This is a genomic window from Kluyvera sp. EC_51, assembly GCF_019584505.1.
In the GTDB taxonomy this organism is placed as follows: Bacteria; Pseudomonadota; Gammaproteobacteria; order Enterobacterales; family Enterobacteriaceae; genus Kluyvera; species Kluyvera sichuanensis.
The window spans coordinates 1-56,311 of the sequence record NZ_VDAG01000042.1; the positions used below are offsets into that span (position 1 = coordinate 1).

Consider the following 56,311-nt stretch of genomic DNA (forward strand, 5'->3'; position numbering starts at 1 on the left):
TACGCACCACCCCGTCAGTAGCTGAACAGGAGGGACAGCTGATAGAAACAGAAGCCACTGGAGCACCTCAAAAACACCATCATACACTAAATCAGTAAGTTGGCAGCATCACCCATTTTCTGTTATTGTAATTCCTGCCTATAAGCCAAATAATCCAGGCCGTCCTGCTGAGGTTTAGTCGTATGCGCTGAACTCTCTATAAAAACGGATGTCGATACACCTATTGGCTGCGCACCCCTTTACCCGCTTTGTCATTCAGTTCTTTCTCATGAACTGAAACACGCTGTACGGTGAGCCCTAACATTATAAAATGGATACCCTTAAATGACCGTTCTGGATTATTTATTAAAATTCCGCAAAGTCAGTTCGCTGGACAATCTTGAAAAACTCTACGATCACCTGAACTATTCGCTGACCAACACCGAAGAAATCATCAATATGTATCGCGCTGCCGACCATCGTCGCGCGGAGCTGGTTTCCGGCGGGCGACTGTTCGATGTCGGCCAGGTGCCAAAATCCGTTTGGCGATTCGTGCAATAGTAGTTTTTTCCAGAGCGCCAGTTGCTTATACTCCTCGGCCTGTATTTTTTCCTCTTCACTGGCGCTGATTTTCAGGAGACACAATGTCGGATAATTCTGCGGAACGTATCGGCGGATGGCTGCTTGGCCCGCTGGCCTGGCTGATTGTTCAGTTAATAAGCATCTGCATCACGTTAGTTAAATTTGGCTACGTCCTGCTGACGCCGAACACCCTGAGTCTGATTAAAGAGATGGGGGCGGCCAATATCGCCCTGCTCGCGCTCTCCTTCTTGTCATTCATCGCCATGTGTTATTACACGCTGTGGCTGACTATTGCCTTCTTCAAGCGCCGCCATAACGTACCAAAGCACTACATTATCTGGTTGATGATTGGCGTCCTGCTGGCGGTGAAAGCCTTCGCCTTCTCGCCGATTTCGGACGACCTTGCCGTGCGACAGCTGCTGCTTCCGCTGTTGGCCGCCGCGCTGATTGTGCCTTACTTCAAGCGTTCGCAGCGGGTAAAACGCACCTTTACTAACGCGTAATAACCCCACACTTAGCCTGTTGTCGCTCGAGACACTTTGTCAGATAATAGGTGGCTTTTTTTGTTACAGGTCGAATGATGTCTGACTATTTATTGCTCTTTATCGGTACCGTGCTGGTAAATAACTTCGTCCTGGTGAAGTTCCTGGGGCTCTGCCCGTTTATGGGCGTTTCCAAAAAGCTGGAAACGGCTATGGGGATGGGCCTGGCGACCACCTTCGTGATGACGCTGGCCTCTATCTGCGCCTGGCTTATCGACACCTGGATTCTGATCCCGCTGGATTTGGTTTACCTGCGCACGCTGGCGTTTATTCTGGTCATCGCCGTTGTCGTCCAGTTCACCGAAATGGTGGTGCGTAAAACCAGCCCGGCGCTCTATCGCCTGCTGGGCATTTTCCTGCCGCTTATCACCACCAACTGCGCCGTACTCGGCGTGGCGCTGCTTAACATCAACCTCGGCCACAATTTCCTGCAGTCGGCGCTGTACGGCTTTTCAGCCGCCGTCGGCTTCTCGCTGGTTATGGTGCTGTTCGCCTCTATTCGCGAACGTCTGGTGGTCTCCGACGTTCCTGCGCCGTTTCGCGGCAACGCCATTGCGCTGATTACCGCTGGTTTAATGTCATTAGCCTTTATGGGCTTTAGTGGGCTGGTGAAGTTGTAATGATGACCTTCTGGATTGCTGTCGCTGCGATCAGCCTGTTAGGGTTGATTTTTGGCGTCATTTTGGGTTACGCCTCACGCCGTTTTGCCGTTGAGGATGACCCGGTAGTTGAAAAAATTGATGAACTGCTGCCGCAGAGCCAGTGTGGCCAGTGCGGTTACCCCGGCTGCCGCCCTTATGCAGAAGCGGTCAGCAACGGTGAAAAAATTAACTGCTGCGCGCCCGGTGGCGAAGCCGTGATGCTGAAAATTGCCACGCTGTTGAACGTGGACCCGCAGCCGATCGGCGGTGACGAAGCGGCCGCCGAGCCAGCGCGCATGCTCGCCATCATTGATGAAAATAACTGTATCGGTTGTACCAAGTGCATTCAGGCTTGCCCGGTAGACGCCATTATTGGCGCGACCCGCGCCATGCATACGGTGGTCAGCGACCTGTGCACCGGCTGTAACCTGTGCGTGGCCCCTTGCCCAACGCAGTGTATCGAGTTACGCCCTGTCGAAACGACAACCGACAGCTGGAAGTGGGATCTGCACACTATCCCGGTACGAAACATTCCTGTGGAACACCATGCTTAAGCTATTCTCCGCCTTCAGAAAAGACAAAATCTGGGATTTCGACGGGGGCATTCATCCGCCTGAAATGAAAACCCAGTCAAACGGCACGCCGCTGCGCCAGGTTCCCCTAGCCCAGCGTTTTGTTATCCCGTTGAAGCAACATATTGGCGCAGAAGGTGAACTCAGCGTGAAACCTGGGGATCACGTGCTCCGTGGCCAGCCGTTAACGCGCGGTTGGGGGCGTATGTTGCCGGTCCACGCCCCCACTTCCGGGACGGTCGTGGCGATTGAACCTCATGCTACCGCCCACCCTTCCGCGCTGCCAGAAATGAGCGTCATTATTGACGCCGACGGCGAAGACCGCTGGATAGCTCGCGACGGCTGGAATGATTACAAAAACCATAGTCGCGACGCACTGATTGAACGTATCCACCAGTTTGGCGTTGCCGGTTTAGGCGGAGCAGGTTTCCCGACGGGCAACAAACTGCGCGGCGGCGGCGATAAAATCACCACGCTGATTATTAACGCCGCCGAGTGCGAGCCGTACATCACCGCTGACGATCGCCTGATGCAGGACTGCGCAGCGCAGATTGTCGAAGGTATTCAGATCCTCGCGCATATCCTGCAGCCGCAGCAGGTGCTTATCGGCATCGAAGATAATAAACCGCAGGCGATTTCGATGATGCGCGCGGTGCTCGCGGGCTGTCACGGTATTAGTCTACGCGTTATCCCAACCAAATACCCTTCCGGCGGCGCAAAGCAGCTGACGCAAATTCTGACCGGTAAACAGGTTCCGCACGGCGGCCGTTCGTCGGATATTGGCGTATTGATGCAGAACGTCGGCACCGCCTATGCGGTAAAACGCGCGGTCATCGACGGCGAACCGTTGACCGAGCGCGTCGTCACGCTGACCGGTGAGTCGGTTGGCCAACCTGGTAACGTCTGGGCGCGTCTGGGCACGCCGGTACAGCATCTGCTCAAACATGCCGATTTTTGCCCGACCAGCGACCAGATGGTGATCATGGGTGGCCCGTTGATGGGCTTTACCCTGCCCTGGCTTGATGTACCGGTGGTCAAAATCACCAACTGTCTGCTGGCCCCTTCTGCCGCTGAAATGGGCGAGCCGGAAGTGGAAAAAGGCTGCATTCGCTGTAGCGCCTGCGCCGATGCCTGTCCGGCCGATCTGTTGCCGCAACAGTTGTACTGGTTCAGCAAAGGCCAGCAGCATGATAAAGCCACGGCACACAACCTTTCCGACTGCATTGAATGTGGTGCCTGCGCGTGGGTCTGCCCAAGCAGCATTCCGCTGGTGCAGTACTTCCGTCAGGAAAAGGCCGAAATCAACGCCATTCGCCAGGAAGAACAGCGCGCCGCAGAAGCCAAAGCTCGCTTCGAAGCGCGTCAGCAGCGTCTGGAACGCGAGAAAGCCGCCCGTGAAGAGCGCCATAAAAAAGCGGCCGTTCAGCCTGCTGCCAAAGATCAGGATGCGATTCATGCGGCACTGGCTCGCGTACGAGAAAAACAACAGCAGGCCGCGCAGCCGATTGTGATTCAGGCTGGTGCCGTGCCGGATAACAGCGCTGTGGCTGCCGCCCGTGAAGCACGTAAAGCTCAGGCTCGCGCCGCGCAGGCTGAAAAACAGCAGGCAACGACTGAAGCTATCGACCCGCGTAAAGCCGCGGTTGAAGCCGCTATTGCTCGCGCCAAAGCACGTAAAGCGGCCCCTACTGAAGCAGCAGAACCTGCTGCCGTTGATGGAGCCATCGACCCGCGCAAGGCCGCCGTTGAAGCGGCTATTGCCCGTGCTAAAGCACGCAAAGCATCGCAACCAATGCCGGAAGAACCCGCTACTGTCGCCGACGCGGTTGATCCACGCAAAGCTGCCGTTGAAGCCGCCATCGCGCGTGCCAAAGCTCGTAAAGCGGCACAATCAGTTGAAGCACCAGCCGTTACCGTTGAAGAGACAGCGGTTGACCCGCGTAAAGCTGCCGTCGAAGCCGCCATCGCGCGAGCCAAAGCGCGCAAGGCCGCTACGACAGAAATGAATGAACCTGCCGCCAACGACGACCCACGCAAAGCCGCCGTTGCTGCCGCTATTGCCCGTGTTCAAGCCAGGAAAGCCGCTCAGGCCGTTAACGAGGATTAAATGGTTTTCAAAATCGCAAGTTCCCCTTATACCCACAACCATCGCCAGACATCGCGTATTATGATGCTGGTGGTCATTGCCGCACTGCCCGGCATTGTGGTCCAGAGCTGGTTTTTTGGCTGGGGAACCGTCATTCAACTGGTTCTCGCTATTCTTACCGCCTGGCTTGCCGAGTCGCTGGTGCTTCGCCTGCGTAAGCAGAACATCGGTCAGACGCTCGCCGATAACTCTGCGCTGCTGACCGGCCTGCTGCTGGCCATCAGTATTCCGCCGTTTGCTCCGTGGTGGATGGTGGTACTCGGTACCGTGTTTGCCGTGATTATTGCTAAGCAACTCTACGGCGGCCTGGGTCAGAACCCGTTTAACCCAGCGATGATTGGCTACGTGGTACTGCTGATCTCCTTCCCGGTTCAGATGACCTCCTGGCTGCCGCCGCACGATATCGCCGCCAACGTGCCGGGCTTTATGGACGCGCTGCAGGTGATTTTCAGCGGTCATACCGCTGCAGGTCAGGACATGACGGCGTTGAAGATGGGAGTCGATGGCATAAGCCAGGCAACGCCGCTCGATACGTTCAAAACGTCGCTTCATGCCGGACATCCGGTGGATGAGATCCTCAAATCCTCGATTTATCACGGTGCGCTAGCCGGTGCGGGATGGCAGTGGGTCAACGTAGCCTATCTGGTCGGCGGCCTGTTCCTGCTGTGGCAAAAAGCAATTCGCTGGCATATTCCGGTGAGTTTCCTGGTGAGCCTGGCTGTCTGCTCAACGCTCGGCTGGCTGTTCCACCCGGAAAGCGTCGCCTCGCCGCAGATGCATCTACTTTCTGGCGCGACCATGCTGGGTGCGTTCTTTATTCTTACTGACCCGGTCACCGCCTCCACGACCAACCGAGGTCGTCTTATCTTTGGTGCGCTAGCGGGCCTGCTGGTCTGGCTTATTCGCAGCTTCGGCGGCTACCCGGACGGCGTGGCGTTTGCCGTGCTGTTAGCTAACATCACCGTCCCACTGATTGATTACTATACGCGCCCGCGCGTTTACGGACACCGCTGAGGATTCACATGTTAAAGACCATGCGTAAACACGGTGTCACGCTGGCACTGTTCGCAGCCGGTTCTACCGGGCTGACGGCGGCAATCAACCAGTTGACCAAGCACACCATCGACGACCAGGCCGAGAAGCAGCAAAACGCCCTGTTCCAGCAGGTCATTCCGGCAGGAAGCTATAATAATGACCTGTTGAAGAGTTGCTTTGTGGTGGAAGCCCCGGCGCTCAGCAAAGGCGCGCATAAGGTTTATATCGCCCGTCAGGACGATAAGCCGGTCGCCGCCGTACTCGAAGCCACCGCGCCGGACGGCTATTCCGGCGCTATTCAGCTGTTGGTCGGTGCCGATTTTAACGGTACCGTGCTTGGTACCCGCGTGACCGAGCACCACGAAACGCCGGGGCTGGGTGATAAAATAGAGCTTCGCCTGTCTGACTGGATAACCTTCTTCGCCGGTAAAAAAATCGACGGTGCGAACGATAGCCAGTGGGCAGTGAAGAAAGACGGCGGCCAGTTCGACCAGTTCACCGGGGCGACCATTACCCCTCGTGCGGTAGTCAATGCGGTAAAACGCGCAGGGCTGTATGCCCAAACGCTGCCCGACCAACTGTCACAACTGCAAGCCTGTGGAGGATAAACAATGAGCGAAGTCAAAGAGGTTATTGTCCAGGGGCTGTGGAAGAATAACTCCGCGCTGGTTCAGCTTTTAGGCATGTGCCCGCTGCTGGCGGTCACCTCAACCGCCACCAACGCCTTAGGTTTAGGTCTTGCCACTACCCTGGTATTGACGCTCACCAACCTGGCCATCTCCAGCCTGCGTCGCTGGACGCCAGCGGAAATTCGTATCCCCATCTACGTGATGATTATTGCGTCGGTGGTTAGCGCCGTGCAGATGCTGATCAACGCCTATGCGTTCGGCCTGTACCAGTCGCTGGGGATCTTTATCCCGCTTATCGTGACCAACTGTATCGTCGTAGGTCGCGCAGAAGCGTTTGCGGCCAAAAAAGGCCCGGCGCTGTCGGCGCTGGACGGTTTTGCTATCGGCATGGGCGCCACCTGCACCATGTTTGTACTGGGTTCCATCCGTGAACTGCTCGGTAACGGCACGCTGTTCGACGGCGCGGATGGCCTATTGGGTAGCTGGGCGAAGGCGCTGCGCATTGAAGTCTTCCATACCGATACCCCTTTCCTGCTGGCGATGCTGCCACCGGGCGCATTTATCGGCCTGGGAATGCTGCTGGCTATCAAATATCTTATCGATGAACGGACTAAGAAATGTCATGCTCAGCAGGTTATTGCCGCCGATAGCGTGAACGTGGATGGGGCAGAGAAAGCCTGATGAACAAAACCAAGCGTCTTGAAATATTGACTCGGCTGCGCGACAACAACCCGCACCCGACCACCGAACTCAACTTCACTTCACCGTTCGAATTGCTGATTGCGGTTCTGCTCTCCGCACAGGCGACGGACGTGAGCGTCAACAAAGCGACCGCCAAACTTTACCCAGTGGCAAACACGCCGCAGGCGATGCTTGATTTGGGCGTCGATGGCGTGAAGGAGTACATCAAGACGATTGGCCTGTTCAACAGCAAAGCGGAGAACGTCATCAAGACTTGCCGCATGCTGCTGGAACTGCACGGTGGTGAAGTTCCGGAAGACCGGGCGGCGCTGGAAGCATTACCGGGGGTTGGACGTAAAACGGCGAACGTGGTGTTAAACACTGCTTTTGGCTGGCCCACCATCGCCGTCGATACGCACATCTTCCGCGTCTGTAACCGCACGCAGTTTGCGCCTGGCAAGAACGTCGAACAGGTGGAGGAGAAGCTGCTGAAAGTGGTTCCCGCCGAGTTTAAGGTCGACTGCCACCACTGGCTCATTCTGCACGGCCGTTACACCTGCATCGCCCGTAAGCCTCGCTGCGGTTCCTGTATCATTGAAGACCTGTGTGAATTTAAAGAGAAAGTGGAGCTGTAGTCCATTTTTCGCGGCGTGGCAAGTCGGCCCGCCGCCCCCTTCCGAGTGACTAGACCGCGTTTAATCCCATCTAATTATTCATTTTTTGGCACATCCAACGCCTATATAACGCTTTTACAGATTAAATGGGCCATCACTAACGAAATTTTCTATACAAAAACTGACCAGAACATCACCACAACATGATGTTGCATTTATGTTTCTTTACGAGCAATTCGCTTACATCATTAGGATGAATCCTCCGTAACGCACAATATGATCATCCAGTTATTTTTCAGAATCCAGCCTATATCACTATACGAAAGCGAGTTCAGCAGAAGATATCGTTAAATTGCCGTTTTTGCCCCACTATTTCAGAATAAAAAACCGCTTAAATTTAAAGCGTGAAATTTAACGCTAAATAACATTTATATGTCTGGTTAATTATTCCACTCTTTTTATTTGTAACGGAGTATTACAAAGGCCTTGTCTGAAAGCGCAGGATAGTGAACATTACTTCCCGTTTCCCTCCAGAATAACTATAAGGTGGATGCCAATGAGCACCCGCCCAGTACACCCCCCATTAGAATGGGATGTAAATAAGAGGTATATGTGTCTACTGCAAACAATAAACCAACTGAAAGCGTAAGTTTAAACGCCTTCAAACAACCTAAAGCGTTCTATCTCATCTTCTCTATCGAGTTATGGGAGCGTTTTGGTTTCTACGGCCTGCAAGGCATTATGGCCGTTTACCTGGTTAAACAGCTGGGTATGTCAGAAGCAGATTCCATCACGCTGTTCTCTTCCTTTAGTGCATTAGTGTACGGTCTGGTTGCTATCGGCGGCTGGCTGGGCGACAAAGTACTGGGTACAAAACGCGTGATTATGCTGGGTGCCGTGGTGCTGGCTATCGGCTATGCGCTGGTCGCATGGTCTGGTCACGATGCAGGCATCGTCTATATGGGTATGGCGGCTATCGCTGTAGGTAATGGCCTGTTTAAAGCCAACCCGTCTTCCCTGCTCTCTACCTGCTATGCAAAAGACGACCCGCGTCTGGACGGTGCATTCACCATGTACTATATGTCCGTGAACATCGGTTCGTTCTTCTCCATGCTGGCAACGCCATGGCTGGCCGCAAAATACGGCTGGAGCACTGCGTTCGCGCTGAGCGTCGTGGGTATGCTGATCACCGTGGTTAACTTCGCTTTCTGCCAGCGTTGGGTTAAACAGTACGGTTCCAAGCCTGACTTCGAGCCAATCAACTACCGCAACCTGCTGCTGACCATCGTTGGCGTTGTGATTCTGGTCGCTGTCGCCACCTGGCTGCTGCACAACCAGGGCATCGCACGTATGGTTCTGGGCGTGATTGCACTGGGCATCATCTTTATCTTCGGTAAAGAAACCTTCGCAATGAGCGGTGCGCCGCGTCGTAAGATGATCGTGGCGTTCATTCTGATGCTCGAAGCGATTATCTTCTTCGTGCTGTACAGCCAGATGCCAACCTCTCTGAACTTCTTCGCGATTCGTAACGTTGAGCACTCCATTCTGGGCATCGCGTTCGAACCGGAACAGTATCAGGCGCTGAACCCGTTCTGGATCATTATTGGTAGCCCAATTCTGGCCGCTATCTATAACAAGATGGGCGACAACCTGCCAATGCCGACTAAGTTCGCGATTGGTATGGTGCTGTGCTCCGGTGCCTTCCTGGTGCTGCCGCTGGGCGCGAAGTTCGCTTCCGACGCGGGTATCGTTTCCGTTAACTGGCTGATCATCAGCTACGGCCTGCAGAGTATCGGTGAACTGATGATTTCTGGTCTGGGTCTGGCGATGGTGGCACAGCTGGTTCCACAGCGCCTGATGGGCTTCATCATGGGTAGCTGGTTCCTGACTACCGCGGGTGCGAACATCATCGGTGGTTACGTTGCAGGCATGATGGCGGTTCCGGAAAACGTGACTGATCCGCTGATGTCTCTGAACATTTATGGCCACGTATTCCTGCAGATTGGTGTTGCTACGGCCATTATCGCCGTGCTGATGCTGCTGACCGCTCCGAAACTGAACCGTATGACTCAGGACGACGCAAAACCTGCTGCTGACGGTAAAGTCGCTTCCGCATAACGTCATCGGGAAACGAATAAATATTTAGGCCGCTAACTTCTGTTAGCGGCTTTTTTTTTATCGCTTCAGGCACTAACATACCTCCATATCTCTCGGCTGCCCTTCGGCTGAGGGAAAACAAAAATAACCAAGTCTGAAGGAGTTACCCATGAAATTGTTCTACAAACCCGGCGCCTGTTCCCTTGCATCGCACATCACGTTGAGGGAGAGCGGAAAGGACTTTACGCTTATCGGCGTCGACCTGATGCACAAACGTATGGAAAACGGTGACGATTTCCTGAAGGTCAACCCGAAAGGCCAGGTTCCTGCGCTGCTGCTGGACGACAACACCCTGCTGACGGAAGGCGTGGCTATCATGCAGTACATCGCCGATAGCGTTGCGGATCGCCAGCTGCTGGCACCGGTTGGTACCATCAATCGTTACAGAACGCTGGAATGGCTGAACTATATCGCGACCGAGCTGCACAAAGGCTTTACGCCACTGTTCCGCCCGGATACCCCGGAAGATTACAAACCAACGGCGCGCGCGCTGCTGGATAAGAAACTGGCCTACATCGATGAATCGCTGGCGAACGCGCAGTGGATCAGCGGTTCACGTTTCACTATTGCCGATGCCTATCTGTTTACCGTGCTTCGCTGGGCGTTTGCCGTGAAGCTGGAAATGGCGGGATACAAAAATATTGCGGCCTATATGGAGCGCGTCGCGGCGCGTCCTGCGGTGGCGGCAGCCATGGCGGCTGAAGGTCTGAAGTAATATTGCTGTGCTGGCTCCCCGGAGTCGGCGCTTCGCACCTCGTCCGGGCTACAGGCTAGTGTAGCCCGGCAGAGCTTCGCGACGCCGGGAATATTTACAGCTGAGTGGCGCTAAAACAGTGAACTGGCTTCGCAATACGATCCTGCGCCGCCACTACCTGCAACTCATACTCGCCCATCTCTTTGGTGGTGACCATAATCTCGTACACCGCCGCAGTCACATGCTCCAGCGCGTCGCGAAGGCTAGCCCCTTGCAGCAGCTTAACCAGCAGCAGACCGCTGGTCACATCGCCCACGCCCACCGGGTGACGCGCGCCAAAGTCGATCAGTGGACGGCTGATATGCCAGGCTTCATCCGCCGTCACCAACAGCATCTCAAAGCGATCCTGACTGTATCCTGCACGGGCCAGATGCTTCACCAGCACGATCTCCGGCCCCTGAGCAATCAGCTCACGCGCAGCCAGCACCGCATCGTTCACATCCTTCACGTCGCGACCGGCGAGAATTTCGAGCTCAATCAGGTTCGGCGCGATGATGTCACTTGCCGGCATGGCATAGCGCTTATGGAATTCCGCCACGCCTGGCGCCACGATGCAGCCCTTTTCTGGGTGCCCCATAACCGGGTCGCAGAAAAATTTCGCCTGCGGGTTCGCCGCTTTCACCTGACGCACGATGCCAAGAATATGCTCGCCCTGCTCCGCAGAGCCCAGATAGCCGCTCAGCACCGCGTCACAGCGCTTCAACTGGTCGATAGCCGCAATGCCCTGCACAATCTCTGTCAGATGCGCTGGCGGCATCACGCAGCCCGTCCACTGACCATATTGGGTATGGTTGGAAAACTGCACCGTGTTTAGCGGCCAGACGTTCGCACCAAGGCGACGCATAGGAAACTCGGCGGCGCTATTGCCCGCATGCCCAAAAACGACGTGAGATTGAATGGCGAGGATGTTGTTCATTAGCTCTACTCAGACGACAAAAAAGAAGGGGGCGTAGTTTCCCACGCCCCCTCGTTTCGGAATATTACTTCCAGCAGATCAAACAGTAATTTTTCTTACCACGGCGTAACAGGGTGTAACGACCGAAGAGAATATCGCTTTCCTGGAAGAAATATTCCGGGTCAGCCTGTTTTTCACCGTTAATGGTGACTGCGTTAGAGGCGATGGTTTTACGCGCCTGGCCGCGAGACGGCTGCAGCTCGGAGTCCACCAGCGCCTGCATCAGGTCAGCCCCTTTATCCATCTCAACCATCGGCACACCGTCCTGCGCCAGCTGCTCGAAGTCTTCTTCGCTCAGCGCGCTCAGTGAACCGCTGAACAGGCTATCGGTGATGCGTTTTGCCGCCACCAGACCTTCTTCACCGTGCACCAGACGGGTCACCTGCTCGGCCAGTACGTACTGGGCGCGAGGAGCTTTACCGCTGTTCTTATCTTCTTCTTCCAGCGCATTGATCTCTTCAATGTCCATAAAGGTGAAGAACTTCAGGAAGCGATAAACGTCGGCATCCGCGGTGTTGATCCAGAACTGGTAGAATTTGTACGGGCTGGTTTTCTTCGGATCCAGCCAGACTGCGCCGCCTTCGGTCTTACCGAATTTGGTGCCGTCCGCTTTGGTGATCAGCGGAACGGTCAGGCCGAATACCTGGTTCTGGTGAAGACGACGGGTCAGGTCGATACCGGAGGTAATGTTACCCCACTGGTCGGAACCACCAATCTGCAGCGCAACGCCGTGCAGTTTGTTCAGGCAGGCAAAGTCATAGCCCTGCAGCAGGTTGTAGGAAAACTCGGTGAAAGAGATGCCCTGATCGTCACGGTTAAGACGCTGTTTCACCGCTTCTTTGTTAATCATCTGGTTAACAGAGAAGTGTTTACCGATATCACGCAGGAAGGTCAGCACGTTCATGCCGCCGAACCAATCATAGTTGTTGGCCGCGATAGCCGAATTGTCGCCGCAGTCGAAATCGAGGAACGGTGCCACCTGTTTGCGGATTTTATCCACCCACTCCTGCACGGTATCTTCGGTATTCAGTTTACGCTCGGCCGCTTTAAAGCTTGGGTCGCCAATCAGACCGGTTGCGCCACCGACCAGTGCAACAGGCTTATGCCCTGCCTCCTGGAAGCGTTTCAGGCATAACAAAGGAACAAGATGCCCCAAATGCAAGCTGTCGGCGGTAGGGTCGAAGCCGCAATAGAGCGCGATCGGGCCTTGCGCCAGTCGCTCTGCTAACGCTACCTCGTCCGTTACCTGGGCGACTAGCCCCCGCTCTTGCAGTTGTTTAATCAAGTTACTGCTTGCCATCAAATTCTCCATCTATATACGACTGCACCTTTGCCGGTACACGACTTTTCGCCAGACGCGAAAGCTCTATAGAATAAAGCGCTGGCGCACTCAGCGCTAGCGCTTAACACAACAAATTTCAGGGATTACGGTGCCAGACGGTCGATTTTCCAGGCATCCGCGTCGCGCTGGTATAAAAAACGATCGTGCAGACGATGTTCACCGCCCTGCCAGAACTCCATCTGCTCAATAGAAACGCGGAAACCGCCCCAGAAACTTGGCAGCGGGACCTCACCCTGCTGGAATTTCTGTTTCAGTTCCATGAACTTGCTTTCGAGGATACCGCGCGCGGAGATGCGGCTGGACTGCTTAGATACCCAAGCGCCAATTTGGCTGTCGCGCGGGCGGCTGTGGAAATACTTCACCACTTCGAGGGTCGACAGACGTTCAGCCTTGCCGATAACCATCACCTGCCGCTCCAGCATATGCCACGGGAACAGCAGGCTGATGCGCGGATTGTTCTCCAGCTGATGCGCCTTACGGCTACCCAGGTTGGTATAGAAGACCAGCCCTTTCTCATCATAGTGCTTGAGCAGAACGATACGCTGATACGGCTGACCGTTTTCATCAACCGTGGCAACCACCATCGCCGTAGGGTCGGCCAGTCTGGCATCACATGCCTGGCGTAACCAACGTTCGAACAAGGGCAGCGGTTCAGCAGGAAGGTCGTGGCGACGCAGACCGCCACGGGTGTACTCACGGCGCAGATGCGCGATTTGTTGCAGATCGTCGTTATCAGACATGGCGTTTAAGAGAGTAGTCAACGGGTGTCGTTATTGTGCGCCGCCCGCCTGAAAATCTCAACGCTTGGGGTTTTGTAACTGGCAGTTATTCAACACGATATGATCGCGTTTGTAGACGGTTGCTTCGTTACCCTTAGACCAGAACACGTAGATCCCGTCGGTATAGCGAGCGCCCGACGCGGAGATCCCCTGCTGGAGATTCAGCTGTTGGTTGTCATAGATAAAATTCACCTGTTGGCGCTGATTGTTAAGATGCACGGTCAGCGGTTTTTCCTCACACTGGTATTCCAGCGTGTCGGTCTGCATGCGTTCCATAAACTGATTGTACGCACTGCAGCCAGCGAGCATAAAAGGGAGAACAGCGATAAGTAGCTTTTTCATTGTTTTGGGCCTTCCGACATTCCTGGTCAAGGAGTGATTCTCACACTCCCGTTCAAGTTAAGTCTACCGGCCCACTGTAAAAGAAGATGTCAGTTAACTCTGATTATGCTGCGGATTTGCTGGATAAATAGCCCCTAGCACGGTCGCCTCCGAAGCACCGGTCACAGACGGTAGGTTACCCGGCAGTCCGGCGACGGTTCGCCAGGCAAGCCAGGCAAATGCCAGCGCTTCCATATCGTCACCGCTGATCCCGTAAGCATCGGTGCTCGCCACTTCCGTTCCGGCAAGCAGGCCGGCCAGACGCGCCATCACCAACGGATTACGGCTGCCACCGCCGCAGACCAGCAGACGTTCGCATCCGCCGCTCAACATCACCTGTTCGCTGATGGTCACGGCGGTCAGTTCAGTCAGCGTCGCTTGTACGTCCTGCGGACGCAGGCCCGGATAGCGCGCCAGGAACTGCGCCAGCCAGCCGTAGTTAAAGTACTCCCGCCCGGTGCTTTTTGGTGCAGGTGCCGAGAAGTACGGGTCGCTCAGCATATCCTGCAGCATCGGTAGGATAACCTTGCCTTCGCTGGCCCACTCGGCGTCTTTGTCGTATGGTTTGCCCAGGCTGCGCCAGATCCACGCATCCATCAGCATATTACCCGGACCGGTATCAAAACCGCGCACCGGCATGCCAGGAACCAGTAAAGAGAGGTTGGCAATACCGCCGATGTTGAGGATCATCCGACGTTCATCAGGATGCGCCAGCAGCGCCTGGTGAAAAGCGGGCACCAGCGGCGCGCCCTGCCCACCCAGCGCCATGTCGCGGCGGCGGAAATCCCCCACTACGCTCACGCCGGTGCGGGCGGCGATAATATTGTTGTCGCCAATCTGCATCGTGTGCGGTGCAGCGCCCGTCGGCTCATGCCATACCGTTTGCCCATGGCAGCCGATGGCGACGATATCGTGCGCCTCAAGATGCTCCTGAGACATTAGCGCGATAACTGCTTCAGCAAACAAAGTCCCCAGCCGATTGTCGAGCTGGCCGAGTTGCGAAAGCGTCAGCGCCTGCCCCTGGCAGATGGCGAGCACGGCCTCTTTTAGGGCTACCGGTATTGGCCAGGTAAGGCTGGCAAGCTGGGCTACGCGGCTTTCATCAATGGCCGCGAGCACTACGTCCACGCCGTCAAGGCTGGTTCCCGACATCACGCCAATATATCGCCCGGATTTCATACGCCGTCCTTAGTCATCTTTGCAAAGTCAACACTCAATCATAAAGTGACACTTAATGCTATTAACTGATAATACTTTTTAACAATATACCTACCATCGACCCGCCCGGTAGTTTCCCTTGCGTTTAACGTTGGTTAAGCCATTATGGATTATTCTTATTAATAATAAATGCGGAATATATGACCGCTCGAATCAAATACCATATAATCGTTTAGTACGGATGCTCACAAGAGCGATTCTGAGTGAACTGGAGATTCATAAAATGATGTTACGCGTATTGGCTGTTTCAATGATTGGTTTATCCCTGGCCGGATGTGTCAGCAACAGCGGGTTGTCAGGCGATGTTTACTCGGCATCCGAAGCGAAACAGGTCCAGAACGTGACCTACGGTACCATCGTCCACGTACGTCCTGTTCAAATTCAGGGCGGCGACGATAACAACGTTATCGGCGCCATCGGCGGTGCAGTTCTGGGTGGCTTCCTGGGTAACACTATCGGTGGCGGCACCGGTCGTTCCCTGGCGACTGCGGCGGGTGCCGTGGCAGGTGGCGTAGCAGGTCAAGGCGTTCAGGGTGCGATGAATAAAACCCAGGGCGTTGAGCTGGAAATTCGTAAAGATGACGGTAACACCATTATGGTGGTGCAGAAACAGGGCGATACCCGCTTCTCAGCTGGCCAGCGTGTCGTGATGGCAAGCAACGGCAGCCAGGTTACCGTTTCCCCGCGTTAAACCTCACTTTGCGTACGTGGCCGCTACGGCCACGTACCTTTCCACCACTCAGTATTATTTCTAATACTTATTTCAAATAAACAATTAATTCATACCATGAATGCATAATTGACATTTAGCTTATGTATTATTTGCGCGTGGACAATATTTACTGACAGTTTATCTATTACACTCCCTGCGTATAGGGCTGGATGCCCGTTGCATGCCCGGCGTTGCGTACACAGGACACATATATGCTGCTAAAATTCCCGCTACAGCGCTTTTTGATTTATCTGACCATCACTCTTATTGGCACGCTTGTTCTGAATCATTTCTCGAACGCGTTTATCAGCAACGTTCCGTCTATTGCGCCGATATTGTTCCCAACGCTGACGATTTTTCTCATGGTTTTTCACACTATGATCGCCGTGTTCATGGTCATGAAGTATTTGTGTGATAAACGTCGTCTCTACCTTATGCCCATCGCCTGCGCCTTTGCTAGCTCTGCATTGCTGATGCTGGGAACGCTGAAGAGTTATCCGGATTGGTTCCTCTGCGGCGGCGTGAATATCGCAAATTATAATGATGCTCTGATCTTTTACGTATTCCGTAATATATTAATGGCGCTACTCTTTATGACCGCCGTCATTCTCTACGCATTTAAACTGCGTGAGATGCACACCCGCAAAATTCATTTTTTCATTCTCAGCGGCATCGTTATTTTCTGCGCCTGCATTATGGAATTGGCCTGGCTATATTCCAGCAACGATCCGTTACTCAGCGTTGCCTTTATTGATAATCTTACCTTTAAATATACTGACGTCTGGCAAGGAATTATCAGCTGGATATTGTTTGGTCTTTGGGGGATAACGCTTTTCACCATTCTGATTACAACGCAACTGCGCAATATATTCTGGTACAGCGGGGCCTTCTTCTGCGCCTGCTATATCTTCACGCTGTTTGTCCTGATGACCGGCCAGGAGACCGCCAGCTACAGCTGGTATCAGGCGCGCCTGTTCGAAACCATCTCCACTCTGTTCCTTATCTTTGTGCTGTTTTGCGACGTGTTCACGCTCTATCGCCAGTCCAATGCGAAATACCATGACTCGTACCAGAACTCTATCCGCGATCCATTAACACGACTGTACAATCGCAGCTATTTCTACGACTCGTTTACCGCACTGTTGCCTACTATTGCCGACGGTCAACCGGTATCGGTGATTGTCAGCGATCTGGACCACTTTAAGCGTATCAATGACAAATATGGGCACCTGCAGGGCGACAAGGTGATTCAGTTCGTGGCGAAAGTCCTGCAGGATTCGGTACGGCAAAACGACGTTGCCGCCCGCATCGGTGGCGAAGAATTTGCTCTGCTGCTGGTTAACACCTCTCCCGAGGTGGCGCGAACGATTGCCGAGCGTATTCGCCTGGCAATCAGCCAGCATAATGCCGAAAGCAGCCATGCGCAGCTGCCAGAGTCTATCACCATCAGCATGGGCGTTTTCACCGCCGTCGATTTATCGGTGCCGGTAGAAGAGTGCGTCAGACGTGCGGATGAAGCGATGTACCGCGCCAAAGCGGCGGGCAGAAACCGCGTAATGGTCTGGGAATAAGAGAGGTGAAAAAAAACCCGCGACTATCGCGGGTTTTTTTGAGTATCAATGAGTATCAATCGCGCGATTGCAGCTCAATGATATTCTGCTCCAGTTTGCGGATCAGCGTGGTCAATATCCCCAGCTCCTCGGCGGAGATCCCCGACAGGATATCACCGCGCGTGTGGCTGATGACCGCTTCCATCTCCTGGATCAGCGGTTCTGCTTTCTCAGTCAACTTAATGCGTTTAGCACGGCGGTCATTCGCACAGGTCTGGCGAGAGATCAGTCCCTTCTCTTCCAGCTGATCCAGAGTACGAACTAAAGACGGCTGCTCGATGCCGATCGCCTTTGCCAGTTGGATTTGCGACTGTTCGGGCGGCAGCTGATGAATATTATGCAGCGTGACCCAGTGAGTCTGCGTGAGTTCCAGAGGTTTGAGGCGATGGTCAATCAAAGCACGCCAAATGCGCACCAACCGTGCCAGATCAGAACCTAATGGCGATTCCAATTTCATCTCCTTATAATTAGCTTGCTAAGTTATTATACTGATTTTAGAATAGTGTGCAGTATTTAAATTAGCAAAACAAATGAATTGCCACGTGCACGCAAACCAGATCCGTGAGTTACACTGTTTCAAATGATGTGAATGTATGTCAAAACACGACACACTATCGAGCCATAACTCTTCAATTGCAAAGGATTTTTGCTTGTGAAGTCTATTTTCCACATTCCAGGAGTCCCGCTGCAAGACCTTGTGGTTGGTGCTTCTATTTATTTTCCCCCTGTATTTAAAGCCGTCCTGCTGGGCTTCCTGTTCTGGTTAATAATTCACCGTTTATTGCGCGATTGGATGTATGCCGGTGATATCTGGCACCCGCTATTGATGGATCTCTCTTTCTTTGCGCTTTCAGTGTGTATGGCGCTGATGATACTGGTTTGGTGGTAATGTAACTCAATGAAAAAATTAAAATATTTCTCAACACTGCTCATCGCGGCCCTGGCTATCATCGCCTGCTGGCTGGTCTGGAACTACTACATGCAGTCGCCGTGGACGCGCGACGGCAAAATTCGCGCCGAACAGGTTGATATTACCCCACAGGTTTCTGGCAGTATTCTGACCCTCAACGTAAAGGACAACCAGTTTGTCCGCGCTGGCGACGTGCTGTTCCAGATTGACCCAACGCCGTGGAAAATTGCCGAGATGAATGCCGATGCGAAGCTTGCCAAGGCTCAGTCCGACCTTTCGCGCGCCAGCCATGAAGTGGAGCGCCGCCGGGGGCTGTCACAGAACTTTATCTCCGCCGAGGACCTCGATACGGCCAACATGACGCTGAAAGCAGCACAGGCCAACTTTGATGCCGCCAAAGCCGAACGCGAACATGCCCGCTGGCAGTTGGCTCAAACCAACGTAAAAGCACCGGTCGACGGTTGGGTCACCAACCTCTCAACCCGCATCGGCAACTATGCCGCCGTCGGACAGCCGGTCTTTGCGCTGATCGACAGCCACTCCTTCTACGTGGTCGGCTACTTCGAAGAGACCAAACTGCGCCACATCCGCGAAGGCAACCGCGCCGATGTCGTCCTCTACAGTGACGATAAAAAGTTACAGGGTCACGTATCCAGCATCGGCCGCGCCATTCACGACCAGAGTCTGGCAACAGACGGCAAGCTCGTTGCCGATATCAAGCCGACCATCCCATGGGTGCGTCTGGCGCAGCGTGTGCCGGTACGCATTGAATTAGACGCGCTGCCAGCAGATACCGTGCTGGTTGCCGGTACCACCTGCACCGTCTCTATAGCCGGTGGGAAGCAATGATCTTTCCCGCTTTAACATGGCGGTCATTGCCCTGGGTTAAAGCGACCGTGCCGCAATGGCGCTATGCCATGCGCAACGCCATTGCCATGTGTCTCGCGCTTAGCATCGCCTACTGGCTCAACCTTGATGAACCTTACTGGGCGATGACCTCCGCTGCAGTGGTCAGCTTTCCGACCGTTGGCGGTGTTATCAGTAAAAGCCTCGGGCGTGTTGCCGGGAGTATGCTCGGCGCCTGCGCGGCGCTGTTGATAGCCGGGCATACCCTGACCGACCCCTGGCTGTTCCTGTTTGCTATGTCCGGCTGGCTGGCTTTCTGTACCTGGGCCTGCGCGATGTACACCAACAACGTCGCCTACGCCTTTCAGCTGGCGGGCTACACCTGTGCCATTATCGCGTTTCCTATTATCAATGTGGTGGATGCCACCCGACTCTGGGACATTGCTCAGGCGCGCGTGTGTGAAGTGATTGTCGGGATTCTGTGCGGCGGGGTGATGATGATGATCCTGCCCAGCACCTCTGACGGCAGTACCCTGCTGACGGCGCTTAAAAATATGCACGCCCGGTTACTTGAACACGCCAACATGCTCTGGCAACCGGTCACCACCGATGCCATCCGCACTGCGCACCAGAGCGTGATCAGCCAAATCCTGACGATGAATCTGCTGCGCATTCAGGCCTTCTGGAGCCACTATCGCCTACGACGACAGAACACGCTGCTCAACTATTTGCTACATCAACAGCTACGACTGACTAGCGTTATCTCAAGCTTACGTCGCCTGCTGCTGAACTGGCCGGAGGCGCCGCAAACTATCCGACCGGTGCTGGAAGAATTGTTGCTGGCGCTGGCGAAGCCCGACTGCGATGCCTATATCGTCGCGCGAATTATTGCTCCACTAGCGCCGAGCGACCCGCAAGATTATCGCCACCACGCATTCTGGCATCGTTTACGTTACTTCTGCCGTCTATACCTCACCACCAGCCACTGGCTGCAGCGGCTGGAAAACGCGACCGCGGTGACCGAGTTTACCGTGCCAGCCGCCCCCGCCTTGATGCGCCATACCGACCATGCCGAAGCAGCATGGAGCGGCATCCGTACCTTCTTCGCACTTGTCAGCGTTGGCGCGCTAAGCATCAGCACCCAGTGGGAATCAGGCGCGGCGGCCTTAACCCTGGCAGCTATCTGCTGCGTACTCTATTCCAACGTGCCGTCACCATTCAGTTCGTTGACGCTACTGATGCGTACCTTGATCCTGCTGTCGATATTCAGCTTTGGCGTCAAATTCGGCCTGATGGTGCAAATCAGCGATCTCTGGCAGTTCATGCTGTTTCTCTTCCCGCTGTTGCTAACCATGCAACTGTTGAAACTGCAGATGCCCAAACAGGCAAGGCTGTGGGGGTCGCTTATCGTCTTTATGGGTTCATTTATCGCGGTGACCAATCCGCCAGTCTACAATTTTGGCGATTTCCTTAACGATAACCTGGCCAAAATCATCGGCGTTGGTCTGGCATGGCTGGCTTTTGCCGTGCTGACTCCCGGTTCAGATGCGCGCAAAAGCCGCCGTCATATTCGGGCGTTACGGCGTCACTTTGTTGACCAGTTGAGTCGACACCCGACAAACAGCGAGCATGAATTTGAATCGCTGGTTTATCATCATGTTAGCCAGCTCAGCAGCAGCCAGGATGAACCAGCACGCCGCTGGCTGTTACGCTGGGGCGTGGTGCTGCTGAACTGTTCGCACGTGGTCTGGCAGCTTCGCGCCTGGGAAGCCCGTTCGGACCCGCTGTCGCAGGTGCGCGATATGTGTATTAGCCTGCTACGGGATGTGATGAGCGAACGTGGGGTTCAGCAACGTCCGCTGGCCGCTACGCTTCAGGAACTGCAACGAATCTGCGACACGCTGGCCCACCACCATCAACCAGCAGCCCGGGAACTAGCCTCGATTCTGTGGCGTCTGTACTGTTCGCTTTCACAGCTGGAAACGGCACCGCCGCCCGGTACGCTGACCGAACAACCGGCGTAAAAAGAAAGGATGCAGGCGGTAAAGACCGCCTGCATTACTGACATTACGGAACGTCGTAACCTAATGCCGCTTTACGAATGCGGAACCACTGCTGACGCGTCATATCCAGAGACTGGGCGACAATGGCCGAACGCACGCGTTCGATTTTGCCAGAGCCGATAATCGGCAGCGGCTGCGACGGTAGACGCATCACCCACGCATACACCACCTGCTCAATGCTGCCTGCGTTCAGTTCATTCGCCACCTTCGCCAGCTCATCGCGCAGCGGCTGGAACTCATCGTCATTAAACAGACGACCGCCGCCGAGGCAGGACCAGGCCATCGGGCGAATACGCAACTGCTGCAGCTGATCCAGCGTGCCGTCAAGAATGGTCGGCTGGTGAATTGGCGAGATCTCCACCTGGTTCGTGGCCAGAGTGAACGGCAGACGCGACTGCAACAGCGCAAACTGCGCCGGGGTAAAGTTGGAGACGCCGAAATGGCGCACTTTTCCACTCTGATGCAGCGCGGTAAACGCCTGCGCCACTTCATCGGCATCCATTAACGGATCCGGGCGGTGGATCAGCAGCAGATCCAGCACGTCGGTAGCCAGGTTACGCAGCGACTGTTCGGCGCTATGAATGATGTGATTGCGGTCGGTAATATAGTGACCGAGCGCGTGTTCCGACTTCGCCGTGGTGGCGATCCCGCACTTGGTGACAATCTCCATTCGTTCACGCAGATGCGGCGCCAGCTTCAGCGCTTCACCGAACGCAGCTTCACAGGCGTAGCCACCATAAATATCGGCGTGGTCAACGGTCGTCACCCCAAGGTCGAGATGCTCTTCAATAAAGCTCACCAGCTGACGTGGCGTCATGTTCCACTCCATCAGACGCCAGTAGCCCATCACGAAACGGGAAAATTCTGGCCCTTGTGGTGCCAGGGTAATACGTTGAACCATAACCACTTCCTCAACAAAAAAAATTGAATTGAGTATACGCACTTTTGCGCTTAAAACAGTGAGGGCTGCTGAGGATCTTCCGTATTCGTCGCTTTACCCGCGCGTAATTTACGCAGCAGACGCTGACGACAGAGCCGCAGCACCTCCTGTTTTTGCGCATCGTTCATTTTTTGCCAGTTGAAGCGTTCATCGCGGCTGCGAAAACAGCCACGGCAAAATCCGCGCTCATCCGACTGACAAATTCCCCGGCACGGACTTTGAACCGGGAAAAACTCCAGTTGCTCCGCCACGTTAGCCCCCTTTTACCTCGTCATACTCTCATTGAAGACGTTTAATCACCGGGGCGCAACTTTTCTCCCACATCGTGCGGGTGTACCGGCATTTTCAAAAATTCATTTGCATTAGACCAATCGGTCTATTACAGTGCATCGCATGAGCAAATTGATTGAACATGATACCCGTGAACACATTCTGGCTACCGGCGAGCGTCTTTGCATGCACCGGGGGTTTACCGGAATGGGGCTTAGCGAACTCCTGAAGACGGCGGAAGTGCCGAAGGGGTCGTTTTATCACTATTTCCGTTCAAAAGAGGCGTTTGGCGTCGCGATGCTGGAACGGCACTTTGCCGATTATCACCAGCGCCTGGTGCAGCATTTTACCCAGGGCGCAGGCAACTATCGTGACCGCCTGCTGGACTATTACCAGCACACGCTCACCCAGTTTTGCCAGCAGGGTCTTATCAGCGGTTGTCTGACCGTTAAACTCTCTGCCGAAGTGTGCGATCTTTCCGAAGATATGCGCACAGAAATGAACAAAGGTGCCAGCCAGATTATGGCTCTGCTGGCGCAAGCGCTGGAAAATGGCCGCCGTGAAGGTTGCCTTAAATTCAGTGGCGAAGCCGAAGCCACGGCGCAGGTACTCTACTCGCTGTGGTTGGGCGCAAATCTGCAGGCGAAAATGGCCCGCAGTTCAATGCCGCTTGAAAGCGCGCTGACGCACGTCAGGAATCTGATTGCCGCGCCGGACTAAACCCGGCGTTTTTATTTCGTTAATCACTAGACGACCGGTCTACTCAGGAGTCACCATGTCGCAAGAAAAACTGTTTACCCCACTGAAAGTGGGTGCGGTTACTGCCCCGAACCGCGTGTTTATGGCCCCGCTGACGCGTCTGCGCAGCATCGTTCCGGGTGACATTCCTACCCCGCTGATGGCCGAGTACTATCGCCAACGTGCCAGCTCCGGTCTTATCATCTCCGAAGCGACCCAAATCTCCGCTCAGGCGAAAGGCTACCAGGGCGCTCCTGGCCTGCACAGCCCTGAACAGATTGCAGCCTGGCAGAAAATCACCGCTGGCGTTCACGCCGAAGATGGCCGTATCGCCGTTCAGCTGTGGCACACCGGGCGTATCTCCCACTCCAGCCTGCAGCCAAACGGTGAAGCGCCGGTTGCCCCTTCCGCGCTGAGCGCGAACACCCGTACGTCGCTGCGCGATGAGAACGGTCACGCCACTCGCGTTGATACCTCCATGCCGCGTGCGCTGGAAACCGAAGAGATCCCTAGCATCGTCAACGATTTCCGTCAGGCGATTGCTAACGCTCGTGAAGCCGGTTTCGACCTGGTTGAACTGCACTCCGCGCACGGTTATCTGCTGCACCAGTTCCTGTCACCATCCTCTAACCATCGTACCGACCAGTACGGCGGCAGCGTCGAAAATCGCGCACGTCTTGTGCTGGAAGTGGTTGATGCAGGGATCAAAGAATGGGGTGCAGACCGTATCGGTATCCGCGTGTCGCCAATTGGTACTTTCCAGAACGTTGACAACGGCCCGAACGAAGAAGCCGATGCGCTCTACTTAATTGAAGAGCTAGGCAAACGCGGTATCGCCTACCTGCACATGTCTGAACCAGACTGGGCCGGCGGTCAGCCATACAGCGAAGCGTTCCGCGAAAAAGTACGCGCTCGTTTCCACGGCCCGATTATCGGTGCAGGCGCCTACACCCCGGAAAAAGCGGAAGCGCTGATTGAGAAAGGCTTAATCGATGCCGTGGCCTTTGGTCGCGACTACATCGCCAACCCGGATCTGGTCGCTCGTCTGCAGCATAAAGCCGAGCTGAACCCGCAGCGTCCGGAAAGCTTCTATGGCGGCGGCGCGGAAGGTTACACCGACTACCCTGCGCTGTAATCCCACGTTGATTGATAGCGGCGGCCTTCCGCCGCTATACTAGCCAGATTATTCATAAGTAAGGACGAGGGATAACATGCGTTTACTGCATACCATGCTGCGCGTCGGCGACCTGCAACGCTCCATTGATTTCTACACCAACGTGCTGGGCATGAAGCTGCTGCGCACCAGCGAAAACACCGAATATAAGTACTCTCTGGCTTTCGTCGGCTACGGCGAAGAGAGCGATGAAGCGGTGATTGAGCTGACCTACAACTGGGGCGTGGATAAATACGAGCTGGGCACCGCCTACGGCCATATCGCCCTGAGCGTGGACAACGCCGCAGAAGCCTGTGACCGCATTCGCCAGAACGGCGGCAACGTCACTCGTGAAGCAGGCCCGGTTAAAGGCGGCACCACGGTGATCGCGTTTGTTGAAGACCCGGACGGCTATAAAATCGAACTGATCGAAGAGAAAGATGCCGGCAAAGGCCTTGGCAACTAACTCCTCCACGGGTGCCTAAGGCGCCCGTTTTTTTACCCCGCCTTTCCAAGCCGCGGCAAAATTTGCCATAATGCGCGCTACTTTTTCTAAGTGAAGAGATTCTGATGTCCGACAATGTGCAACTTAATGGTCTATGCGACCGTTTTCGTGGGTTTTATCCGGTAGTGATTGATGTGGAAACTGCGGGATTCAATGCCAAAACGGATGCCCTGCTCGAAATAGCGGCAATTACGTTGAAAATGGATGAGCAAGGCTGGCTGATGCCGGACACGACGTTGCATTTCCACGTTGAACCATTTGAAGGCGCTAACCTCGAACCGGAAGCGCTGGCGTTCAACGGTATCGACCCGAACAACCCGCTGCGCGGCGCGGTCAGCGAGTATGACGCACTGCACGCCATCTTTAAGATGGTGCGCAAGGGTATGAAAGATAGCGACTGCAATCGTGCCATTATGGTGGCGCATAACGCCACCTTCGACCACAGCTTTATGATGGCTGCCGCCGATCGCGCGTCGCTTAAGCGTAATCCGTTCCACCCGTTCGTCACCTTCGACACCGCCGCGCTGAGCGGGCTAGCGCTGGGGCAAACCGTGCTGTCAAAAGCCTGCACCGCGGCGGGCATGGATTTCGACAGCAGCCAGGCGCACTCGGCGCTGTATGACACTGAACAGACCGCCATTCTATTCTGCGAAATCGTCAACCGCTGGAAGCGCCTCGGCGGCTGGCCGCTGCCGATAGCGACCGAAGAATAGCAGCATAAAAAAAGCGACCTTCAGGTCGCTTTTTTGTTTCTGTGCCCGGTATCCGGGCGAACCGATTATTCTGCTTTCGGCTCTTCAGCGTATTTCGCCGCAGTCTCTTTAATCAGGGGCTGCAGTTCACCGCGCTGGTACATTTCAATGATGATGTCACAGCCGCCAACCAGCTCACCGTCTACCCACAGCTGTGGGAAGGTCGGCCAGTTTGCATATTTCGGCAGCTCGGCACGAATGTCCGGGTTCTGCAGGATGTCGACATAAGCAAAGCGCTCACCGCAGGCAGACAGTGCCTGAACGGCCTGTGCAGAGAAACCGCAGCTAGGCAGTTTCGGGGAACCTTTCATGTACAGCAGGATTGGGTTTTCAGCGATCTGGCGCTGAATTTTTTCAATTGTCTCGCTCATTATCTTGCTTCCTCAAACTTCTTTTTACGGCAGTAGTCTGACATTTTAACGTTTCAGACCCTGAACAGAAAATAACATTTTGTTCACGCTTTACTATTTTATCGTCTGAACCGTTAAGTTGCTTTATAAATATGAGTTTATCGGCAGGCTGATGAAAAGCTTGCTCATTATTTGACTCATTATGTATCAAATGATGTTTTTTTTTGCAGTTGCTAACGAAACAACGTTTTATCCTTAAAAACACTATTAACATTTCGTGTTTTTATGGATTAGAATCGTTGGGTTTTGTAAACCATACCCAGGCAAGGACATTTGGCCTGCATCTTACTCAGAGGGTTGTTCAGTGGCGCAGATAAAAAAATGGTCGTTCACGCTCTGTGCATTGCTGTTTACATCGTTATCCTTCACGCCGTTGGCGCATGCTACAGGGCATGCCAAAACCCCAACGGCGCAAAAGTCGCTTCCTGTAAAAAGCAGTGAACGCAAGAAAAAGAACGCGGACAATAAATCTAACGCTAAGAAAAAATCCACTCCGGTTGCCGCTAAGAAGAAAACCACGCCAGCCGTAGCGAAGAAAGCGACTCCAGCCGCCAGCAAATCGAAAACAGCCTCCGCTAAAACCCACGCGAAAAGCAGCGCGGTCAAAACCGCCAGCGTCACCACGACCTGCAAGGTTCGCAAAGGTCACAAGAAGGTCTGCACCACCAGTTCTGTAGAATCCAAACCGATGACCATCGCCGCTGCGCACAAAGTTCGCGTACAGAAAGTACAGAAGACCGCGATGAATAAGCTGATGGGCCAATTAGGAAAACCTTATCGCTGGGGTGGTAACTCCCCTCGTACCGGTTTCGACTGCAGCGGTCTGGTCTATTACGCTTACAAAGATCTGGTCAACATCCGTATTCCCCGTACTGCCAACGAAATGTATCACCTGCGCGATGCCCGCCCGGTTGAACGTGGCGAGCTGGAAAGCGGCGATCTGGTCTTCTTCCGTACTCAGGGCCGCGGCACCGCCGATCACGTTGGCGTGTACGTCGGTAACGGTAAATTTATTCAGTCTCCGCGCACCGGCCAGGACATCCAGATAACGTCGCTGAGCGAAGACTATTGGGTCCGCCACTACGTCGGCGCCCGCCGCGTTGTGACACCAAAGACAATTCGTTAATCACTTACCCCGTTTGTTAATAAACGGGGTAAGCTTATCTTTTATCTCACCTTTTAATTTGTTACTCTATCCCTACTTAATACATGGTTATTGAGTGTACAAATATAATAAAGGAGAGTAGCAATGTCGTTCGAATTACCTGCATTACCATATGCCAAAGACGCTCTTGTTCCGCACATTTCCGTGGAAACCCTGGAGTATCATTACGGCAAACACCACCAGACCTATGTCACTAACCTGAACAACCTGATCAAAGGTACGGCGTTTGAAGGCAAAACGCTGGAAGAGATCGTCCGTACCTCTGAAGGCGGCGTGTTCAACAACGCAGCGCAGGTCTGGAACCACACCTTCTACTGGAACTGCCTGGCACCTAATGCCGGTGGCGAACCAACCGGTGCCGTCGCTGATGCGATCGCTAAATCCTTTGGTTCCTTCGCTGAATTCAAAGCACAGTTCACCGATGCCGCAGTGAAAAACTTCGGTGCGGGCTGGACCTGGCTTGTGAAGAAGGCGGATGGTTCCCTGGCTATCGTTTCAACGTCTAACGCGGCAACCCCGCTGACCACCGATGCGAAACCACTGCTGACCGTTGACGTGTGGGAACACGCTTACTACATCGACTACCGCAATGCGCGTCCAAACTATCTGGAGCACTTCTGGGCTCTGGTGAACTGGGCGTTTGTGGCTGAAAATCTAGCGGCGTAAGCAAAAAATAACCCGGCATCGCCATGCTCCGCCGGGTTATCTCGTATCACGCAGAAGGTTTCCCTTCTGCGTTTTTGTTTTTACTGGCTGGCCAGCACCTCTTCACCGCGTGAACGGCCGCTCAGGAATACCACCAGCAGCGCCAGCGCGGCAACAATCGCCCCCATCACCGGTACAAAGCTGTAACCCAGACCACCGGAGATCACCGCCCCGCCCGCAACCGCACCCAGTGCGTTACCCAGGTTGAACGCCCCGATATTCACCGAGGAAGAAAGGCCCGGAGCTTCGTGTGCCACGCGCATCACGCGCATCTGCAGCGGTGGCACCACCGCGAAGGTTGCAGCCCCCCACACCACCATACTGAACGCCGCGCCCACCTGCGTTTGCGCAAGGAAAGGAATCGCCAGCATGATTGCCATCAGCAGTAGCAGGAAGCCCTTCAGCGTTCCGCTCACCGAACGGTCGGCGAATTTGCCGCCGAGGTAGTTACCGATTGAGAAGCCGACGCCAATCAACACCAGCATCAGCGTAATAAACGCTGGCGTGGCGTGAGTTATCGTCCGCAGCACCGGTGAAATATAGGTATAGAGCGTAAACATCGCTCCCGCACCCAGCACGGTGGTCAGCAGCGCCGACAGCACCTGCGGACGCACCAGCACCGACAGTTCGCGTTTCACGTCCGGTTTTTCACCCGCCCCGCCCTTCGGCAGAGAGAACCACAGCCCCAGGATGGCAATAATGCCAAGGCCTGCCGTTGCCAGGAACGACATCCGCCAGCCGATGGTTTCACCAAGCCAGGTTGCCGCCGGCACGCCGCCGATATTGGCAATCGTCAAGCCCATAAACATGGTCGCAACGGCGCTGGCCTGCTTATGCTTCGGCACCACGCTGGCAGCGACAACGGAACCCAGGCCGAAGAACGCGCCGTGGTTAAGGCTGGTAATAATCCGCGACAGCATCAGCGTGGTGTAGTCCGGCGCCATCGCCGACAATACGTTACCGAGGGTAAAAATCGCCATCAGGAAGATCAGGGCGTTACGGCGGGCACGATGTGAAAGCAGCAGCGTCATCAGCGGCGCACCAACCATCACCCCTACGGCATAGGCGCTGATCAGCATCCCGGCTGCGGGAATGGAGACGTCCACGCCTTTTGCGATCACCGGCAGGAGCCCCATTGGCGAGAATTCGGTAGTCCCGATGCCAAAGGCCCCGATGGCTAACGCCAGTAAGGGAAAGTTAATTTTCATGCAAATGCTCCGGTTGGCCGCACGAGGGACGCGGCATGTCGATAATGGGCAAAAGCATGACATCAATCACATAAAAACAGAAGTGTACAAAACAGCAAAAGATTATTGCTAAACGAGTAACAATCAGACAGGAGGGAGCGAGTGCCCCCTCGCAGAGGAATTAATGCAGTACAGCAGTCAAACTTGCGGCAACGATCAGCGCAAGGGTAATGACGGTGGTGGTGAGTGACATCTTAAGTTCGGTACTCATCAACTTTTCTCCTTTTTATCGCTACAGCAAAACTGAGCTAACTCATTTTTGCACAGTATTGCGCAAAAATCTTCACAGATTTAGCAGGATGTTGGTTTTTACTCTTCCACTTTGCGTCAGGATAAGTCAAAATTCGACGCTTATTTATAAGCGTACCGGCCATTGACCCCCTCCTGTCGTCCTGTATCGTTTTCCCGGCGAATCGCAATCCACAAAATTGCGTCAGGGTGTGTGAAGGCAAACGTTTTCCTTTCGATTTTATCAGGGGCAGGCCAGGGTCTGGAGTGAGATGGAATGGCAACTATTAAAGATGTAGCGAAGCGCGCAAACGTTTCCACTACAACCGTATCACATGTAATTAACAAAACGCGTTTTGTCGCCGAGGAGACGCGTGAAGCCGTTTGGGCGGCGATCAAAGAGTTGCACTACTCTCCGAGCGCCGTTGCCCGCAGCCTGAAGGTGAACCACACCAAATCGATTGGTTTGCTGGCAACCAGCAGCGAAGCGGCCTACTTTGCCGAAATTATCGAAGCCGTTGAGAAAAACTGCTTTGAGAAAGGTTATACCCTGATTCTGGGCAACGCCTGGAATAACCTGGAAAAACAGCGCGCCTACCTGTCGATGATGGCGCAAAAGCGCGTAGATGGCCTGCTGGTCATGTGCTCCGAGTATCCAGAATCCCTGCTGACGATGCTCGAAGAGTACCGTCACATTCCAATGGTGGTAATGGACTGGGGCGAAGCCAAAGCGGACTTCACCGACTCAGTCATCGATAACGCCTTTGAAGGCGGCTATACCGCCGGTCGTTACCTGATTGAGCGTGGTCATCGCGATATCGGCGTGATCCCAGGTCCACTGGAGCGCAACACCGGCGCGGGTCGTCTGGCAGGCTTTATGAAAGCGATGGAAGAAGCGCAGATCAACGTACCGAAGAACTGGATTGTGCAGGGTGACTTCGAGCCTGAATCTGGTTATCGCGCAATGCAGCAGATCCTGTCGCAGCAGCCGCGCCCTACTGCTATCTTCTGCGGTGGTGACATCATGGCGATGGGCGCACTGTGCGCCGCAGATGAAATGGGTCTTCGCGTGCCGCAGGACATTTCGCTGATCGGTTATGATAACGTGCGCAACTCGCGTTTCTTCACCCCGGCGTTGACGACCATTCACCAGCCGAAAGATTCGCTTGGTGAGACGGCGTTTAACATGCTGATGGACCGTATCGTCAGCAAACGCGAGACCTCGCAGTCGATTGAGGTGCATCCGCGTCTTATCGAACGTCGCTCCGTGGCCGACGGCCCGTTCCGCGACTACCGCCGCTAAGCGTTCCCACGGACACCCTACTCGGGTGTCCGCAGCCACTCTTCATTCAGCGTCTCGCTATCCCCCAGATATTCCAGCAGCCAGCTTAATGCCGGAGATGCTTCGCTTTGCTGCCAGGTCAGGCAACAGGCGGCATCCGGGAACGGGTTTTCAAGCTGTAGCGCCACCCACTCCCCGTTTTCCAACCACGGTTGCGCCAGATGTCCCGGCACCATCGCCGCGCAAAGCCCCGCCGAGATACAGGTTTCCGATGAAGCCCAGTCCGGCACCACCACGCGCTTCTGGTTATCAAGCAGCCAGGTTGTTCGCTTTGGCAGCGATCGCGAGGTATCTTCACGCACCAGCGACGGCCAGTTGCGCAACACATCATCACTGAGCGGGCCCTCCATCTGCGCCAGTGGATGGGTACTCGCCACTACGCAGTGCCAGTTGAGCATCCCCATATCACGAAACGCGAAGCGGCCACCAACCGGAATCGCCTGAGTGGCACCAATTGCCAGCTCCACGCGACCATCGGCCAGCGCATCCCAGACGCCGTTGAACACCTCCTGATAAACAATCAGCTCCACGTCGCTAAAGTGACGATAGAAATCGACAATCAACTGCCGGGTTCGCTGCGGTTTCACGATATTATCGACGGCAATCGCCAACTGCCCCCGCCAGCCATTAGCAATTTGCTGGCACTGTTGGCGAGTGATCTGCATTTTTTTGATAACAGACCGCCCCTCCTTCAAAAACCATGCGCCAGCGGGAGTAAGCTCAACGTCGCGATGGCGCCGTTCGAACAGGGGAACTGCCAGCCACTCTTCCAGCTGGCGTACCGTATAGCTGACCGCAGAAGGCACGCGGTGCAGTTCCTGAGCCGCGGCGCTAAAGCTACCGTTGCGCGCCACCGCATCAACCACTTCCAGTGAATATTCAGACCACATTTTCTGCCTGCAAAATTTTTGAATGCATGACGCAAATATTAGCGTTTCACAAGCCGTTATGCACTCTCTACACTCAGCGGCATCGTTTATTCATGATAAAAAGGGCGAAATTAATGCAACCTGGGAAAGGATTTTTAGTCTGGCTCGCGGGGCTGAGCGTATTGGGCTTTCTGGCTACCGATATGTATCTCCCTGCCTTTGCCGCCATTCAGGAAGACCTGCAAACGCCGGCGTCAGCCGTCAGCGCGAGTCTTAGTCTGTTTCTGGCCGGTTTTGCCGTCGCGCAGCTCCTCTGGGGGCCGCTGTCAGACCGCTACGGTCGTAAGCCGATTCTGCTGTCCGGGTTAGCCATTTTCGCTATCGGCTGCATTGGCATGCTGTGGGTGCGCGATGGCACCGCGCTGCTGGTCCTGCGTTTTGTACAGGCCGTCGGCGTTTGCGCTGCGGCGGTGACCTGGCAGGCGATGGTCACCGACTACTATCCCGCTCAGCGCACCAACCGCATTTTTGCCACCATCATGCCGCTGGTTGGGCTCTCTCCGGCGCTCGCCCCGCTGCTGGGTAGCTGGCTGCTGGCGCACTTTGACTGGCAGGCCATCTTCGCCACGCTGTTTATTATCACCCTGGTACTGATGCTCCCGGCGTTCCGCCTCAAGCCTGCGCACAAAAAAAATGCCACTAGCGAAGAAAAGCTGACCTTTATGCGCCTGCTGCGCAGTAAAGACTATCGCGGCAACGTGCTGATTTACGCCGCCTGTTCGGCGAGCTTCTTCGCCTGGCTGACCGGTTCACCGTTCATCTTACATGAGATGGGCTACAGCCCGACGGTCATTGGCCTGAGCTATGTGCCGCAAACCATCGCCTTCCTGATTGGCGGCTACGGCTGTCGCGCCGCGCTGCAAAAATGGCGTGGTGCCCAGATGCTGCCGTGGCTGCTGGTTATCTACGCGCTGAGCGTGGTGGGTACCTGGGCCGTGGGTCTGGCAGAAAACGCCTCGTTGACCGCCCTGCTGATTCCGTTCTGCGTGATGGCCATTGCCAACGGCGCGATTTATTCGATCGTCGTCGCTCAGGCGCTGAAGCCTTTCCCACAGGCAACAGGCCGTGCTGCTGCATTACAAAACACGCTGCAGTTAGGGCTCTGTTTCCTGGCAAGCCTTGCGGTATCCACATTGATTGCCACGCCGCTGCTGACCACCACCAGCGTGATGCTGGTGACCGTGCTGCTCGCAGGCGTCGGCTACTGGATGCAACTCGCCGCTCGTCGCGCTGAACGTGAAATAGAACACGCCACTTCTCACGCCTAAACATCACTCATATCAATATCCCAGGAAATGATTAGGGCGCTAAGATTTTTAGTTGAATCAACAAACTTAGCGTCCTATACTGGATCCGCATCACATAAATAATATAGATTGAACTTATTAAGCGGGAGCAGGATAGCTTCCCGTTGAACCATGGATTGGCTTTCGGCAAGGGATTCTTCCCTTCCTCTGTGCTACGTCGGATAGCAGGCTCACGAATTTCGTGAGATTTCTCACAAACCCAAAAAAAGCGTCTACGCTGTTTTAAGGTTCTGATCATCAGGTCGGGATGGAGAAGCTATGAGCTCATCGTGTATAGAAGAAGTTAGTGTACCGGATGACGACTGGTATCGTATTGTCAGCGAGCTGCTAGGCCGCGCAGGCATTGAAGTAAACGGCAATGCTCCCTGCGATATACAAGTCAGAAATCCTCGGTTGTTTAAACGCGTGTTACAAGAAGGTTCGCTGGGTCTTGGCGAAAGTTATATGGACGGTTGGTGGGAATGCGATCGTCTGGATATCTTCTTCGACAAGGTGCTGCGCGCCGGATTAGAAACGCAACTCCCTCACCATATTAAAGACACGCTTCGCATTGCCGGCGCGCGTCTGTTTAATCTGCAAAGCCGTCGTCGTGCCTGGCAGGTCGGTAAAGAACATTACGACCTGGGCAACGATCTCTTCAGCCGCATGCTCGACCCCTATATGCAATACTCCTGCGGTTACTGGAAAGATGCCCAGACGCTGGAAGAGGCGCAGCAGGCTAAGCTTGATCTCATCTGCCAAAAACTGCAGCTAAAACCCGGAATGCGCGTGCTGGACATCGGCTGCGGCTGGGGCGGTCTGGCAGCGTTTATGGCCAGAAACTACGACGTCACCGTCAAGGGCGTGACCATTTCAGCGGAACAGCAGAAAATGGCCCAGGCCCGCTGCGAGGGGCTGGACGTCGAGATCCTGCTGCAGGATTACCGCGACCTTAACGACCAGTTTGACCGCATTGTTTCCGTCGGGATGTTCGAGCACGTTGGTCCGAAAAACTATGACACCTATTTTTCCGTCGTCGACAAAAATCTGAAACCCGACGGACTGTTTTTACTGCACACTATCGGCTCGAAGAAAACAGACAATAATGTCGATCCCTGGATCAACAAATACATCTTTCCGAATGGCTGTTTACCCTCAGTACGCCAGATTGCGCACGCCAGCGAACCTCACTTTGTGATGGAAGACTGGCACAACTTTGGCGCTGACTACGATACGACGTTGATGGCATGGCATGAACGCTTCCTCGAATGCTGGCCGGAAATCGCGGACAACTATTCTGAACGATTCAAACGCATGTTTAGCTACTATCTCAATGCCTGCGCGGGTGCTTTCCGCGCGCGAGATATTCAGCTCTGGCAGGTGATGTTCTCCCGCGGCGTCGAGAGCGGTTTGCGCGTCGCCCGCTAGTCACTTCACGTCTGCGCCGCACTGGCGCAGACGCTTTTATCCCCTTTCGCCGCTTCGGCAATAGCCAATGCAGCGGTCTATCCAGCGCAGCATCCCTTCCTGACGTTCAATCGCCCCTTCCAGCACGATAAAATCGCCAAAACGATCGCTATCCAGCGGCGGCACCTGCGGATACTGTTCCATGGTTTTTTGCAGCACGTGAAGCCGCTCCAGGTGCTGCATCCGCTGATTTTCCAGCAGATGGATACGGGTAGTGAGATCCAGATAACTGGAAAAGTACATCCGCACCCGAAACACGTCCTTTGCCGTTTTCTCAATTGGCTCATCTTTATGCAGCCACTGCATCAGCGCCTGATGTCCAGCCTCGGTAATACTGTACTTCTTCTTCTCCAGAATATCGCCGCTGATCTCAATATCGTAAGTCACCAGCCCGTCGTTAAACATGCTCTTCAGCTCGCCATAAATCTGGCTGTGTTTGGCATGCCAGAATTTGGCTAACTCATGGTTAAACGCTTTGCTGATGTCATATCCGGTCATCGCCGTCCGGTTTAACAAGCCAAGAATGGCATAGGTTAAAACTTTCATTGTGCCCTACCTGATGTTTTTCCCCGCTGAGTATACCACGCCGCGCCGTCATATCCGCTTTGATCAACATGTCAAAAGAAACATGTAAACATTGACATGTTTATTAGTGTGGATTAGCGTCGTTAGCAGTTTGCTTTAACGTGTCAGCTTGTTAATAAAATATTGATTTAGTTAATGAACACCAAAATTACGGTTAAGGATGAAAAATGGATTACTCAAGGAAACGGTGGTGGATCCTCACCGCCAGCTGCTTTATCAACCTCTGCGTCGGGTCGATGTACGCCTGGAGCATTTTCGCCTCCCCGATGGCGGAGTACCTTTCCGGGCTGCACGGCAGCACAATCAGTTCGGCAAACCTGGCGATTGTGTTCGTAGTCTGTAACTCGGTCGGCCCCATCACCATGATTACCGGCGGTAAAATCAACGACACGCTGGGTCCGAAACTGGTGATTTCCATCGGCGGTCTGATGTTTGGCGGCGGCATGATCCTCTGCGGTTATGCCACCGAAGTCAGCCATCTGGTGTGGGCCTATGGCATCCTCACCGGCCTGGGCCTCGGTATGGTCTATGGGGCGACCATCAGTACCTCAATCAAGTTTTTCCCAGATAAACGCGGCTTCGTTGGCGGCATCACCACCGCGCTGTTTGGTATCAGTTCGGTTATTATCCCCCCCATTGCCGCGTGGATTACCGCTGAGGCGGGTATTCTCGCCGCCTTTAAAATTATTGGCCTGACCTTCGCGGTCATCGTCTGCGCCTGCGCTTTCGTGATGGAAAAATGCCCGGACGGCTTTACGCCGGCAGGCTGGCAAGCAGCGCAGGGCACAAAGCTGGGCGGTGTCTCCCCCGACAAAAACTGGCGGAAGATGCTGTGCACTCCCAACTTCTATCTGATGCTGGTCATGCTGACCTGCGGCGCCGTGGCCGGGCTGATGTGCATTTCACTCGCGTCACCGCTGGCCAGGTTGATGATAGGGATGTCAACCGCCGCCGCCACGCTCGCCGTCTCCGTACTGGCGCTGTTTAACGTGCTGGGGCGGGTGCTCGCCGGAGTCGTTTCCGACAAAATTGGCCGCATCAATACGCTGATGCTGGCCTGCATCCTTTCCCTGCCCGGCCTCTACTTGCTCTATCTAGCAGGCCCCGGCGACAACCTACTGTTTTATGTTGGTATCTCAATCATCGGCCTATGCTTCGGCGCGTTTATGGGCGTCTTTCCCGGTTTTACCGCCGATCAATTCGGCGCGCGCTTCAACAGCGTCAATTTCGGCATCATGTTTTGCGGCTTCGCCATCGCCGGCTACGTCGGCCCGACCATCATGAGCGCCACCTTCGCAAGCAGCCACAGCTACAAAGCCGCATTCCCCATCGGCATGGCCTTTAGCGTCGCCGCGCTGCTGCTGGCGCTTATCTTCCGCGCGACCAATAAACACGCACAGTTTCAGTAAGTTCTGGAGAACACACTATGTCTATCACCCGCAAATACCCACACCTCTGCCAGCCCATTAAAATTGGCAACGTCTATTTCCGTAACCGGATGTTCGGCGCACCGATGGGCGGCACCGACATCACTGCCGACTGCACCATCGGCCCGGCCTCCACCGCCTTCTACGAAAACCGTGCCAAAGGCGGCGTGGCGAACGTCACCGTCAGCGAACTGGTGGTGCATCCGAAAACCGAAGGCTCGCATATGTTTCATCTGGATCTGCAAACGCCGGGCTCGCTCGCCAGCTTTACCTACACCGCCGACGCTATTCGCCGCCACGGCGCGATTGCCAGCGTGGAGCTTTCACATTCGGGCCAGTATGCGGGTACCTATCTGACGGATAAAAATCAGAAAGAGGGTCTTTATCAATGGGGGCCAAGCCAGGGCACGCGCCCTGATGGACGCGAGGTGCACGAGCTGACCGAAGCGTTAATTGCTGAGATTGTCGAAGCCTACGGTGAGAAAGCGGCGTTGGCTAAGCGTGCCGGATTCGAGATGGTGATGGTACATGGCGGCCACGGCTGGCTTATCAACCAGTTCCTTTCGCCGTGGTTTAATAAACGCACCGACGGTTACGGTGGCTCGCGGGAGAATCGCGTGCGCTTTGCCATTGAAGTCCTGCAAAGCGTGCGACGCGCGGTGGGCGACGGTTTTCCTATCGAGTTTCGCATGAGCGGGTCTGAGCTTTTCGACGGGGGTTACGACCTGGCGGAAGGGATTGAAATCGCCAAACTTCTGGAGCGCCATGTCGATATCCTGCACGTCTCCGCGGGTACCTATCAGCGTGGATTTGGACTCACTCACCCGTCAATGTTCCTGCCACACGGCAGCAACGTCTATCTGGCAGCGGAAATTAAAAAACACGTCAGCGTGCCGGTCGCTACGGTCGGCGGCCTTAACGATCCGCAGATGATGGAGGAGATTATCGCCTCCGGGCAGGCCGATATCGTCGAGATGGCGCGTGCCCTGCTCGCCGACCCGGCGCTGCCGAATAAAGTGATGGCCAACCAGGACGACACCATTATTCGCTGCCTGCGCTGTTTTACCTGTATGGCCGAACGTGCTGAAACCTCAACCCGCCGCTGCACCGTTAACCCACTGATTGGCCGCGAACGCGACGGCCTTGAGATCCCTCGCGCGCCCCAGCGCAAAAAAGTGCTGGTCGTTGGCGCAGGTCCCGGCGGCCTGCAGGCGGCATGGACCGCCGCGCGCCGTGGTCACGAGGTGGTGTTGTGTGAGAAGAACCACGAAGTGGGCGGCATTCTTATCGGTGAGCAGGCCATCGACTTTAAATACGAGATGTACCAGCTTGGCCAAACGCTCGGCAAACTGTGCGCCGAGGCCGGGGTGGATATTCGCCTGAATACGCCGGTGACGCCGGAACTTGCCGACAGCATTCACCCCGATGCGCTGATTATTGCCGCTGGCTCAGAGGCCAACGTACCGCCAATTGCGGGTATCCATCATCGTAACGTGGTGCTGATTAACGATTACCACCACCATCAAGATGAGATCGACGATGACGTCGTGGTTCTCGGCGGCGGGCTAGCAGGATGCGAGGTGGCGATTCACCTGGCGCGTCAGCATAAGCGGGTTAAGCTGGTTGAAATGAACGCTCAACTGTCGCCCGATGCCAATATTCGCCATCGCCCGCTGCTGCTGGCTGAAATCGAAAAATCAGGGATCGCGGTCTATACCGAACATCGCGCGCTGGCGATTGATGATGACGGCGTACGCTGTGAGAACGCGCGCGGTGAGCAGGTGAACATTAGCGGGAAATCGGTGATTTGTGCGCTGGGGCAGCGTTCACGCCATGAGGTGATTGAAGCACTGCGCGACTGCGCGCCGTGGGTTGCTCAGGTTGGTGACTGCGTGAAGGTATCGACGATTACGACGGCCATCTATCAAGGGCATCATGCGGCGATGGACGTATAGATGAAAACGCCCGGCGCGAACTGCGCCGGGCAGATTTTTGGATTATTCCGCCGCAGCCTGCTGCGCTGCCGCTTCTTTTGCCGCCATCACGCGCTCAACGGTATCCACTACCGCCTGCGTTTGCGGGTCGATTTCGATGTTCACGCGGTCGCCCAGGCGTTTTTTACCCAGCGTGGTGCGCTCCAGCGTTTCCGGGATCAGGTGGACGCAGAAACGCGTGGCCGTCACTTCACCGACCGTCAGGCTGATACCGTCGATACCGATGAAACCCTTATACAGGACATACTTCATCAGCGTCGGGTCCTGGATTTTAAACCAGATCTGCTTATTGTTTTCGGAGGTCAGGATTTTAGACACTTCCGCCGTGGTCATAATATGACCCGACATTAAATGACCGCCAATCTCATCGCTGAACTTCGCCGCACGCTCAACGTTGACCAGGTCGCCCTCTTTCACATCGCCCAGATTGGTAATACGCAGGGTCTCTTTCATCAGGTCGAAACTGATCTGGTCGCCGTTAATTTCCGTGACCGTTAAGCAGCAGCCGTTGTGTGCAACCGATGCGCCCGTCTCAAGGCCAGCCAGCATGTGTTCCGGCAGCGCCACAACGTGGGTACGGAAGTTCGGTTTCTCATCAATGGACACGATTTTTGCCGTGCCCTGCACAATACCAGTGAACATGCAGTTAACTCCTGTTGATAATCATTACGGTACGTCTACCGATTCGTCTGCTACGCACAATAGCAGTTGAGAAAACAGGTTGCTACCTTCCCCGGCGCTCCACCTATTTTTTGACTAGATTAAAAGCAAATCCTCGCTACAATAATGGAGCAAATCCTCTATTTATTCTTCTTGCTGCCGGTTAAGGCGGCTTTTCTGTCTCCCGTACCCGGCGTACGGCGAGAATAAATAACAACAATACAGGTGTTCACGTGCAGAAGTACTTTAGTGAAGCGCGGCAGTTATTAGCGCTGGCTATCCCGGTTATCCTCGCGCAGGTTGCTCAAACCTCGATGGGCTTTGTCGATACGGTTATGGCGGGCGGCTACAGCGCCACCGACATGGCCGCCGTCGCCATCGGTACCTCTATCTGGCTGCCAGCGATCCTCTTTGGTCACGGCTTACTGCTGGCCCTCACCCCGGTGATTGCCCAGCTCAACGGCTCTGGTCGCCGAGACCGTATCGCGCAGCAGGTTCGTCAGGGCTTCTGGCTGGCTGGGCTTGTCTCCGTATTAATCATGGTCGTGCTGTGGAACGCGGGGTATATCATCCGCTCAATGCATAACATTGACCCAGCGCTGGCGGATAAAGCCGTCGGCTACCTGCGCGCCCTGTTATGGGGAGCCCCTGGCTATCTGTGCTTCCAGGTGGCGCGTAACCAGTGTGAAGGGCTGGCGAAAACCAAGCCCGGCATGGTGATGGGCTTTATCGGTCTGCTGGTTAACATTCCGGTCAACTATATCTTTATCTACGGCCACTTTGGCATGCCGGAACTTGGCGGCGTAGGCTGCGGCGTCGCCACCGCCTCGGTCTACTGGGTGATGTTCTTCAGCATGTTCTACTACGTCCGCCATGCGGGCTCAATGCGCGATATCCGCAATAAAGAACGTTTTGCCCGCCCGGATACGGCCATCCTGAAACGTCTGGTTTCTCTGGGATTGCCCATCGCGCTGGCGCTGTTCTTTGAAGTCACGCTGTTCGCCGTGGTAGCGCTGCTGGTCTCCCCACTGGGGATCGTCGACGTTGCTGGTCACCAAATTGCGCTGAACTTTAGCTCGCTGATGTTCGTACTGCCAATGTCGTTGGCGGCGGCGGTGACCATCCGCGTGGGCTTCCGTCTTGGGCAGGGTTCTACGCCGGATGCGCAGGTTTCTGCACGTACCGGGCTCGGCGTCGGCGTGTGCATGGCGATGTGTACGGCCATTTTTACCACCCTGATGCGTACGCATATCGCGCTGCTGTACAACGATAATCCAGAAGTGGTGACGCTTGCCGCCCAATTGATGTTGCTAGCGGCGCTGTATCAGATTTCTGACTCGGTGCAGGTTATCGGCAGCGGTATTCTGCGTGGTTATAAGGATACCCGTTCGATCTTCTTTATTACCTTTCTCGCTTACTGGGTGCTGGGGCTGCCGTGCGGCTACGTGCTGGCGCTGACCGATATCGTGGTGCCGCGAATGGGCCCGGCGGGCTTCTGGTGGGGCTTTATTATTGGTCTGACGTCGGCGGCGGTATTGATGATGCTGAGAATGCGTTTCCTGCAGCGTCAACCGGATGTGGTGATTCTTCAGCGCGCCTCGCGTTAACCATCCCGACGACGCTTCGCCTGGCCGGGCTACACTCAAATGTAGCCCGGCCTTGTCACTTAGTGGTGCAGCATCTCATCAACCACCTGTTTTTTGGTCAACTGATACGGATAATAGGTCGGCCAGTTATCCATTTCTGCCAACAGCGCGTCCTGAGACTGGTTCCCCATAAAAATGTGGAAATGGCTGGACTTGCGCGGGCCAATAATATGGTCGCTGAACTGGACGAACTTCGGCGCAGCGCTGTTAGCATCCTGACATTCAAACAGATAACGCACGCCCTTCTTACCGGAGGTATAGGTCAGAATTTTGTGTCCCGCGTAGCGGTACTGGCATGAACTCACCTTGTCGCCCGAATGGAACTCCATCGTGCCGTTTTCGATGCCAATCATATTCACATCGGTAGCATAGCCTTTGCGGTAATACGCTTTAATCTGAGCGAAAGTTTTGCGCTTATCTTTATCGGCTTTCTGCTGGAAAACCGGGTCCAGGTCACCGGATAGCAACAAAGCGTTCACCGACTCCCACATACCCTCCCAGTCTTTCAGTTCGCGATCCTTGACGTCGCTATCGTTGAATACGCCCTCGGCTGCCTTTTGCTCCACCGCGGTTAACGGCTGTCCGTGATCGTGATGGCCATGCGCGAATGCCTGCCCTGCCATCACCAGCGCCCCCACTGCCAGCGTCACTTTACCCAGAAGTTTCATGATTATTTATCCTTAACTGATGCGAGAAAAATGAGATGTTATATTATAACAATTCATATCTCAACCACACAGACCGTCCTGATTTTCCCTCGCGTCCATGTGAGCGCTGGATAAATAAAATGCTGCGAGATCAACGGATTTTCAGCAGGCGCGCTAAAACGCGCGCAATATGGGCAAAAGTTCTCCAGTCGGGTGAAATCACACATTTTCCGCTTGCCACCGACCGCCGCTGCCGCTAATATTCGTCCCCGTTGCCGCAAGCAACAATGCGTCTGTAGCTCAGTTGGTTAGAGCACCACCTTGACATGGTGGGGGTCGATGGTTCGAGTCCATTCAGACGCACCATTAATGCGTTTATAGCTCAGTTGGTTAGAGCACCACCTTGACATGGTGGGGGTCGTTGGTTCGAGTCCAATTAAACGCACCATTATGCGTCTGTAGCTCAGTTGGTTAGAGCACCACCTTGACATGGTGGGGGTCGATGGTTCGAGTCCATTCAGACGCACCATTCTGCTGTAACTCTGCAATACCCCTCTAAAGCATTCATTAAAAACCATCACGCCATCGTCATTCCGTACGCGCCTATCGTGTAGCGAAATGGGAAGGTTTTCACCCTCCCAGAAGAAACGCTATTCCGCCCTTTCGATGCGTATATTACCGTGATCGAAATCCGCCGTCGGGGTATCAGGGCTCACCACCATCACATCAATTTCTTCGCAGGAAACCACTTTATAACGGGCTACCTGGGCGATTTTTTCTGCTGTGACGGCAGTAATCACCTCATTGCTCTGCGCGATAACCTGCTTCTTAAAACAGGCATCTTCATAATAGACCGCGCTCAACCCCGCCTGCAGATCCAGGCCACAGACGCCGACAAACGCCTGATCAAAAACCATCTCCCGCACCTGATTCACCGTGTCTGAGCTGAGCGTGCTCCCCGTTTTCGGATTCACTTTGCCGCCCAAAAGAATCAGTTCACCGTGGGTTCTGGCGCCTAATGCCGCGGCAATTTGCGGGCAGTTGGTGACAATCGTCAGCTCCATATCCTCAGGGATAAACGCCGCCATCGCCAGGTAGGTCGAGCCGGAATCAATAAAAACGCAGGATTCTGGCTTCAACAGCTCAGCGCATTTGCGGCCCACCAGCGACTTCTCAGAGACGTTTTGTTCAATGCGCGAGGCGAGAGAACTTGAGGCAATCAGCTGACTGACGGCACCGCCGTAGACTTTCTTGCACAGCCCCTGACGCGCCAGTTCCTGCAGGTCGCGGCGAATCGTATGTTCTGAGACCCCAAGCTGTCGCGCCACATCGGCCCCAATCACCCGACCGGTTCTCACCAGCAACTGGTGAATAAACGCCTGTCGCTGATCGGGTAAAGCATCATAATCAATCAAGGCAACCTCCCACAAACGATCAATATATTGCACAATCTATCACAATGTATCATAGTGGCGCTATCTGTTAGCCCACTGTTGCCGTCAGGCAGGACTCTCCCAACATCATGGAGCATCGTGTGTGCATCACCTTACCCCAGGGTTTGAGCGCTCATCTGCAGCAACTTGAGCAGCGGACCCACGCCTGGTTTAGCGCTCAGCCGGTCGCTTGCGCGGAAGATCTGTTCCTTAAGTATTACGCCGAATCCCGTCGCGGCAGTCTGAAACCGCTATACGCCACGCTCATTCAGCATGCCAGTGACCAACAAATCGCCATTCAACCAGCCATTACCGACTGCCTGACCCGTGCGGCCTCAGCGACCTTACCTGCGCCAGGGCGCGCCGTACGCCTGGTTCTTGGGATGCTGACCTACTGGCTTTCACAGTACCACAGTGGGCAACACCGCGAGCTTCCCGAGCCCCGTGAAGCGCGCGATATCATGGCCGGGATCTTACAAGATACGGTGATCTCCGTCGGCTAAACGTCAGCCGACATTTTCCGGGCAATATCGTGACGTTTATTCATAGCCATCATGCTCGATTGTGATGGATTCACACCAGGAGTTAACATGAGCAATCACCGTATTGGCGAAATTATCCTTGATGAAGCGACAATTGCGGCAGGCGTCCGCAGCGTGGCGATGCAGCTAAACCACGATTTTCACGATGCCGTGGTCATTACCGTGGTGCCCGGCGGGATCCTCTTCACCGCCGACCTGACCCGGCAGTTAGATTTTGATATCAGCATGGATTATATCTCCTGCCCCCATACGCCGGGCGATCGCCATAACGGCTCGACCATCGTCTATCACCAGAATATAGATATCACCAACCGGCACGTCATCGTGATTGACGACGCGATTGAATCCGGCGGCACCATGAAACGTCTGGTTGCGCACCTGGCGGAAAACTATCGCCCCGCCTCTGTGTCGGTCGCGGTACTGTTCGTGAAGCCGGGTCGCGTGGAAATCCCGGTAAAACAGTACTATGCGTGGGAGATGGAGAATGACGATCTGCTGGTGGGCTATGGCATGCCGTGGGAAAACAAATACCGTAATCGGCCCAATGTGGCTCGGCTGATAAAATAATTCATTTTTTGTGCATCCGTTTCCTTTCTTCATTCGTATTAACAGATGAGGGCACATCAACCCTTCCTAAAACAACCAATGAGGGAAGTGAAAATGAAACAATTTCTTAAAACGATGCTTTTTTCTACCCTGATCGTCAACGGTGCTGCTCAGGCAGCGATGATGGACAACAGCACGGTGATGGTCGGCGGTGCTGCCATGTACCCTTCTAAAAATATCGTGCAGAATGCCGTGAACTCCAAAGATCACACCACGCTGGTCGCGGCAGTCAAAGCCGCAGGGCTGGTGCCAACGCTGGAAGGCACGGGGCCGTTTACCGTATTTGCCCCAACCAATACGGCGTTTGAAAAACTGCCAGCAGGTACCGTCGACTCGCTGCTTAAACCCGAAAACAAACAAAAACTCACCAGCGTGCTCACCTATCATGTGGTTTCAGGGAAGCTCGATATGAAAGCGCTGGAGAAAAAAATTAAAGCCGGCGGCGGGAAGGCTGAGCTGAAAACCGTTAACGGTGAATCGTTGTGGGTGATGGCAAACGGGCCGCACAATATTCAGATTAAAGACGTGCGCGGCAATATCGCTAATATCACCACTTATGATGTCAATCAGAGTAACGGTGTGATCGACGTTATCGATACTGTGCTGATGCCGTAAAGCATTGCCTATACTGTGTGCAGCCACTCTTGGTGTGGCTGCACCTTTAAAGGAATCCGATGACAGCTAATGCGCCTCATATTCATGCCGGATTAATGAACCAGATAGCCTGCGGCGATAAAGATGCCCTGGCGCAGCTCTACCACCTCCTCTCTCCCAAGCTGCTAGGCATCATTCTGCGCATGGTCAGACGTCGTGACTGGGCCGAAGAGATCCTCCACGATACCTTTATTCAAATCTGGCAATCGGCCATCTATTACGACGAGCAGCGCAGCGAACCGCAAATCTGGCTCTGCCATATCGCCAGGAATCGCGCGATTGATTATTTGCGCAAGCATGAACATCGCTGTTGTTCGGTTGAGGAGATAAGCGAGGCCGAAGACAGCTTCCAGGCGCCACCGCCCGGCGATGACGTGCATCAGGAGGCGCGTCGGCTTCATCACTGCATGGACCATTTACCCGCCGAGCAACGCCAAAGTATCGCGCTGGCCTATTATCGCGGCCTGTCGCAAACCGAGATTGCTCTGTCGATGAACCAGCCGGAAGGCACGGTGAAAAGCTGGATCCGCCGCGCGTTGACGCACCTCAGGGAGTGTATTGGCCTATGAGCACGGAAGAGAAAGAAACACTGTCAGCCGCCACCTACGTGCTGGGGTTAATCGACCCGCTGAAGCGACGGCAGCTAGATAAACGTCTGGATGAAGACGCCGATTTTGCCGCCGAAGTCACGCGCTGGCAGAAGGCGTTTAGCGCTATTGACGTCACCAGCCGCGAGGTTGCGCCTTCGCCTGGGCTTTGGCAGCTCATCGCGCGCGATCTGGTGCCACCTCAGACCACTCACGCCGCGTCAACGGTGCGAAACCGTTCTCTGTTCTGGCTAGGCTGGGCGCTTGCCGCGGCGCTGGGCGGCGTTGTTATCTTCACTCAGGTGATAAAACCAGACGCTGCGCCTGCCCTGCAGACCATTGCTATTCTTAGCGACAAGCAGTCCGAACAGCAGTTCGTGGTGATGCTGGATAAATCGGTTTCCACGCTTCAGGTCTCGGCGCTGGATGTCACCTTGCCGCACGACAAAACGCTACAACTGTGGATGATAAAAGGCAGCGCACCACCGCGCTCACTCGGGCTTATCACCCAGCGTGACGGTAATACCTTCAAGCTCCCCGCCGAGGCGCTGGATAATCAAACCGTACTGGCCATCAGCCTGGAACCGCCAGGTGGCTCTCCGCTGCCTGGACCATCCGGCCCGGTGGTGTATCAGGGCAGCGTCAGAGCGCTGTAGCGCAAGAACGCGCGTGGCAACGCGGTGTTGCCACGCGCGGTTTAGTGGGTCTCATCGAACTGCAGCAAGCGCCCGGTGTTGAGCAGCACCAGCAGCGTGCTGAGATTATGCAGCAACGCCGCAATCAGCGCACCAGCCGAACCCAGCAATCCCATCGCCGCCGCGGCGACGATAAGAATTGTCCAGCCTAGCCCAATAAAGACGTTGACCTGCAGCGTCGCACGGCATTTACGACTCAGGCGGATAGCGCTCGGCAAGCGGCGCAAATCACCGCCCGCCAGCACTACGTCCGCCGACGCCAGCGCGATATCCGCACCGCTGCCGCCCATCGCGATGCCCACCGCACCCGCTTTTAATGCCAGCGCATCGTTGATGCCATCGCCAACGACCATTGGCCGCCAGCCGTCATCCACCATCTCCTGCACCTGACGCAATTTTTCCGCCGGTAGCGCTTCAGCGGCCAATTCATTAATGCCCGCTTGCTGTGCCACGCGCTCGGCAACCGCCAGCCGATCGCCGGTCAGCAGCTGTACACGGTTAACGCCCAGCGATTGCAGTTCAGCCATCACCGCAGGCGCTTCCGGGCGTAGAGTATCTTCCAGCAGGAACCAGCCGAGGAAAACGCCATCGAGCGCCAACCCGACTACCGGGCCTTCATGCTCAGGTAATGGCGATACCGGCACGTGATGCCGGGTAAACAGCGCCTGCCGTCCGAGTAGCGCAACGCCGTCATCGGTGGTCGCCGTAATACCGACGCCCTGAATCTCTTCGACCTCACGCAACCCGATGTTACCCGGCGCGGCCACGGTCTCCGCCAGCACCCGGCTCACCGGGTGGTTACTGGTGGCACCCAGCGCAGCCGCCAGTTCAAGTACTCGTTCACGTGGGAGATCCGTCGCTAACACCGCTTCCACAAAGCTCAAACGCCCCTGGGTCAACGTCCCGGTTTTATCGACGATCAGCGCATCGACATCCGCCAGCTCCTCAAGAAAAGCTGCATTACGAATCAGAATGCCGTGCCGCGCCGCGACGGCAATACCCGCCATTGCGGTGGCCGGAGCCGAAAGCACCAGTGCGCAAGGACACGCCGCGACCAGCACCGCCAGCATGGCCTGGCTGTTGTAGGTTAAAAACCAAGTGGTCGCCGCAATCAGCAGCACCAGAATAAGGTAGTGGCCCGCGTAGCGCTCGAGCATACGGGTGATCGGTGGTTTTGCCTGCTCGGCATCCTTCATCAGGGCGATCACTTTGCCGAGCGTCGACTGGTCGCCGGTATGACTGACTTCAACGCGCAGCAGGCCGTTCAGGTTGATGCTGCCTGCAAAAACGTTCATGCCAGTTGTCGCTTCAACCGGTACAGACTCACCGGTAATGTGCGCCACATCAAGACTGGCCTGGCCGGAAAGAATTCGCCCATCGGCGGGAACCCGGTCGCCCGGCCGCACCTCGACCACGTCTCCGGCTTGCAGATGCTGGCTGTCAACGGACTCCAGTTCACCGTTGGCGCGCACGCGTCGTGCCTGGCTGCGCGTCAGCTTGCTCAGCCCGGCGATCGCCTGACGGGTTCCCATCACGCTACGCTCTTCGAGGATATGGCCAAAAATCATGATCACCGGCAGCAGCGCGGCGGTCATTAAATCCCCCAGCGCCCAGGCACCGAGCATGGCCAGCACCACCAGCAGGTCGGTCACGCCGTGCAGGTCCGGGTGCAGCAGGCTGTGCCACGCGGCGCGAAATACCGGTACCGCCACCAGCAACCAGGCGACACCCGCAAGAATATCGCTAATGCCGGGCTGGTCCGGGGCGATGGCCCGCCAGAGTAGGCTCAGCAACAGCAGGCCGATGGTGACCATGGTTAGCGTCAACTGGCGCTGCATGCGTCGCTGTTCGGCGGGGGTTTGCAGATTACCGCTAAAGTGAATATGCCCGTGGCTACACTGATGGCTCATGGTTTTGCCTCGCTATTGGTTGGCGCAGCCGGCTGCGACGGCAAGCCTTGCAGGATAAGACGGCTGTCGTCACCCGGTGCGACGGTAATCACCTGCCCCGCCTGCGCCAGAATATGAGCCACTTTGTCACGCCAGACGCGCTGGAGCAGCCCGCCATCGGTGCCGTCATGACGCGCCTGAGCCAGTTGAACAATGGTGCGGGTGTCAACGTTGGCCTGCGCCACAATTTCCTGACCACGTGCCTGCGCCTGGCCCAGCGTGCGGTCGGCCTGCTGCTGCGCCTGTTGGGTACGCAGCGCCGCCGCCGTGCGGGCGCTGGCCACCGCCTGCTCCGCTTGCTGTCCGGCAGCCAGCACGGCGTTAAATGCCGCCACGGCGTTCTCCGGCAGTGAAGAGGTGATATCCACACGCTCAATACGAATGCCCGGATCGTTACCTCCGGCGGCCAACCGCGTCAGGCTTTGCGCCATCGCCTGCTTAAAATCACTGCGCAGCTGAATACGCTGCTGCGCCGCACGACTGTCGTTTTGCAGCGTTTCAGGGCGGGTCACCAGAATCGAGTCCAGATCGCGGCCCACGCACACCACCGCCGCCGCGCGTTCTGCCAGACGGTCAATCAAGGGTTCAATATGCGGGCGCTGCAGCGCAAACTGCACCGGGTCGTCGACCCGCCAGAACACCCGCACGTTAAGCTGCACCACGCCCGCATCGCCGGTCAGCAAGTAGCCCGCACCAGCGCCGGCGTCGTTATCGCGGTCCCAGCTGTTAATCTGGCTTAGCTGCTGCTCCCGCTGCAACGCCCTAACGTCGCGTTCAAGAATGCGCTCCGAGCCCGGCACCCGCTCAACCCGTTCAATCGGGTACGGCCAGGCAAACAGCAGCCCTGCACCTTCCACTCGCACCGGTTTACCGAAGCGGTAGACCACCGCCCGGCTGTCCGGGGCTATCTGGTAGATGCTGGAAAACAGCCACGCGCAGGCGGCGATAATCGCCGCCGCGTAGAGCGCAAAAAAGGCCAGGCGGTACGACTGCCCCCACGGCGTGGATATCTGCGAATCACGCATCATGGTTTCGCCGTCTCTTTGAGATCATCCGGCCCCTGTACCAGCGCCCGGAACGGCTCTGCATCGGTGCGCAGCACCATACGGGTATTACCATTGACGATGGTGCTCAGCGTATCCAGCGAACGCAGCAAGTTATACAGCTGCGGGTCGCTGGCCCAGGCTTTGCCGTAAATCGTCGCCGCATCGCGCTGGGCGTTTGCCACAATCGTCGCCGCCTTGACGGAAGCATCGGCCTCCACAATGCGCCCATCACGATCGGCCTGGGAATGAATCTCCGCCGCCAGACGTTTACCTTCCGCCGTACGCTCTGCCGCGATGGTTTCACGCTCGGCGCGCATACGGTCAACGGTGGCATTGAGGGTCACCGCCGGTAGCGTCAGTCGTTCAATGCCGGTCTGAATAACTTCAATACCGTAGCTGTTGAGCAACTGTGCTTTTAGCTGCGACTGAAGCGCCTGCTCCAGCTGGGCGATTTTCACCTTGCTGCTGTCGACGTTGACGATATCCGCCAGCGCATAGTTACTGGTGGTGGTTTCCAGCGCCGAGCCGATAAAGGTACGAATCTGGCGCGCCGCTTCATCCGGTTGGTTCTGTACCGCGCGGATAAAACGCAGCACGTTGCCGTCGTCCGGTTTCACCTTCCAGATAACCCACGCCTGCACCAGCACCCGCAAGCCGTCACGTGTCCCCACATCCTGCAAACCGCTGGAGGTAGAACGCACGCGCAGATCAACGTTGATTGGCGTTTCAAACGGCGCCGGTAAACGCCACGCCAGCCCCGGTGAAAGCAGCACGCGCTCCGGGTTGCCAAAACGGGTCACCACCGTCGCGCTGCCCGCGCTGACGTTAAGCAGACAGGCCGTTAGCACCGCCAGCGTCAGTAAAAAGGCCGCAATACCGAGCCGCAGCGCCCGCTTATTACGCAGCGGCGTGGGAGAGACGGTCTGACGCACGCCCACTTTTTCCGTACGTTGCGGAGGAACGATTGAATGGATCTTCATGGTTTGCTGGCCTTCTGTGGTGCAGTGCTATCGGAGAGCGCAGGATACTGGCGCATGTCCAGAACGGGTTCATTGGTGCCCTGAAGATGACTATCCAGGATGAGAAGCGGCGTATGGGCCAGCGTCTGGCTCAGAATGTGGTAACGGCGCTCAAGAATAAAGGCCTGACCGGCCTGCTGCCAGGCCTGGCTGTCGGCGGCAAACTGTGCGGCGGCGGCCTGGGCGCGGGAGAGATTTTCCGCCGCAAAAGCCTGCGCGTCGTTCTCGCGAGTTTCGGCGTTTTGTCGCGCGCCGTTGGTCACCGTCGCGGCATAGCCCCGCTCGCGAGCTACCCGTGCGCTGGCGGCAATTTGCGCAGCCTGCACGCCGTGATAGGCGTCGGCGGCCCCAGCTGGCGGATGGATGGCTTCGATACGGGTAGAGAGCAGCTCAACGCCGGTATGCAGTGCGGTTAAGCGCTGCTGGATTTGCTGATTGAGCGTCGTCGACAGGCTGGCACGCTGCTCGTTGAGCAGTTCATCGAGCTGTTTGCTGGCAAACTGCGCCACCAGCACCTGACGGGCAATACTACGAATCAGCACCGGCAAATCTTCCGCCTGATACTGGCTGTTGAGCGCATCTTCATTACGCAGCCCCACGCGCCAGATAAGGCGGATATCCATGTTCACTATCTGGAAACTCTGCTTATCGGCGGCCTGGCTGGCAATCACCTGCGACTGGTCGGTCAGATGGCTACTGTCCCACAAACGCCAGCTAGTCTGCGGTGCCGGACCTTCAGCGCTGTCCGGCACGTCGTTACGCGCCTTCTGCTCCGGCTCATCGCTCAGGCGCAGCTCATGCACCGCGCCGAACTCCACGGCGCGCACCCGGCCAAACGGCCAGGGCAGACCGGCGTGCAGCCCCGGAGAGAGCACCGCCATCGGGCGACCAAAGCGCTCATAAATGCCCCGCTGATGCAGCGGCACCTGCGTCAATCCGCTCAGCAACCAGCCAAGCACCGCCAGCCCGCAAACCACCGGGACGATGGTTTTGCCCATCAGACGAAATGCCTGAACCTGACGTAGATCGATGCCAAAGCGTTGTTCCAGCGTGTCGAGAACGAAAGCCAGCGGACGTAGCGGCCAGCGATACTGGGCGGCAAGCAGGCTACGGGTCAGGAAACGGGGATCGGTGTCCTGTGGCAACGGGGTGGCCATCACCATCAGCACGTGCAGGAAATATTCCAATGCCACCAGCAGCACCAGCAAGCAGCCCAGTTTGATAAGCCACAGCGTCAGCATCGGCGAGTAGGTCACCAGCAGCAGCGACCCGGCCAGCAGGAGCAACAGGCTCAGCATGACGCGCGTCAGCCCGACATATTCCTGCTGGTAGCGCCAGTGGCGGATGGTCTTAAAACCAATGGTGCGTTCGATAACCAGCAGGCCAAAGCTGATGACCAGCAGAATGCCGGGGATGACCCGGCTTATCGCCGTGTCGGCTTCACTGGCGGGGCTGCGGTCCGCGAGGCCGGAAACGGCGAAAAAGATCGCCAGCAGCGACAGCACCGCGGTCAGCGCCAGGTGGTTTTGGAAATAGTTAAGCCAGCTCTGTATGGCAGGAGGGAGTAACTGACGCGGCCTCGCTGGGGGGGCTTCATCGCTTTGCGCCGCAGGGGCTGGGCTCTCATAGCGTATGGCGTTATCAACAAACGCCAGCGCCACCAGCACGATAGCCAGCAGCAGTCGGAACGTGGGTAGCCAGAGACCGGTTCCTGCGATTAACAGCAGGAACGCGTAAATCAGGCCGACCAGCAGCAGTACGCCGTAGAGGGAAAATCTAGCAATGGTAAGACGCAAAAACAGGCGCGGATGCGGCGCCTTATTCTGCAATAGCGGTGGTAATGACACCCTGATGCTCCCAATGGTTTCGCCTACCCGGCTGCAACACATCTGGTAATAGCAGGAATGGCAAACGGATGCGGATTTTGGCGTTACGATATAACATCATTATCATATACAAAACAGAATATAATAAGCCGCCGCAACCATTTTCGTATCAATATGTAACCGGATATTCCGTAGGCTTATTCCTGCGCCAACGTGCGGTGCTCTCCGCCTTTGCCTTTCATTACCATCACAAAGCACAGCAGCGTAAAGGCCATCATGATCCAGGCCATCGCCCATGGCGTGCCGTCGCTAAACACCGACAGCAGCAGCGATGAGACGATCCCGCTGCCGTACTGCAACGAGCCTATCAGCGCCGAGGCCGAACCCGCCAGATTCGATGGCACCGTATCCAGCGCGGCGGCGGTGGAAGCCGCAGCGACAATGCCGTTCATCGAGAAGAAAATAAAGATGGTCAGCACCATCGCCACCATGCCGCCCATATGCGTTTTCACCGACAACGCCAGCAGTACGGTCGCCAGCGCGGCCACAAAGGCGGCTACCCGCAACAGCGTATGCAGCGGGTGGCGCTGCACTAAGCGGCGGTTAACGGAGCTTAGCGCCATCACACCGATAATATTGACTGCAAACAGCCAACCATAGTGCTGCGGGTCAACGTGGTAATAGCTGATATAGACAAACGGCGAACCAGCGATAAAGGCATAGGCCGCCACGTAGAAAAAGCTTACGCACAGGGTGTAACGCATAAACTCGCGGTTTTTCAACAGCGAAGCGTAGTTGCCAAACGCGCTGCTGATGGGCGTGGTCAGCCGTTTTTCACCCGGCAGCGTTTCCGGTAGCCACCACAGCGCGATAAACATCGCCGCCCCCATTACCACCAGCAGCCAGAACACCGCGCGCCAGGAAGCGATCGTCACAATCTGCCCACCGAGCAGCGGCCCCACCACTGGCGCAATGGCGCTGATAATCACCAGCGTCGAGAGCATCTGCGCCGCGCGGGTGCGGGCATAGAGGTCGCGAATCATTGCGCGCGCCAGCATCGGGCCGGTACAGGCGCCGAACGCCTGAAACACACGCCAGAACACAATCTGCGGCATGTCGCTCGACAGCGCGCAACCGGCAGAACCAATCACAAACAGAACCATACCAATAAACAGCGGGATACGACGGCCAACGCGGTCGCTAATCGGCCCCCAGATAAGCTGGGCAAACGAGAAGCCAATCAGGAAGCCGGTAATGGTCAGTTCGACGTTTCCCTGCAGTTCGGCAGCCATCATCGGCATGGCGGGCAGGTAGATATCGGTTGAAAGCGAGGTAAATGCCATCAGCGCACCGAGAATCACAATAAAGAAGATCCCGGAGGTGGCGGCGCGTTTATTCGGCGTGGAGTGTTCGGTTCTGCTCATAATATCATGACAAATAAGAAGAAACCGGCAGACGCGTGCTGCCGGTGAAGGCGTTACTCGCCAGCGGGGAAATCGGTCGATGCCGCCAGCGCTTGCTGCGTTTCAAAATCGGCAACGCGAGCCCGCAGCGTCGATAGGGTGCTTTGCAGTGCCTGCGAGCCCAGTACCATCCGCAGCGGGGCCGGGTTGACCTCCACGCTTTCAATAATGCGTGCCGCCATCCGCGCCGGGTCTCCCGGTGCCTGACCGTTCGCCGGGTCGAGCATCTTAAGGAAGCTATGCGCCGGTGTCGCATCGTATTCCGGCATCAGCGTCGCAACCTGCGCGCTGCCGTAGCGGAACTCAGTACGTGCACCGCCGGGCTCGACGATGGTCATTCCGATACCAAACGGCGCCACTTCTTGCGCCACGGCTTCGACGAAACCTTCAATGCCCCATTTGGTGGCGTGATACATCGAATTTCCGGCGAAGGCCACCTGGCCGCCGTAGGAGGAGATCTGAATCACTCGGCCACCGCCCTGCGCACGCAGATGCGGCAGCGCGCTGCGGATAAGCTGGATAGAACCCAGCAGGTTGGTATCAATCATTTGCTGCACCTGCGCGTCGCTCAACTCTTCCGCCGCGCCAAACAAGCCGTACCCGGCGTTAGCAATCACCACGTCAATGCGGCCAAAGCGCGCCCAGGACTCATCAACCACCTGACGCACCGCCGCGCCGTCAGTGACATCCAGCAGCGGCGCGCTGAAAGTCTCCGGCCATGCGGCCAGCAGGTCTTCCATCTTCGCCGTGCTGCGCACCGTGCCAATCACGCGTTCACCGCGCGCCAGCAGTTGCTGCGCCATTTCACGACCAAAACCGCTGCTTACGCCTGTAATAAGCCATGTCCGCTGAACCATAAATCCCCCTGCTAACCGTTGATATTTGCGCCGTCAGGCGTCGTCGCCCCGCGTTTCGATGGGGCTATTATCCGCCGCCAATTATTACCGGTATATGAATTTATCTTGCTTTCAGAATTCCATTTTTAGATATAATGGTAAGTAACGCTTTGAACACCAGGTCCACACCATGCTCGATAAACTCGATGCGCTAAAAATTTTCTGCACCGCCGCGCAAACGCTCAAATTCCGTGAAGCCGCTACACAGCTGGGGCTTGCGCCACAACAGGTTACCCGTGGTATCGCCGAACTAGAGAGCCAGCTTGGCGAGATGCTGTTTCTGCGTAATACCCGACAAATTAAGCTTACGCCGTTTGGTCAGCAGTTCTGGCCCAAAGCTGAGTTATTGCTGGCGGAAAGCGAAGCGCTGTTCTCCGAAGGTCAGCGACGCAACGAGCAGTCTATGGCAGGCAAGGTGCGCATCACTCTGCCCCCGCTGTTTGAAAACCGGGATATTATCTGCCAGCTTCTGCATCAGCTGTCGGACTATCCGGAGATTGCCATCGAGTGGCACAACACCGGTCGTCACCTGAATATTATTGATGAGCAGATTGATATTGGCATTCGTATCGGCGCAGTACCGGATAACCGCTATATCGTCAAAACGATCCGCCCGGTCGGGGTGCAGATTGTCGCGGCACCAGCGTTAATTCAGCGGTTGGGCGAGCCCGCTGACCTCAAAGCGCTGCAGCTTCACTACCCGCTAAGCGCGCTCAGCAACAGCAACTCCGGCCGCGTCTGGCCGTGGCAGTTTGCCAACGACAACAGCTTTTTCCCGGCCAATCCGGCGTTTGTCGCGTTCGATATCGACAGCGAGCTGGCGGCGGCGCTCGCCGGGCGCACCGTTAGCCAACTGGCGGATATTACTGTGCGCCCGTTCCTGCAGCGCGGCGAACTGGTGAATCTGCTGCCAGCGCTCAACTATCAGCCGTGGCAGCTCTATATATTTCGCCCGCATCTGCCGCTGCTCCCTGCCCGCGTGCGGCTGGTGTTTGATCTGCTAACGCAGATCCTGCGCGAACATTTCGCGCATTAAGCCAGGTGCAGCGTTATGACTTCGCGGTTTCAGCAAGAAACTGCGCCAGAACCGCATTGGCATTAGCCGCCATGTCTGAAGAGCATGTCGCTGCCAGCACGGCAATAAATGCCTGAAGCTGCTCTGAGGTGATGCCGTTATGGTGGCTGATGGCAAAGTGGCTTTTCAACTGGCTTTCTGCGCCGGGAATGGCGGCCAGCGCAGAGATGGTCGCCAGTTCGCGTGCTGGCCAGTCCAGCACATCGCGCTGGAAGATATCGCCAAACAGATGCGCTTTCAGGTAGGTATCGATAGCCGGAGCAAAATCAAACAGCGGCCCGCTCACCGTTCTGCCCACCAGCGCCGTTTGGGTATCACGCCCGGCGGCCAGGCTATCCCATCCCGCGGCCGCTGGGGTGGAGGACTTGCCTTCGTCATCGACAATGCCCTGCGCCTGACGCGCGTTCATCACCGACATAAAGCAGCCGAGGCCGTTGAGGCTGCGCGGGAAACCGCAGTAGGCATAAAGCTGAACCAGCACTTCTTTGATTTCATTGACGGTCAGCCCGGCGTCCAACCCTTCATGCAGCGCGGTGGCCAGTCGGGTCATGTCACCGCAGGCGGTCAGCGCGGCAATGGGGATCATCGCCTGCTGGCGATCATTTAATGGGTTTTGCATCAATGCCTCTCCGAAGGGAGCCCGCAGGCTCCCGCATAAACGGGTAAATGGGATAAGTATAAGACGTTGGCTTTAGGTTGATTAGCCGGTGAAATCAGAACTGGGCTATGAGCCAGTTTCATGAATACCGTCACTACCGGCCAGAGAAACGCAGCACCTCCGCCGGATAGCGCTCGCCCTGAATCTCAATGTTGGCATCGGCAATTTGTTTGAGGTCCTGCGCGTCGAGCGTGAGTTCCAGCGCGCCAATATTCTCCTCAAAGCGGATCTGGCTACGGGTACCAAACAGCGGCACGATCCACGGCTGCTGTGCCATCAGCCACGCCAGCGCCACCTGCGCCGGGGTGGCGGCATGTTTGTCGGCAATCTGGCGGATAAGCGTAACCAGCTGCTGATTGCTCGTGCGGGCAGCATCAGCAAAGCGCGGCGTATGGGCGCGGATATCGCTACTGTCAAACACCGTGGTGGCGTCGATTTTTCCGGTCAGAAAGCCTTTGCCCAACGGGCTGTAAGGCACCAGCCCAATGCCCAGCGCTTCCAGCGTCGGCAAAATTTCACCCTCCGGCTCACGCGTCCACAGGGAATATTCGCTTTGCAGCGCCGCCAGCGGCTGTACCGCATGAGCCCGTCGGATAGATTCAGCGCTGGCTTCCGACA

59 protein-coding genes and 3 tRNA genes (1 of these 62 cut by a window edge) are annotated in these 56,311 nt (G+C 55.7%); 37 read left to right on the forward strand and 25 right to left on the reverse strand.

Going from position 1 to position 56,311, the window contains the following annotated elements; translation table 11 throughout:
* A partial coding sequence (locus tag FHC49_RS24695) for an IS1 family transposase (RefSeq protein WP_097491765.1) occupies positions 1 to 58 on the reverse strand: 58 nt, incomplete at its 3' end.
* Between the two features lie 266 nt (positions 59 to 324).
* Between FHC49_RS24695 and ydgT the strand changes: the two genes are divergently transcribed.
* From ydgT to gstA, 11 genes are all read left to right on the forward strand, one after another.
* Positions 325 to 540: a transcription modulator YdgT gene (gene ydgT, locus FHC49_RS10780; RefSeq protein ID WP_185666176.1), complete on the forward strand. Its 216-nt coding sequence runs from the start codon at positions 325 to 327 to the stop codon at positions 538 to 540.
* An 83-nt stretch (positions 541 to 623) separates the two neighbouring features.
* Entirely contained in the window at positions 624 to 1,064 is a 441-nt protein-coding gene (locus FHC49_RS10785; RefSeq protein ID WP_220439738.1) for a DUF2569 domain-containing protein, read from the forward strand.
* 77 nt (positions 1,065 to 1,141) lie between these two features.
* Positions 1,142 to 1,723, forward strand: coding sequence for an electron transport complex subunit RsxA (gene rsxA, locus FHC49_RS10790; protein ID WP_185666174.1), 582 nt, complete (start codon positions 1,142 to 1,144; stop codon positions 1,721 to 1,723).
* Entirely contained in the window at positions 1,723 to 2,298 is a 576-nt protein-coding gene (gene rsxB / locus FHC49_RS10795) for an electron transport complex subunit RsxB (protein ID WP_185666173.1), read from the forward strand. The genes rsxA and rsxB overlap by 1 nt, the downstream gene beginning before the upstream one ends.
* Positions 2,291 to 4,423, forward strand: coding sequence for an electron transport complex subunit RsxC (gene rsxC / locus FHC49_RS10800; RefSeq protein ID WP_220439739.1), 2,133 nt, complete (start codon positions 2,291 to 2,293; stop codon positions 4,421 to 4,423). The genes rsxB and rsxC overlap by 8 nt, the downstream gene beginning before the upstream one ends.
* A complete protein-coding gene (rsxD, locus tag FHC49_RS10805) occupies positions 4,424 to 5,476 on the forward strand; it encodes an electron transport complex subunit RsxD (protein ID WP_185666171.1) in 1,053 nt (350 codons plus the stop codon). It abuts the gene before it with no gap.
* A gap of 8 nt (positions 5,477 to 5,484) precedes the next feature.
* Positions 5,485 to 6,105, forward strand: coding sequence for an electron transport complex subunit RsxG (gene rsxG, locus FHC49_RS10810; protein ID WP_220439740.1), 621 nt, complete (start codon positions 5,485 to 5,487; stop codon positions 6,103 to 6,105).
* Positions 6,106 to 6,108: 3 nt separating this feature from the next.
* Entirely contained in the window at positions 6,109 to 6,807 is a 699-nt protein-coding gene (locus tag FHC49_RS10815; protein WP_220439741.1) for an electron transport complex subunit E, read from the forward strand.
* Positions 6,807 to 7,442 carry an endonuclease III gene (gene nth / locus FHC49_RS10820; protein WP_035897047.1) on the forward strand — a complete coding sequence of 212 codons (636 nt, stop codon included), beginning with the start codon at positions 6,807 to 6,809 and terminating at the stop codon, positions 7,440 to 7,442. The genes FHC49_RS10815 and nth overlap by 1 nt, the downstream gene beginning before the upstream one ends.
* A gap of 591 nt (positions 7,443 to 8,033) precedes the next feature.
* Positions 8,034 to 9,539, forward strand: a complete 1,506-nt coding sequence (gene dtpA / locus FHC49_RS10825; RefSeq protein WP_185666167.1) for a dipeptide/tripeptide permease DtpA — start codon at positions 8,034 to 8,036, stop codon at positions 9,537 to 9,539.
* 148 nt (positions 9,540 to 9,687) lie between these two features.
* Entirely contained in the window at positions 9,688 to 10,293 is a 606-nt protein-coding gene (gstA, locus tag FHC49_RS10830) for a glutathione transferase GstA (protein ID WP_185666166.1), read from the forward strand.
* A gap of 94 nt (positions 10,294 to 10,387) precedes the next feature.
* Here the strand turns inward: gstA and pdxY are convergent, their stop codons facing one another.
* The 5 genes from pdxY to anmK all read right to left on the reverse strand — a co-directional run bounded on the left by pdxY (position 10,388) and on the right by anmK (position 14,968).
* Complete coding sequence (pdxY, locus tag FHC49_RS10835) at positions 10,388 to 11,248, reverse strand: pyridoxal kinase PdxY (protein ID WP_185666165.1); 861 nt, start codon at positions 11,246 to 11,248, stop codon at positions 10,388 to 10,390.
* A gap of 64 nt (positions 11,249 to 11,312) precedes the next feature.
* Positions 11,313 to 12,587, reverse strand: a complete 1,275-nt coding sequence (gene tyrS / locus FHC49_RS10840; protein ID WP_185666164.1) for a tyrosine--tRNA ligase — start codon at positions 12,585 to 12,587, stop codon at positions 11,313 to 11,315.
* A 125-nt stretch (positions 12,588 to 12,712) separates the two neighbouring features.
* Entirely contained in the window at positions 12,713 to 13,369 is a 657-nt protein-coding gene (pdxH, locus tag FHC49_RS10845; RefSeq protein ID WP_035897054.1) for a pyridoxamine 5'-phosphate oxidase, read from the reverse strand.
* 57 nt (positions 13,370 to 13,426) lie between these two features.
* Positions 13,427 to 13,750 (reverse strand): C-type lysozyme inhibitor, encoded by a 324-nt coding sequence (gene mliC, locus FHC49_RS10850; protein ID WP_185666163.1) that lies wholly within the window; start codon positions 13,748 to 13,750, stop codon positions 13,427 to 13,429.
* 93 nt (positions 13,751 to 13,843) lie between these two features.
* Positions 13,844 to 14,968 carry an anhydro-N-acetylmuramic acid kinase gene (gene anmK, locus FHC49_RS10855; protein ID WP_220439742.1) on the reverse strand — a complete coding sequence of 375 codons (1,125 nt, stop codon included), beginning with the start codon at positions 14,966 to 14,968 and terminating at the stop codon, positions 13,844 to 13,846.
* Positions 14,969 to 15,230: 262 nt separating this feature from the next.
* Here anmK and slyB point away from each other — a divergent pair, with 262 nt between their 5' ends.
* Entirely contained in the window at positions 15,231 to 15,698 is a 468-nt protein-coding gene (gene slyB, locus FHC49_RS10860) for an outer membrane lipoprotein SlyB (protein ID WP_185666161.1), read from the forward strand.
* A 233-nt stretch (positions 15,699 to 15,931) separates the two neighbouring features.
* Positions 15,932 to 17,290 carry a GGDEF domain-containing protein gene (locus FHC49_RS10865; protein WP_220439743.1) on the forward strand — a complete coding sequence of 453 codons (1,359 nt, stop codon included), beginning with the start codon at positions 15,932 to 15,934 and terminating at the stop codon, positions 17,288 to 17,290.
* A 55-nt stretch (positions 17,291 to 17,345) separates the two neighbouring features.
* Here the strand turns inward: FHC49_RS10865 and slyA are convergent, their stop codons facing one another.
* Entirely contained in the window at positions 17,346 to 17,786 is a 441-nt protein-coding gene (slyA, locus tag FHC49_RS10870; RefSeq protein WP_185666159.1) for a transcriptional regulator SlyA, read from the reverse strand.
* Between the two features lie 195 nt (positions 17,787 to 17,981).
* Between slyA and FHC49_RS10875 the strand changes: the two genes are divergently transcribed.
* Genes FHC49_RS10875 through FHC49_RS10885 form a run of 3 tightly spaced genes read left to right on the forward strand, consistent with a single transcriptional unit; the run spans position 17,982 to position 21,109 of the window.
* Positions 17,982 to 18,218: a DUF1656 domain-containing protein gene (locus tag FHC49_RS10875; RefSeq protein ID WP_185666158.1), complete on the forward strand. Its 237-nt coding sequence runs from the start codon at positions 17,982 to 17,984 to the stop codon at positions 18,216 to 18,218.
* 9 nt (positions 18,219 to 18,227) lie between these two features.
* On the forward strand, positions 18,228 to 19,088 hold the full coding sequence (locus tag FHC49_RS10880; protein ID WP_220439744.1) for an HlyD family secretion protein: 861 nt from the start codon (positions 18,228 to 18,230) through the stop codon (positions 19,086 to 19,088).
* On the forward strand, positions 19,085 to 21,109 hold the full coding sequence (locus FHC49_RS10885) for an FUSC family protein (RefSeq protein WP_220439745.1): 2,025 nt from the start codon (positions 19,085 to 19,087) through the stop codon (positions 21,107 to 21,109). The genes FHC49_RS10880 and FHC49_RS10885 overlap by 4 nt, the downstream gene beginning before the upstream one ends.
* Before the next feature lie 43 nt (positions 21,110 to 21,152).
* Here FHC49_RS10885 and FHC49_RS10890 read toward each other — a convergent pair whose 3' ends face one another.
* Together FHC49_RS10890 and FHC49_RS10895 are read right to left on the reverse strand one after the other, a co-directional pair.
* Positions 21,153 to 22,049, reverse strand: coding sequence for an aldo/keto reductase family oxidoreductase (locus FHC49_RS10890; protein ID WP_220439746.1), 897 nt, complete (start codon positions 22,047 to 22,049; stop codon positions 21,153 to 21,155).
* 50 nt (positions 22,050 to 22,099) lie between these two features.
* A complete protein-coding gene (locus FHC49_RS10895; protein WP_185666154.1) occupies positions 22,100 to 22,339 on the reverse strand; it encodes a DUF1289 domain-containing protein in 240 nt (79 codons plus the stop codon).
* 142 nt (positions 22,340 to 22,481) lie between these two features.
* Between FHC49_RS10895 and FHC49_RS10900 the strand changes: the two genes are divergently transcribed.
* The 4 genes from FHC49_RS10900 (at position 22,482) to rnt (ending at position 25,467) form a co-directional block, all read left to right on the forward strand.
* Complete coding sequence (locus FHC49_RS10900) at positions 22,482 to 23,078, forward strand: TetR/AcrR family transcriptional regulator (protein WP_220439747.1); 597 nt, start codon at positions 22,482 to 22,484, stop codon at positions 23,076 to 23,078.
* A 55-nt stretch (positions 23,079 to 23,133) separates the two neighbouring features.
* Positions 23,134 to 24,231, forward strand: coding sequence for an alkene reductase (locus FHC49_RS10905; RefSeq protein ID WP_220439748.1), 1,098 nt, complete (start codon positions 23,134 to 23,136; stop codon positions 24,229 to 24,231).
* Between the two features lie 76 nt (positions 24,232 to 24,307).
* Positions 24,308 to 24,715 carry a lactoylglutathione lyase gene (gene gloA / locus FHC49_RS10910; protein WP_185666151.1) on the forward strand — a complete coding sequence of 136 codons (408 nt, stop codon included), beginning with the start codon at positions 24,308 to 24,310 and terminating at the stop codon, positions 24,713 to 24,715.
* Between the two features lie 104 nt (positions 24,716 to 24,819).
* Positions 24,820 to 25,467: a ribonuclease T gene (gene rnt / locus FHC49_RS10915; protein WP_220439749.1), complete on the forward strand. Its 648-nt coding sequence runs from the start codon at positions 24,820 to 24,822 to the stop codon at positions 25,465 to 25,467.
* Between the two features lie 65 nt (positions 25,468 to 25,532).
* On the opposite strand, the gene FHC49_RS10920 is transcribed toward rnt, so the two are convergent.
* On the reverse strand, positions 25,533 to 25,877 hold the full coding sequence (locus tag FHC49_RS10920) for a Grx4 family monothiol glutaredoxin (protein ID WP_035896299.1): 345 nt from the start codon (positions 25,875 to 25,877) through the stop codon (positions 25,533 to 25,535).
* Positions 25,878 to 26,220: 343 nt separating this feature from the next.
* On the opposite strand from FHC49_RS10920, the gene FHC49_RS10925 reads away from it, so the two are divergent.
* Entirely contained in the window at positions 26,221 to 27,042 is an 822-nt protein-coding gene (locus FHC49_RS10925) for a C40 family peptidase (RefSeq protein ID WP_185666149.1), read from the forward strand.
* Positions 27,043 to 27,165: 123 nt separating this feature from the next.
* Complete coding sequence (sodB, locus tag FHC49_RS10930; protein WP_185666148.1) at positions 27,166 to 27,747, forward strand: superoxide dismutase [Fe]; 582 nt, start codon at positions 27,166 to 27,168, stop codon at positions 27,745 to 27,747.
* Positions 27,748 to 27,827: 80 nt separating this feature from the next.
* Here the strand turns inward: sodB and FHC49_RS10935 are convergent, their stop codons facing one another.
* Entirely contained in the window at positions 27,828 to 28,994 is a 1,167-nt protein-coding gene (locus FHC49_RS10935; RefSeq protein ID WP_220439750.1) for an MFS transporter, read from the reverse strand.
* Positions 28,995 to 29,154: 160 nt separating this feature from the next.
* Positions 29,155 to 29,244 carry a YnhF family membrane protein gene (locus tag FHC49_RS10940; protein WP_185666146.1) on the reverse strand — a complete coding sequence of 30 codons (90 nt, stop codon included), beginning with the start codon at positions 29,242 to 29,244 and terminating at the stop codon, positions 29,155 to 29,157.
* Between the two features lie 294 nt (positions 29,245 to 29,538).
* On the opposite strand from FHC49_RS10940, the gene purR reads away from it, so the two are divergent.
* On the forward strand, positions 29,539 to 30,564 hold the full coding sequence (purR, locus tag FHC49_RS10945; RefSeq protein ID WP_185666145.1) for an HTH-type transcriptional repressor PurR: 1,026 nt from the start codon (positions 29,539 to 29,541) through the stop codon (positions 30,562 to 30,564).
* A gap of 17 nt (positions 30,565 to 30,581) precedes the next feature.
* Here the strand turns inward: purR and punR are convergent, their stop codons facing one another.
* Entirely contained in the window at positions 30,582 to 31,493 is a 912-nt protein-coding gene (gene punR / locus FHC49_RS10950) for a DNA-binding transcriptional activator PunR (protein ID WP_220439751.1), read from the reverse strand.
* 113 nt (positions 31,494 to 31,606) lie between these two features.
* Here punR and punC point away from each other — a divergent pair, with 113 nt between their 5' ends.
* Positions 31,607 to 32,800 (forward strand): purine nucleoside transporter PunC, encoded by a 1,194-nt coding sequence (gene punC, locus FHC49_RS10955; protein WP_220439752.1) that lies wholly within the window; start codon positions 31,607 to 31,609, stop codon positions 32,798 to 32,800.
* A gap of 297 nt (positions 32,801 to 33,097) precedes the next feature.
* Entirely contained in the window at positions 33,098 to 34,246 is a 1,149-nt protein-coding gene (gene cfa, locus FHC49_RS10960) for a cyclopropane fatty acyl phospholipid synthase (protein ID WP_185666142.1), read from the forward strand.
* A 36-nt stretch (positions 34,247 to 34,282) separates the two neighbouring features.
* Here the strand turns inward: cfa and FHC49_RS10965 are convergent, their stop codons facing one another.
* A complete protein-coding gene (locus tag FHC49_RS10965) occupies positions 34,283 to 34,831 on the reverse strand; it encodes a PadR family transcriptional regulator (RefSeq protein ID WP_220439753.1) in 549 nt (182 codons plus the stop codon).
* Between the two features lie 206 nt (positions 34,832 to 35,037).
* Between FHC49_RS10965 and FHC49_RS10970 the strand changes: the two genes are divergently transcribed.
* Positions 35,038 to 36,279, forward strand: coding sequence for an OFA family MFS transporter (locus FHC49_RS10970; protein ID WP_220439754.1), 1,242 nt, complete (start codon positions 35,038 to 35,040; stop codon positions 36,277 to 36,279).
* A gap of 17 nt (positions 36,280 to 36,296) precedes the next feature.
* Positions 36,297 to 38,252, forward strand: coding sequence for an NAD(P)/FAD-dependent oxidoreductase (locus tag FHC49_RS10975; RefSeq protein ID WP_220439755.1), 1,956 nt, complete (start codon positions 36,297 to 36,299; stop codon positions 38,250 to 38,252).
* Positions 38,253 to 38,294: 42 nt separating this feature from the next.
* On the opposite strand, the gene FHC49_RS10980 is transcribed toward FHC49_RS10975, so the two are convergent.
* Positions 38,295 to 38,933 carry a riboflavin synthase subunit alpha gene (locus FHC49_RS10980; RefSeq protein ID WP_185666139.1) on the reverse strand — a complete coding sequence of 213 codons (639 nt, stop codon included), beginning with the start codon at positions 38,931 to 38,933 and terminating at the stop codon, positions 38,295 to 38,297.
* A 251-nt stretch (positions 38,934 to 39,184) separates the two neighbouring features.
* Between FHC49_RS10980 and mdtK the strand changes: the two genes are divergently transcribed.
* A complete protein-coding gene (gene mdtK / locus FHC49_RS10985) occupies positions 39,185 to 40,558 on the forward strand; it encodes an MdtK family multidrug efflux MATE transporter (RefSeq protein ID WP_220439756.1) in 1,374 nt (457 codons plus the stop codon).
* A gap of 59 nt (positions 40,559 to 40,617) precedes the next feature.
* Here mdtK and zinT read toward each other — a convergent pair whose 3' ends face one another.
* Positions 40,618 to 41,265 (reverse strand): metal-binding protein ZinT, encoded by a 648-nt coding sequence (zinT, locus tag FHC49_RS10990; RefSeq protein ID WP_185666137.1) that lies wholly within the window; start codon positions 41,263 to 41,265, stop codon positions 40,618 to 40,620.
* Positions 41,266 to 41,533: 268 nt separating this feature from the next.
* Here zinT and FHC49_RS10995 point away from each other — a divergent pair.
* The 3 genes from FHC49_RS10995 to FHC49_RS11005 all read left to right on the forward strand — a co-directional run bounded on the left by FHC49_RS10995 (position 41,534) and on the right by FHC49_RS11005 (position 41,773).
* Positions 41,534 to 41,610 (forward strand) — tRNA-Val (locus tag FHC49_RS10995).
* 5 nt (positions 41,611 to 41,615) lie between these two features.
* Positions 41,616 to 41,692, forward strand: a tRNA-Val gene (locus FHC49_RS11000).
* Positions 41,693 to 41,696: 4 nt separating this feature from the next.
* Positions 41,697 to 41,773: transfer RNA gene (locus FHC49_RS11005), tRNA-Val, on the forward strand.
* A gap of 121 nt (positions 41,774 to 41,894) precedes the next feature.
* Here the strand turns inward: FHC49_RS11005 and FHC49_RS11010 are convergent.
* Positions 41,895 to 42,659: a DeoR/GlpR family DNA-binding transcription regulator gene (locus FHC49_RS11010; protein WP_185666366.1), complete on the reverse strand. Its 765-nt coding sequence runs from the start codon at positions 42,657 to 42,659 to the stop codon at positions 41,895 to 41,897.
* A 107-nt stretch (positions 42,660 to 42,766) separates the two neighbouring features.
* Here FHC49_RS11010 and FHC49_RS11015 point away from each other — a divergent pair, with 107 nt between their 5' ends.
* The 5 genes from FHC49_RS11015 (at position 42,767) to FHC49_RS11035 (ending at position 45,722) form a co-directional block, all read left to right on the forward strand.
* On the forward strand, positions 42,767 to 43,180 hold the full coding sequence (locus tag FHC49_RS11015; RefSeq protein WP_220439757.1) for a hypothetical protein: 414 nt from the start codon (positions 42,767 to 42,769) through the stop codon (positions 43,178 to 43,180).
* An 87-nt stretch (positions 43,181 to 43,267) separates the two neighbouring features.
* A complete protein-coding gene (locus FHC49_RS11020; RefSeq protein WP_220439758.1) occupies positions 43,268 to 43,786 on the forward strand; it encodes a phosphoribosyltransferase in 519 nt (172 codons plus the stop codon).
* 93 nt (positions 43,787 to 43,879) lie between these two features.
* Entirely contained in the window at positions 43,880 to 44,440 is a 561-nt protein-coding gene (locus FHC49_RS11025) for a fasciclin domain-containing protein (protein WP_185666134.1), read from the forward strand.
* Positions 44,441 to 44,499: 59 nt separating this feature from the next.
* The gene (locus FHC49_RS11030; protein WP_185666133.1) at positions 44,500 to 45,048 is read left to right on the forward strand and encodes an RNA polymerase sigma factor; all 549 of its coding nucleotides are present in this window, start codon (positions 44,500 to 44,502) and stop codon (positions 45,046 to 45,048) included.
* Positions 45,045 to 45,722 carry an anti-sigma factor domain-containing protein gene (locus FHC49_RS11035; protein ID WP_220439759.1) on the forward strand — a complete coding sequence of 226 codons (678 nt, stop codon included), beginning with the start codon at positions 45,045 to 45,047 and terminating at the stop codon, positions 45,720 to 45,722. The genes FHC49_RS11030 and FHC49_RS11035 overlap by 4 nt, the downstream gene beginning before the upstream one ends.
* Positions 45,723 to 45,763: 41 nt before the next feature.
* Here FHC49_RS11035 and FHC49_RS11040 read toward each other — a convergent pair whose 3' ends face one another.
* From FHC49_RS11040 to FHC49_RS11065, 6 genes are all read right to left on the reverse strand, one after another.
* Positions 45,764 to 47,671, reverse strand: a complete 1,908-nt coding sequence (locus tag FHC49_RS11040; protein WP_220439760.1) for a cation-translocating P-type ATPase — start codon at positions 47,669 to 47,671, stop codon at positions 45,764 to 45,766.
* Positions 47,668 to 48,738, reverse strand: a complete 1,071-nt coding sequence (gene hflK / locus FHC49_RS11045) for a protease modulator HflK (RefSeq protein WP_220439761.1) — start codon at positions 48,736 to 48,738, stop codon at positions 47,668 to 47,670. Before hflK (FHC49_RS11045) ends, FHC49_RS11040 begins: the two co-directional genes overlap by 4 nt.
* Positions 48,735 to 49,736, reverse strand: a complete 1,002-nt coding sequence (gene hflC, locus FHC49_RS11050; RefSeq protein WP_185666130.1) for a protease modulator HflC — start codon at positions 49,734 to 49,736, stop codon at positions 48,735 to 48,737. The genes hflK (FHC49_RS11045) and hflC overlap by 4 nt, the downstream gene beginning before the upstream one ends.
* Entirely contained in the window at positions 49,733 to 51,622 is a 1,890-nt protein-coding gene (gene hflK, locus FHC49_RS24700; RefSeq protein ID WP_220439762.1) for a protease modulator HflK, read from the reverse strand. The genes hflC and hflK (FHC49_RS24700) overlap by 4 nt, the downstream gene beginning before the upstream one ends.
* Positions 51,623 to 51,798: 176 nt before the next feature.
* The gene (locus FHC49_RS11060; protein ID WP_220439763.1) at positions 51,799 to 53,025 is read right to left on the reverse strand and encodes a multidrug effflux MFS transporter; all 1,227 of its coding nucleotides are present in this window, start codon (positions 53,023 to 53,025) and stop codon (positions 51,799 to 51,801) included.
* 53 nt (positions 53,026 to 53,078) lie between these two features.
* Positions 53,079 to 53,921: an SDR family oxidoreductase gene (locus FHC49_RS11065; protein WP_220439764.1), complete on the reverse strand. Its 843-nt coding sequence runs from the start codon at positions 53,919 to 53,921 to the stop codon at positions 53,079 to 53,081.
* Between the two features lie 169 nt (positions 53,922 to 54,090).
* Here FHC49_RS11065 and FHC49_RS11070 point away from each other — a divergent pair, with 169 nt between their 5' ends.
* The gene (locus FHC49_RS11070) at positions 54,091 to 54,996 is read left to right on the forward strand and encodes a LysR family transcriptional regulator (RefSeq protein WP_220439765.1); all 906 of its coding nucleotides are present in this window, start codon (positions 54,091 to 54,093) and stop codon (positions 54,994 to 54,996) included.
* Positions 54,997 to 55,009: 13 nt separating this feature from the next.
* Here the strand turns inward: FHC49_RS11070 and FHC49_RS11075 are convergent, their stop codons facing one another.
* Together FHC49_RS11075 and FHC49_RS11080 are read right to left on the reverse strand one after the other, a co-directional pair.
* Complete coding sequence (locus FHC49_RS11075) at positions 55,010 to 55,681, reverse strand: carboxymuconolactone decarboxylase family protein (protein WP_255581344.1); 672 nt, start codon at positions 55,679 to 55,681, stop codon at positions 55,010 to 55,012.
* A 106-nt stretch (positions 55,682 to 55,787) separates the two neighbouring features.
* A protein-coding gene (locus tag FHC49_RS11080) for an aldo/keto reductase (RefSeq protein ID WP_220439800.1) crosses the window boundary here: on the reverse strand, positions 55,788 to 56,311 show its 3' portion. The gene runs 460 nt beyond the window's last position; 524 of the gene's 984 nt are visible here — the last part of the coding sequence; its start codon lies off the right edge, out of view; it ends in the stop codon at positions 55,788 to 55,790.

Bases quoted from the DNA above. Each gene is read 5' to 3' on its own strand.
- rsxB (WP_185666173.1), top strand. From the start codon at position 1,723: ATGATGACCTTCTGGATTGCTGTCGCTGCGATCAGCCTGTTAGGGTTG.
- FHC49_RS10890 (WP_220439746.1), bottom strand. From the start codon at position 22,049: ATGGTTCAACGTATTACCCTGGCACCACAAGGGCCAGAATTTTCCCGT.
- anmK (WP_220439742.1), bottom strand. From the start codon at position 14,968: ATGAAATCCGGGCGATATATTGGCGTGATGTCGGGAACCAGCCTTGAC.
- nth (WP_035897047.1), top strand. From the start codon at position 6,807: ATGAACAAAACCAAGCGTCTTGAAATATTGACTCGGCTGCGCGACAAC.
- punR (WP_220439751.1), bottom strand. From the start codon at position 31,493: ATGTGGTCTGAATATTCACTGGAAGTGGTTGATGCGGTGGCGCGCAAC.
- FHC49_RS10905 (WP_220439748.1), top strand. From the start codon at position 23,134: ATGTCGCAAGAAAAACTGTTTACCCCACTGAAAGTGGGTGCGGTTACT.
- FHC49_RS10940 (WP_185666146.1), bottom strand. From the start codon at position 29,244: ATGAGTACCGAACTTAAGATGTCACTCACCACCACCGTCATTACCCTT.
- rsxA (WP_185666174.1), top strand. From the start codon at position 1,142: ATGTCTGACTATTTATTGCTCTTTATCGGTACCGTGCTGGTAAATAAC.
- zinT (WP_185666137.1), bottom strand. From the start codon at position 41,265: ATGAAACTTCTGGGTAAAGTGACGCTGGCAGTGGGGGCGCTGGTGATG.
- FHC49_RS10920 (WP_035896299.1), bottom strand. From the start codon at position 25,877: ATGAGCGAGACAATTGAAAAAATTCAGCGCCAGATCGCTGAAAACCCA.
- rsxG (WP_220439740.1), top strand. From the start codon at position 5,485: ATGTTAAAGACCATGCGTAAACACGGTGTCACGCTGGCACTGTTCGCA.
- FHC49_RS10785 (WP_220439738.1), top strand. From the start codon at position 624: ATGTCGGATAATTCTGCGGAACGTATCGGCGGATGGCTGCTTGGCCCG.
- FHC49_RS10885 (WP_220439745.1), top strand. From the start codon at position 19,085: ATGATCTTTCCCGCTTTAACATGGCGGTCATTGCCCTGGGTTAAAGCG.
- FHC49_RS11070 (WP_220439765.1), top strand. From the start codon at position 54,091: ATGCTCGATAAACTCGATGCGCTAAAAATTTTCTGCACCGCCGCGCAA.
- tyrS (WP_185666164.1), bottom strand. From the start codon at position 12,587: ATGGCAAGCAGTAACTTGATTAAACAACTGCAAGAGCGGGGGCTAGTC.
- FHC49_RS11030 (WP_185666133.1), top strand. From the start codon at position 44,500: ATGACAGCTAATGCGCCTCATATTCATGCCGGATTAATGAACCAGATA.
- FHC49_RS11060 (WP_220439763.1), bottom strand. From the start codon at position 53,025: ATGAGCAGAACCGAACACTCCACGCCGAATAAACGCGCCGCCACCTCC.
- pdxH (WP_035897054.1), bottom strand. From the start codon at position 13,369: ATGTCTGATAACGACGATCTGCAACAAATCGCGCATCTGCGCCGTGAG.
- purR (WP_185666145.1), top strand. From the start codon at position 29,539: ATGGCAACTATTAAAGATGTAGCGAAGCGCGCAAACGTTTCCACTACA.
- slyA (WP_185666159.1), bottom strand. From the start codon at position 17,786: ATGAAATTGGAATCGCCATTAGGTTCTGATCTGGCACGGTTGGTGCGC.
- FHC49_RS11025 (WP_185666134.1), top strand. From the start codon at position 43,880: ATGAAACAATTTCTTAAAACGATGCTTTTTTCTACCCTGATCGTCAAC.
- slyB (WP_185666161.1), top strand. From the start codon at position 15,231: ATGATGTTACGCGTATTGGCTGTTTCAATGATTGGTTTATCCCTGGCC.
- hflC (WP_185666130.1), bottom strand. From the start codon at position 49,736: ATGAAGATCCATTCAATCGTTCCTCCGCAACGTACGGAAAAAGTGGGC.
- sodB (WP_185666148.1), top strand. From the start codon at position 27,166: ATGTCGTTCGAATTACCTGCATTACCATATGCCAAAGACGCTCTTGTT.
- FHC49_RS10975 (WP_220439755.1), top strand. From the start codon at position 36,297: ATGTCTATCACCCGCAAATACCCACACCTCTGCCAGCCCATTAAAATT.
- rsxC (WP_220439739.1), top strand. From the start codon at position 2,291: ATGCTTAAGCTATTCTCCGCCTTCAGAAAAGACAAAATCTGGGATTTC.
- FHC49_RS10965 (WP_220439753.1), bottom strand. From the start codon at position 34,831: ATGAAAGTTTTAACCTATGCCATTCTTGGCTTGTTAAACCGGACGGCG.
- FHC49_RS11015 (WP_220439757.1), top strand. From the start codon at position 42,767: ATGGAGCATCGTGTGTGCATCACCTTACCCCAGGGTTTGAGCGCTCAT.
- gloA (WP_185666151.1), top strand. From the start codon at position 24,308: ATGCGTTTACTGCATACCATGCTGCGCGTCGGCGACCTGCAACGCTCC.
- FHC49_RS10980 (WP_185666139.1), bottom strand. From the start codon at position 38,933: ATGTTCACTGGTATTGTGCAGGGCACGGCAAAAATCGTGTCCATTGAT.
- FHC49_RS11040 (WP_220439760.1), bottom strand. From the start codon at position 47,671: ATGAGCCATCAGTGTAGCCACGGGCATATTCACTTTAGCGGTAATCTG.
- mliC (WP_185666163.1), bottom strand. From the start codon at position 13,750: ATGAAAAAGCTACTTATCGCTGTTCTCCCTTTTATGCTCGCTGGCTGC.
- punC (WP_220439752.1), top strand. From the start codon at position 31,607: ATGCAACCTGGGAAAGGATTTTTAGTCTGGCTCGCGGGGCTGAGCGTA.
- hflK (WP_220439761.1), bottom strand. From the start codon at position 48,738: ATGATGCGTGATTCGCAGATATCCACGCCGTGGGGGCAGTCGTACCGC.
- FHC49_RS10865 (WP_220439743.1), top strand. From the start codon at position 15,932: ATGCTGCTAAAATTCCCGCTACAGCGCTTTTTGATTTATCTGACCATC.
- FHC49_RS11035 (WP_220439759.1), top strand. From the start codon at position 45,045: ATGAGCACGGAAGAGAAAGAAACACTGTCAGCCGCCACCTACGTGCTG.
- rnt (WP_220439749.1), top strand. From the start codon at position 24,820: ATGTCCGACAATGTGCAACTTAATGGTCTATGCGACCGTTTTCGTGGG.
- rsxD (WP_185666171.1), top strand. From the start codon at position 4,424: ATGGTTTTCAAAATCGCAAGTTCCCCTTATACCCACAACCATCGCCAG.
- FHC49_RS10935 (WP_220439750.1), bottom strand. From the start codon at position 28,994: ATGAAAATTAACTTTCCCTTACTGGCGTTAGCCATCGGGGCCTTTGGC.
- ydgT (WP_185666176.1), top strand. From the start codon at position 325: ATGACCGTTCTGGATTATTTATTAAAATTCCGCAAAGTCAGTTCGCTG.
- pdxY (WP_185666165.1), bottom strand. From the start codon at position 11,248: ATGAACAACATCCTCGCCATTCAATCTCACGTCGTTTTTGGGCATGCG.
- FHC49_RS10900 (WP_220439747.1), top strand. From the start codon at position 22,482: ATGAGCAAATTGATTGAACATGATACCCGTGAACACATTCTGGCTACC.
- FHC49_RS10815 (WP_220439741.1), top strand. From the start codon at position 6,109: ATGAGCGAAGTCAAAGAGGTTATTGTCCAGGGGCTGTGGAAGAATAAC.
- gstA (WP_185666166.1), top strand. From the start codon at position 9,688: ATGAAATTGTTCTACAAACCCGGCGCCTGTTCCCTTGCATCGCACATC.
- FHC49_RS11065 (WP_220439764.1), bottom strand. From the start codon at position 53,921: ATGGTTCAGCGGACATGGCTTATTACAGGCGTAAGCAGCGGTTTTGGT.
- FHC49_RS10970 (WP_220439754.1), top strand. From the start codon at position 35,038: ATGGATTACTCAAGGAAACGGTGGTGGATCCTCACCGCCAGCTGCTTT.
- FHC49_RS11020 (WP_220439758.1), top strand. From the start codon at position 43,268: ATGAGCAATCACCGTATTGGCGAAATTATCCTTGATGAAGCGACAATT.
- FHC49_RS10880 (WP_220439744.1), top strand. From the start codon at position 18,228: ATGAAAAAATTAAAATATTTCTCAACACTGCTCATCGCGGCCCTGGCT.
- cfa (WP_185666142.1), top strand. From the start codon at position 33,098: ATGAGCTCATCGTGTATAGAAGAAGTTAGTGTACCGGATGACGACTGG.